At 36.1% G+C, this 48,424-nt stretch carries 50 protein-coding genes and 2 tRNA genes; 1 reads left to right on the forward strand and 51 read right to left on the reverse strand.

Going from position 1 to position 48,424, the window contains the following annotated elements; translation table 11 throughout:
* Positions 1-314: 314 nt before the first annotated feature.
* The 42 genes from lysS to metG form a co-directional block, all read right to left on the reverse strand.
* On the reverse strand, positions 315-1,814 hold the full coding sequence (lysS, locus tag ACXY7N_RS29350) for a lysine--tRNA ligase (RefSeq protein ID WP_016085289.1): 1,500 nt from the start codon (positions 1,812-1,814) through the stop codon (positions 315-317).
* 159 nt (positions 1,815-1,973) lie between these two features.
* Complete coding sequence (dusB, locus tag ACXY7N_RS29355) at positions 1,974-2,972, reverse strand: tRNA dihydrouridine synthase DusB (protein WP_000912237.1); 999 nt, start codon at positions 2,970-2,972, stop codon at positions 1,974-1,976.
* A gap of 23 nt (positions 2,973-2,995) precedes the next feature.
* Complete coding sequence (locus ACXY7N_RS29360; RefSeq protein ID WP_000387027.1) at positions 2,996-3,199, reverse strand: helix-turn-helix domain-containing protein; 204 nt, start codon at positions 3,197-3,199, stop codon at positions 2,996-2,998.
* A complete protein-coding gene (gene folK, locus ACXY7N_RS29365; RefSeq protein ID WP_016085291.1) occupies positions 3,151-3,666 on the reverse strand; it encodes a 2-amino-4-hydroxy-6-hydroxymethyldihydropteridine diphosphokinase in 516 nt (171 codons plus the stop codon). The genes ACXY7N_RS29360 and folK overlap by 49 nt, the downstream gene beginning before the upstream one ends.
* Positions 3,663-4,025 carry a dihydroneopterin aldolase gene (gene folB / locus ACXY7N_RS29370; RefSeq protein WP_000358059.1) on the reverse strand — a complete coding sequence of 121 codons (363 nt, stop codon included), beginning with the start codon at positions 4,023-4,025 and terminating at the stop codon, positions 3,663-3,665. The genes folK and folB overlap by 4 nt, the downstream gene beginning before the upstream one ends.
* The gene (gene folP, locus ACXY7N_RS29375; RefSeq protein WP_080117784.1) at positions 4,026-4,868 is read right to left on the reverse strand and encodes a dihydropteroate synthase; all 843 of its coding nucleotides are present in this window, start codon (positions 4,866-4,868) and stop codon (positions 4,026-4,028) included.
* On the reverse strand, positions 4,861-5,733 hold the full coding sequence (gene pabC / locus ACXY7N_RS29380) for an aminodeoxychorismate lyase (RefSeq protein WP_116363798.1): 873 nt from the start codon (positions 5,731-5,733) through the stop codon (positions 4,861-4,863). The genes folP and pabC overlap by 8 nt, the downstream gene beginning before the upstream one ends.
* A complete protein-coding gene (gene pabA / locus ACXY7N_RS29385; RefSeq protein WP_000602298.1) occupies positions 5,727-6,314 on the reverse strand; it encodes an aminodeoxychorismate/anthranilate synthase component II in 588 nt (195 codons plus the stop codon). The genes pabC and pabA overlap by 7 nt, the downstream gene beginning before the upstream one ends.
* Before the next feature lie 5 nt (positions 6,315-6,319).
* Entirely contained in the window at positions 6,320-7,717 is a 1,398-nt protein-coding gene (gene pabB / locus ACXY7N_RS29390; RefSeq protein ID WP_016085294.1) for an aminodeoxychorismate synthase component I, read from the reverse strand.
* A gap of 220 nt (positions 7,718-7,937) precedes the next feature.
* Positions 7,938-8,861, reverse strand: coding sequence for a cysteine synthase A (gene cysK / locus ACXY7N_RS29395; protein WP_001261702.1), 924 nt, complete (start codon positions 8,859-8,861; stop codon positions 7,938-7,940).
* 113 nt (positions 8,862-8,974) lie between these two features.
* Entirely contained in the window at positions 8,975-9,850 is an 876-nt protein-coding gene (gene hslO / locus ACXY7N_RS29400; RefSeq protein WP_016085295.1) for a redox-regulated molecular chaperone HslO, read from the reverse strand.
* Between the two features lie 6 nt (positions 9,851-9,856).
* The gene (locus tag ACXY7N_RS29405) at positions 9,857-10,645 is read right to left on the reverse strand and encodes a type III pantothenate kinase (protein WP_000578367.1); all 789 of its coding nucleotides are present in this window, start codon (positions 10,643-10,645) and stop codon (positions 9,857-9,859) included.
* A gap of 225 nt (positions 10,646-10,870) precedes the next feature.
* Entirely contained in the window at positions 10,871-12,772 is a 1,902-nt protein-coding gene (ftsH, locus tag ACXY7N_RS29410) for an ATP-dependent zinc metalloprotease FtsH (RefSeq protein ID WP_016085296.1), read from the reverse strand.
* A gap of 85 nt (positions 12,773-12,857) precedes the next feature.
* Entirely contained in the window at positions 12,858-13,400 is a 543-nt protein-coding gene (gene hpt / locus ACXY7N_RS29415; protein WP_000981838.1) for a hypoxanthine phosphoribosyltransferase, read from the reverse strand.
* Positions 13,397-14,827 carry a tRNA lysidine(34) synthetase TilS gene (tilS, locus tag ACXY7N_RS29420; protein WP_098560835.1) on the reverse strand — a complete coding sequence of 477 codons (1,431 nt, stop codon included), beginning with the start codon at positions 14,825-14,827 and terminating at the stop codon, positions 13,397-13,399. The genes hpt and tilS overlap by 4 nt, the downstream gene beginning before the upstream one ends.
* A 385-nt stretch (positions 14,828-15,212) precedes the next feature.
* Entirely contained in the window at positions 15,213-17,684 is a 2,472-nt protein-coding gene (gene spoIIE / locus ACXY7N_RS29425) for a stage II sporulation protein E (RefSeq protein ID WP_016085298.1), read from the reverse strand.
* A 259-nt stretch (positions 17,685-17,943) separates the two neighbouring features.
* Positions 17,944-18,015 (reverse strand) — tRNA-Glu (locus ACXY7N_RS29430).
* A 13-nt stretch (positions 18,016-18,028) separates the two neighbouring features.
* A tRNA-Met gene (locus ACXY7N_RS29435) sits at positions 18,029-18,102 on the reverse strand.
* A 160-nt stretch (positions 18,103-18,262) separates the two neighbouring features.
* Positions 18,263-18,745, reverse strand: a complete 483-nt coding sequence (locus ACXY7N_RS29440; RefSeq protein WP_016085299.1) for a S1 domain-containing RNA-binding protein — start codon at positions 18,743-18,745, stop codon at positions 18,263-18,265.
* A gap of 87 nt (positions 18,746-18,832) precedes the next feature.
* The gene (divIC, locus tag ACXY7N_RS29445) at positions 18,833-19,192 is read right to left on the reverse strand and encodes a cell division protein DivIC (RefSeq protein ID WP_016085300.1); all 360 of its coding nucleotides are present in this window, start codon (positions 19,190-19,192) and stop codon (positions 18,833-18,835) included.
* Positions 19,189-19,842: a spore cortex biosynthesis protein YabQ gene (yabQ, locus tag ACXY7N_RS29450; RefSeq protein WP_016085301.1), complete on the reverse strand. Its 654-nt coding sequence runs from the start codon at positions 19,840-19,842 to the stop codon at positions 19,189-19,191. Before yabQ ends, divIC begins: the two co-directional genes overlap by 4 nt.
* Entirely contained in the window at positions 19,839-20,147 is a 309-nt protein-coding gene (gene yabP / locus ACXY7N_RS29455) for a sporulation protein YabP (protein ID WP_001059101.1), read from the reverse strand. The genes yabQ and yabP overlap by 4 nt, the downstream gene beginning before the upstream one ends.
* Positions 20,148-20,205: 58 nt before the next feature.
* Positions 20,206-20,481 carry an RNA-binding S4 domain-containing protein gene (locus ACXY7N_RS29460; RefSeq protein WP_001234876.1) on the reverse strand — a complete coding sequence of 92 codons (276 nt, stop codon included), beginning with the start codon at positions 20,479-20,481 and terminating at the stop codon, positions 20,206-20,208.
* A gap of 14 nt (positions 20,482-20,495) precedes the next feature.
* Complete coding sequence (gene yabN, locus ACXY7N_RS29465) at positions 20,496-21,956, reverse strand: bifunctional methyltransferase/pyrophosphohydrolase YabN (protein ID WP_016085302.1); 1,461 nt, start codon at positions 21,954-21,956, stop codon at positions 20,496-20,498.
* A gap of 12 nt (positions 21,957-21,968) precedes the next feature.
* Positions 21,969-23,570: a putative polysaccharide biosynthesis protein gene (locus ACXY7N_RS29470; RefSeq protein ID WP_098560836.1), complete on the reverse strand. Its 1,602-nt coding sequence runs from the start codon at positions 23,568-23,570 to the stop codon at positions 21,969-21,971.
* Between the two features lie 232 nt (positions 23,571-23,802).
* Positions 23,803-24,339 carry a stage V sporulation protein T gene (gene spoVT / locus ACXY7N_RS29475; RefSeq protein WP_000648312.1) on the reverse strand — a complete coding sequence of 179 codons (537 nt, stop codon included), beginning with the start codon at positions 24,337-24,339 and terminating at the stop codon, positions 23,803-23,805.
* A 135-nt stretch (positions 24,340-24,474) separates the two neighbouring features.
* Positions 24,475-28,005, reverse strand: coding sequence for a transcription-repair coupling factor (mfd, locus tag ACXY7N_RS29480; protein ID WP_098560837.1), 3,531 nt, complete (start codon positions 28,003-28,005; stop codon positions 24,475-24,477).
* 105 nt (positions 28,006-28,110) lie between these two features.
* A complete protein-coding gene (locus ACXY7N_RS29485; protein ID WP_016085305.1) occupies positions 28,111-28,335 on the reverse strand; it encodes an anti-sigma-F factor Fin in 225 nt (74 codons plus the stop codon).
* Between the two features lie 70 nt (positions 28,336-28,405).
* A complete protein-coding gene (pth, locus tag ACXY7N_RS29490) occupies positions 28,406-28,966 on the reverse strand; it encodes an aminoacyl-tRNA hydrolase (protein ID WP_080118137.1) in 561 nt (186 codons plus the stop codon).
* A gap of 72 nt (positions 28,967-29,038) precedes the next feature.
* The gene (locus ACXY7N_RS29495; protein ID WP_000107420.1) at positions 29,039-29,992 is read right to left on the reverse strand and encodes a ribose-phosphate diphosphokinase; all 954 of its coding nucleotides are present in this window, start codon (positions 29,990-29,992) and stop codon (positions 29,039-29,041) included.
* Between the two features lie 18 nt (positions 29,993-30,010).
* On the reverse strand, positions 30,011-31,390 hold the full coding sequence (gene glmU, locus ACXY7N_RS29500) for a bifunctional UDP-N-acetylglucosamine diphosphorylase/glucosamine-1-phosphate N-acetyltransferase GlmU (RefSeq protein ID WP_000071036.1): 1,380 nt from the start codon (positions 31,388-31,390) through the stop codon (positions 30,011-30,013).
* Positions 31,391-31,714: 324 nt separating this feature from the next.
* Positions 31,715-32,008: a septation regulator SpoVG gene (gene spoVG, locus ACXY7N_RS29505; protein WP_000454042.1), complete on the reverse strand. Its 294-nt coding sequence runs from the start codon at positions 32,006-32,008 to the stop codon at positions 31,715-31,717.
* A 152-nt stretch (positions 32,009-32,160) separates the two neighbouring features.
* Entirely contained in the window at positions 32,161-32,535 is a 375-nt protein-coding gene (locus tag ACXY7N_RS29510; RefSeq protein WP_016085308.1) for a RidA family protein, read from the reverse strand.
* Between the two features lie 125 nt (positions 32,536-32,660).
* Positions 32,661-33,509, reverse strand: a complete 849-nt coding sequence (gene purR, locus ACXY7N_RS29515; protein WP_000702481.1) for a pur operon repressor — start codon at positions 33,507-33,509, stop codon at positions 32,661-32,663.
* Between the two features lie 54 nt (positions 33,510-33,563).
* Positions 33,564-34,433 (reverse strand): 4-(cytidine 5'-diphospho)-2-C-methyl-D-erythritol kinase, encoded by an 870-nt coding sequence (ispE, locus tag ACXY7N_RS29520; protein WP_033659608.1) that lies wholly within the window; start codon positions 34,431-34,433, stop codon positions 33,564-33,566.
* Positions 34,434-34,629: 196 nt separating this feature from the next.
* Positions 34,630-34,809 (reverse strand): acid-soluble spore protein SspF, encoded by a 180-nt coding sequence (gene sspF / locus ACXY7N_RS29525; protein WP_001985066.1) that lies wholly within the window; start codon positions 34,807-34,809, stop codon positions 34,630-34,632.
* Between the two features lie 91 nt (positions 34,810-34,900).
* Complete coding sequence (veg, locus tag ACXY7N_RS29530) at positions 34,901-35,161, reverse strand: biofilm formation stimulator Veg (RefSeq protein WP_016085310.1); 261 nt, start codon at positions 35,159-35,161, stop codon at positions 34,901-34,903.
* Positions 35,162-35,400: 239 nt separating this feature from the next.
* Positions 35,401-36,264 carry a sporulation peptidase YabG gene (gene yabG / locus ACXY7N_RS29535; RefSeq protein ID WP_016085311.1) on the reverse strand — a complete coding sequence of 288 codons (864 nt, stop codon included), beginning with the start codon at positions 36,262-36,264 and terminating at the stop codon, positions 35,401-35,403.
* Positions 36,265-36,374: 110 nt separating this feature from the next.
* Positions 36,375-37,253 carry a 16S rRNA (adenine(1518)-N(6)/adenine(1519)-N(6))-dimethyltransferase RsmA gene (gene rsmA / locus ACXY7N_RS29540; protein ID WP_000651555.1) on the reverse strand — a complete coding sequence of 293 codons (879 nt, stop codon included), beginning with the start codon at positions 37,251-37,253 and terminating at the stop codon, positions 36,375-36,377.
* The gene (rnmV, locus tag ACXY7N_RS29545; RefSeq protein ID WP_016085312.1) at positions 37,250-37,807 is read right to left on the reverse strand and encodes a ribonuclease M5; all 558 of its coding nucleotides are present in this window, start codon (positions 37,805-37,807) and stop codon (positions 37,250-37,252) included. Before rnmV ends, rsmA begins: the two co-directional genes overlap by 4 nt.
* Positions 37,808-38,001: 194 nt before the next feature.
* Entirely contained in the window at positions 38,002-38,769 is a 768-nt protein-coding gene (locus tag ACXY7N_RS29550; protein WP_098485743.1) for a TatD family hydrolase, read from the reverse strand.
* Between the two features lie 166 nt (positions 38,770-38,935).
* Positions 38,936-40,918, reverse strand: a complete 1,983-nt coding sequence (metG, locus tag ACXY7N_RS29555; RefSeq protein ID WP_016085314.1) for a methionine--tRNA ligase — start codon at positions 40,916-40,918, stop codon at positions 38,936-38,938.
* A 515-nt stretch (positions 40,919-41,433) separates the two neighbouring features.
* Between metG and abrB the strand changes: the two genes are divergently transcribed.
* On the forward strand, positions 41,434-41,718 hold the full coding sequence (abrB, locus tag ACXY7N_RS29560) for a transition state genes transcriptional regulator AbrB (protein ID WP_000843036.1): 285 nt from the start codon (positions 41,434-41,436) through the stop codon (positions 41,716-41,718).
* A 20-nt stretch (positions 41,719-41,738) separates the two neighbouring features.
* Here the strand turns inward: abrB and rsmI are convergent, their stop codons facing one another.
* The 9 genes from rsmI to ACXY7N_RS29605 form a co-directional block, all read right to left on the reverse strand.
* On the reverse strand, positions 41,739-42,614 hold the full coding sequence (gene rsmI, locus ACXY7N_RS29565) for a 16S rRNA (cytidine(1402)-2'-O)-methyltransferase (protein WP_488592833.1): 876 nt from the start codon (positions 42,612-42,614) through the stop codon (positions 41,739-41,741).
* Positions 42,583-42,873: a GIY-YIG nuclease family protein gene (locus ACXY7N_RS29570; protein WP_016085316.1), complete on the reverse strand. Its 291-nt coding sequence runs from the start codon at positions 42,871-42,873 to the stop codon at positions 42,583-42,585. The genes rsmI and ACXY7N_RS29570 overlap by 32 nt, the downstream gene beginning before the upstream one ends.
* Complete coding sequence (locus ACXY7N_RS29575) at positions 42,860-43,600, reverse strand: tRNA1(Val) (adenine(37)-N6)-methyltransferase (RefSeq protein WP_061678923.1); 741 nt, start codon at positions 43,598-43,600, stop codon at positions 42,860-42,862. Before ACXY7N_RS29575 ends, ACXY7N_RS29570 begins: the two co-directional genes overlap by 14 nt.
* A 121-nt stretch (positions 43,601-43,721) precedes the next feature.
* Complete coding sequence (gene yabA / locus ACXY7N_RS29580) at positions 43,722-44,072, reverse strand: DNA replication initiation control protein YabA (RefSeq protein ID WP_000412054.1); 351 nt, start codon at positions 44,070-44,072, stop codon at positions 43,722-43,724.
* 14 nt (positions 44,073-44,086) lie between these two features.
* Positions 44,087-44,914, reverse strand: coding sequence for a PSP1 domain-containing protein (locus tag ACXY7N_RS29585; protein WP_000272429.1), 828 nt, complete (start codon positions 44,912-44,914; stop codon positions 44,087-44,089).
* 5 nt (positions 44,915-44,919) lie between these two features.
* The gene (gene holB / locus ACXY7N_RS29590) at positions 44,920-45,903 is read right to left on the reverse strand and encodes a DNA polymerase III subunit delta' (protein ID WP_088083146.1); all 984 of its coding nucleotides are present in this window, start codon (positions 45,901-45,903) and stop codon (positions 44,920-44,922) included.
* Between the two features lie 35 nt (positions 45,904-45,938).
* On the reverse strand, positions 45,939-46,565 hold the full coding sequence (gene tmk, locus ACXY7N_RS29595) for a dTMP kinase (protein ID WP_098485745.1): 627 nt from the start codon (positions 46,563-46,565) through the stop codon (positions 45,939-45,941).
* Between the two features lies 1 nt (position 46,566).
* Complete coding sequence (locus ACXY7N_RS29600; RefSeq protein WP_016085320.1) at positions 46,567-47,988, reverse strand: aminotransferase class I/II-fold pyridoxal phosphate-dependent enzyme; 1,422 nt, start codon at positions 47,986-47,988, stop codon at positions 46,567-46,569.
* 72 nt (positions 47,989-48,060) lie between these two features.
* On the reverse strand, positions 48,061-48,240 hold the full coding sequence (locus ACXY7N_RS29605; RefSeq protein ID WP_000842027.1) for a sigma factor G inhibitor Gin: 180 nt from the start codon (positions 48,238-48,240) through the stop codon (positions 48,061-48,063).
* Between the last annotated feature and the right edge of the window lie 184 nt (positions 48,241-48,424).

Here is a 48,424-nt window from a genome sequence, read left to right on the forward strand (position 1 = left end):
CAGTTTTCAAAGAACTACTTCGTCGCTCAGAAGCGACTTTATTAATATAACATTTCGTTATATTTTCGTCAACAACTTTTTTCAATAAGTTGTTTTTCGTTTGTTTTGCTTGTTACCTTTCGTGGCAACGAATATAAATATACCAGTTTGATTATTAAAATGCAATAGTTTTTCTAATAAAATTTTTAACTTAGTAAAAAAGCATAAAAACAGCACATTTCTTCTATATAAGTATAATTTCTCGCACCATCACGATCTACTATCCTCACGCAGCTCATACTCAAATACAAAAGCTTTGGAGAAATCTCCAAAGCTTAGTCTTGTTTATGACGCATAGCAGGGAATAATAATACATCACGAATAGATGGTGCATTCGTTAATAACATAACAAGACGATCAATACCAATTCCTAGTCCACCTGTAGGAGGCATACCGTACTCAAGAGCTTCAATATAATCATCATCCATCATGTGAGCTTCATCATTACCTTGTTCACGCTCTTTTAATTGCGCTTCAAAACGTTCTTTTTGATCGATTGGATCATTTAACTCAGTGAATGCATTTGCATGTTCACGTGCTACGATAAATAATTCGAAACGATCTGTGAATCGTGGATCTTCGTCATTCTTTTTCGCAAGTGGCGAAATTTCTACCGGATGACCGTAAATAAATGTTGGTTGGATTAATTTATCTTCTACTTTTTGTTCGAAGAATTCATTTATAATATGACCAACTTCCATTGTATCCTTAATAGCCACATTATGTTCTTTTGCAAGTTCACGCGCTTCTTCTACACTCATTGGATTCCAGAAATCTGCTCCAGAATGTTCCTTAATTGCATCTACCATATGAAGACGTGTCCATTCTGGTTCTAGATTAATTTCATAATCACCATATTGGATTGTTGTTGTACCTAGTACTTGCTTCGCAATATGAGCAACCATATTTTCTGTTAGTTTCATAATATCTTTATAATCAGCATACGCCTCATATAATTCAATCATCGTAAACTCAGGATTATGACGAGTTGATACACCCTCATTACGGAATACACGACCAATTTCATAAACTTTTTCTAATCCACCCACGATAAGGCGTTTTAAATGAAGTTCAATTGCGATACGCATATATAATTCCATATCTAACGCATTATGGTGCGTAATGAAAGGACGTGCCGAAGCTCCACCTGCAATTGCATGCATCATAGGTGTTTCCACTTCAAGATAACCGTTGTCATCTAAGTACCTTCTCATTTCACGAATGATCTTACTGCGAGTAACGAATGTTTCACGGCTTTCCATACTTGTAATTAAGTCTAAGTAACGTTGACGGTAGCGTTGTTCAACATCTTTTAATCCATGATATTTATCCGGTAATGGACGAAGAGATTTCGTTAATAGTGTAAAGCCCGTTGCTTTCACTGAAAGTTCTCCAACGTTCGTTTTGAATACCTTACCTTCAATACCTACTAAGTCACCTAAATCTGCTGTTTTAAATAACTCGTACTCTTCATCTCCAACAGCATCTTTACGAACATAAATTTGAACTTGTCCATGTAAATCTTGAATATGTGCAAATCCAGCTTTTCCTTTACCGCGTTTTGTCATAATACGTCCAGCGATAGAAACAGAGATTTCCTTCTCTTCTAATTCTTCTTTAGAGAACTCTCCATATAAGCTTAATAAGTCATTTGTTGCATTTGTACGTTCAAATCGTTTACCGAACGGATCGATTCCTTGCTCACGTAAGTTATGTAGCTTTTCACGACGAACAAGCAATTGGTCGTTTAATTCTTCGTGGTTCATGTTATCCATGGTATTGATATCACTCCAGCTCTATTAATTTTTACAATATATACAGTATAGCATTTTCTACTCAACTAGAAAAACTGCCAGCAACTAACTGGCAGTTCCTCTTTCTTTCACGTAATTATAGGAAGTGTATAGAAGAATGTCAATCTTCCCTATCTATTATTAACCAACGTGAATTGTTTGTTGTTTTGCTTCTACTTCTTCTACAAATGCACCTAATACATTCGCAAGGTCTTCACGCGTATTACAAGCATTGATACCATTACGTACAGTTGCATTACCACGAACACCCTTTAAATACCAAGCTGCATGCTTTCTCATCTCTCTTACAGCGACATTTTCGTTCTTTAAATCAATAAGACGATCAAGATGCAACATACATACGTCAATTTTCTCACGCACTGTCGGTTCCGGCATTAATTCACCTGTCTCTAAATACTTTACCGTACGATAAATCATCCACGGGTCTCCAAGGGCAGCGCGACCAATCATAACACCATCTACACCAATTTCATCAAGCATACGCTTTGCGTCTTGTGGCGTTTCGACATCACCATTTCCGATAACCGGGATATTTACAGCTTGCTTTACTTGTTTAATAATATCCCAATCCGCTTTTCCTTCATACATTTGTACTCGTGTACGACCATGAACCGCTACCGCTTGTCCACCAGCACGCTCAACAGCTTTTGCATTCTCGATTGCGAAAATATGATCCGCATCCCAACCAATACGCATTTTAACTGTAACTGGTTTTTCTACAGCGTCTACAACTGCCGCTACCATCTCATATATTTTATTTGGGTCTAAAAGCCACTTTGCTCCCGCATCACACTTAATGATTTTTGGTACTGGGCAACCCATATTAATATCAATGATGTCTGCTGTCGTATATTTATCTACGTATTTCGCAGCATCTACAAGAGTTTCTTTCTCTCCGCCAAAAATTTGTAAACTTAATGGCTTTTCTCTCTCATCGATATATAACATATCTAATGTTCTTTTATTGTTCAGTAGTATCGCCTTATCACTTACCATTTCAGCACAAACTAGACCTGCACCGAATTCTTTTACTGTCAAACGGAATGCAGAGTTACACACTCCCGCCATCGGTGCTAATACAACCGGATTTTTCATCTCAATATTTGCGATTTTTAACACTCGATTTACTCCTTCCTTCATAGTCACTTCGGCATTAACTCATCTATCGAGACCTTTAACGCTTTAGCAACTTCCACTACAAAATCTTGGGAAGGCGATCGATTCCCTCTCTCAACTTCACCTAAAACAGATACAGATACCCCTAATTCTTTTGCAAAACCTTCTTGCGTATAACCTTTTAGCTTTCGAAAAGCACGAATGCGTCTTCCCCATTTTTCTGCTTCCATACCGTTACTCCCTCTCGCCTTTTCATTTCTTCTACTTGTGAACGTGAAATGTTTTGTTTTATATCTTGATTAATCTCTAACAACGGAACGATAACAAAAGCTCTTTCGAACATCCGCGGATGCGGAACAATAAGATTCTCTGCTTCAATATTTTCTTGATTATATAGTAAAATGTCAAGGTCGATAGTCCTCGGACCCCATCTAATTTCCCTTTTTCTTCCTAAATTATTCTCTACTCTTTGTGTAACTTTCAATAACTCTTGCGGTGATAAATTGGTAGAAATTTTTATAACTAAATTTAAAAAGCAGCTTTGGTCAGTATAGCCAACTGGTTCTGTTTCATATACAGATGAAATATCGTTAACTTGGATATACGGGTTTTTGTTCAAAAACTGAATCGCTTCAGTTAAATACGTATAACGTTCTCCAATATTGGAACCTAATGCAATGTAAGCTATATTATTCATGGACGTTCTCTCGTAATTTCCACTGCTACAGCACGATAGTGCCCCGGTATCGGTGGATCCGGTTTAATCACCTTAATTGTACATCGTGAAATACTCTCATATTGTTTCAATATATCTGTGGCAATATTTTCAGCGATACTCTCTACAAGCTTATACGTTCTATCCTCAACAACTTTTCTACATAGTTCGAAAAGCTCTCCATAATTGACCGAATGCTCTAAGTCATCACTTTCTCCTGCCTGTTTCAAATCCAATTCTACCGTTAAATCGACTTTAAATCTTTGACCTAATTTATTTTCCTCTGGGAATACACCATGATAACCGTAAAACTCCATATCATGGATATAAATTTTATCCAATTACTTTGCCCCCTTACCAATCATCGCATCCATCATTTTAGCCATACGCGCCATTTCCTTCACATCATGAACACGGACAAATTCACAGCCCTTTTCAATACCAAGACAAACGGTAGCTCCAGTTCCCTCAAGACGTTCCTCCACCGGCAAATCTAGCACATGTCCAATAAAGGACTTTCTTGAAGTACCTAAAAGAACTGGATAACCTAGTACATTTAACTGCTCTAAATTACGCATCGCTTCTAAATTTTGTTCAGGTGTTTTAGCAAAACCGATGCCTGGATCTAAAATGATATTCTCATCTCGCACGCCAGCCTCTTTAGCAATTTTAATACTGTCATATAAATCAGCAATCATATCAGCCATTAAATTACGATAATTCATGTTATCGCGATTATGCATTAAGATAATAGGTACATCGTAATGAGCTGCAACTTCAGCGATCTTTGGTTCCGCCTTCGCTCCCCAAACGTCATTAATAATATGAGCACCAGCTTCAATTGCTTGTTTTGCAACTTCAGCTTTATACGTGTCGATGGAAATAGGCAATTTTACTTCTTTTGAAACCGCCTGAATCATCGGAACAACTCGCTTTATTTCTTCTTCTACTGATACTTTAGCGAAACCCGGGCGAGTAGATTCACCGCCGATATCAATAATATGAGCACCTTCATCTCGCATTTCTTTCGCATGGCGCACCGCAGCCTCTACCTCGTTGTAACTCCCACCATCAGAAAACGAATCTGGTGTTACATTTAAAATCCCCATAATTAACGTTTTTTCATTTAAGTTCAATGTATATTCGCCGCAGCGCAAATCATAATCCCACTTCAAACTACACATCTCCTATTCGTAATTCATTTCTGCTCCACAATTTCTCTCTCTGCATTTCATAAAGACTCATAAATCTTTTTGTAACCATACCTACTTTACCCGGGAAATCTCGTCCCTCTATATGATAAAGCGGAACAATTTCTTGAATCGAGTTTGTTACGAAGACTTCATCAGCTGAAAGTAATTCATCTTTTGTAAAGAAACCTTCCTTTACTTCTATACCCAGCTCTTCAGCAACCTTTATAATAAACGCACGAGTGATACCATTTAAAATCCCTGTTTTCAGCGAAGCTGTATACAAAATATCATCTTTCACAAAAAAGAGATTCGAAACAATACCCTCTGCAACATAACCTGTTTCAGTAAGGAAAATACCTTCCTTATTCACAACATTTCCAATTTCACGCTTTCCTAAAATGTTATTTAAATAATGATGAGACTTCAAACGAGATGCACCCTCTGGTGTGTTTCGCACTTGCTTTAAAACAACCCCTTCTTTTTCCACTACATCTCCCGGGGCTGCTAAAGGTTTTATAAAAACAATAACAGATGGCTCTTCATACATTTCCGTTTGTAATCCAATTTCATCTATACCCGCTGATACATTAAAACGTACATATGCATGCTCTAATTCATTCTTAACGAGTAGATCCTTCAAAATAAGCAGTACTTCATCTTTCGTCATTGTCCATTTAATTTGCAATGTATCCAGCGCATCTGTTAAACGGTCATAATGATCATCCAATAAGAAAGGATGACCATTATAAATACGAAACGTCTCAAAAACTCCAAGACCATATAAATAACCATGATCATAAGGAGAAATTCTCGCTTCACTTGCTTCTACATACTCACCATTTAAGTAAATTAACATGATGTCACACTTGGACTGTATTTACGAATGAAATTCTGCAACAACTCTTTTCCGTGGGAAGTCATAATTGATTCCGGATGGAACTGTACACCTTCAATCGGTAATGTTGTATGACGGAGCGCCATAATTTCCCCTTCTTCTGTCCAAGATGTTACCTCTAAGCAATCAGGTAACGTCTCTTTCTTAACGATAAGGGAATGATAACGTGTCGCAGTAAACGGATTAGGGATATCCGAAAAAATCGTCTTTCCGTCATGATGCATAAGCGACGTTTTCCCATGCATTAAGCGCTCCGCACGTATAACCTCTCCGCCAAACACTTGTGCAATGGATTGATGTCCAAGACAAACCCCAAAAATCGGAATCTTTCCAGCAAAGTATTGAATAACCTCCATACTAATACCCGCTTCATTAGGACTACACGGACCTGGCGAAATCATTAAGAAGTCTGGTTTCATATTCTCAATATCTGAAATAGTCACTTCATCGTTACGTTTAACAACAAGCTCTTGTCCAAGTTCTCCAAGAAACTGCACTAAATTAAATGTAAAAGAATCATAATTATCAATCATTAATATCATTTCTCTCACCTAACCGTTTCTTCGCTACGTTCTTTTGCACGCCATAAAGCAATCGCCTTTTTTAACGACTCATTATATTCATTTTCCGGATTTGAATCAATTACAATTCCCGCTCCTGCTTGTACATGTGCTTTTCCATCTTTAGCAAGCAGTGTTCTAATTACAATATTCAATTCTGTATCTCCAGAATAACCGATCCACCCGATTGAACCTGTATAAATCCCTCGGCGAACAGGTTCTAATTCTTCAATAATTTCCATCGTACGTATTTTCGGGGCACCAGTAATTGTTCCCCCAGGAAATACAGCCTTCACTAAATCAAAAGCATCTTTATCTTCTTCCACCTCACCACGCACATTAGAAACAATATGCATAACATGTGAGTATTTCTCAATTACCATAAATTCATCTACTTCTACAGTGCCATATTTACAAACACGCCCTAAATCATTTCGTTCTAAATCCACAAGCATAACGTGCTCTGCTCTTTCTTTTTCGTTCTCAATTAATTCTTTTGCTAATTCTTCATCCTCTTGCTCATTCGCCCCTCTAGATCTCGTTCCAGCAATCGGTCTTGTACTTACTTCGGTTCCCTCTTTCTTAATTAGCAACTCTGGCGATCCACTAACAATTTGAAAATCCCCGAGCTCCAAGTAACCCATATATGGAGATGGATTAATTTCACGAAGACTTGTATAAATTTCGAGTGGGTGTGTTTGTAACGTTCTTTCTTGCCTTGTCGACAAGTTTACTTGAAACACATCACCAGCTCCAATATATTCTTGAATACATTCAACCGCCTTCATAAAGCTTTCTTCTGTAAAAGCAACTGTTTCACTTTTCTCTTCAGGGCACGCAAAAGGTATATTCACTTCTGGCGCTTCTGTCGCCCAAAGAATCTTCCATTCATTTAATCGCTCTTTTGCCTCTTCATGCTTATCTACATAATGTGTAATAATCCATAATACTTTTTCTTTTTGATCATAAACAAACACATCATCAAATAATAAAAAGAATATATCAGGTATATTAATGTCATCTTCCGCAAGGGAAGGGAGTTTTTCAATATAACGGATGCAATCATAACTAAAGTAACCAATTGCACCACCTTGAAATGGAGGGTATTCCGGATTATAGTCCGTTTTCCATCGCTCCATATATTCCTGCATTAAATCTAATGGGTTTCCTTGTTTTATTGTTTCCTTACCACTTTCGCTTATATGTAACGTTTCACCCTTCCCTCGGATTACCGCTACTGGGTTCAACCCCACAATGTTATAACGACCGCCACGTCCACTCTCTAACAAAATATGTTGCGGTTTATCCTTAGAAAGAAATTTATATTGCTTAAAGAAATCTAACTGATATGGAATAGAAAGCGCTAAAGATTTTCTTCGTTGCATATCAACACCCCGTCTTCTTTTATCCCACCCTCTTAGATTAACCACCTCAAACTACATTCGTTATGTATATAAAGTGGTTATACTCGAAGGCTAGTGAAAATAAATTAATTATACTACCTCTTATTTTACATGAAGTTTTCTAGTCATTCACTCTTTTCCTATTTCCAATCCAAAAAGAAAAAGCATCCTTTTTCAAGGATGCTTTTTCAATCACATATAATTAAGATTCAAATTGATAAAGTGGTGTACTTAAATAACGTTCACCGTTACTTGGGATAATAACAAGTACCTTTTTCCCTTTACCTAATTTTTTCGCAATTTCTGTTGCTGCATAAATAACTGCTCCAGAAGAGATACCCACTAAAATACCTTCCTCTTTAGCCACTCTTCTTGCATATTCAAATGCTTGTTCTGTTTTTACTTGAACAATTTCATCATATACTTCTACATCCAATGTCTCTGGGATGAATCCCGCCCCAATTCCTTGGATTTTATGTGGACCCGGTTTCCCACCAGATAACACTGGTGAATCCGCAGGTTCTACTGCATAAATTTTAATATCTTTATACGCTTCCTTCAGTACTTCACCAGCACCAGTAATCGTTCCACCTGTACCAATACCTGCAATAAACGCATCTAATTGGTCACCCATTTGTTCAACAATTTCTGGCCCTGTTGTTAAACGATGAATTTCTGGATTCGATTGATTTTTGAACTGTTGCGGTATAAAGTAGCCGTGTTCTTTTGCTAATTCAGTCGCTTGACGAATTGCTCCACCCATTCCTTCAGGCCCTGGAGTCAATACTAATTCAGCACCGTAAGCACGTAATAAATTACGACGCTCAATACTCATTGTTTCTGGCATTACTAAAATTGCCTTATATCCTTTAGCAGCCGCTACCATCGCTAAACCAATTCCCGTGTTACCACTTGTTGGCTCAATAATTGTATCGCCTTCTTTTAATAATCCTTTTTTTTCAGCATCTTCAATCATAGCTAATGCAATACGATCTTTAACGCTGCTCCCTGGATTCATAAATTCTAATTTTAAATATATATCTGCGCTGTCTGATTCTACGATGCGGTTCAACTTAACGATCGGCGTTTTCCCGATTAATTCTGAAACTGATTGTGCCACTCGCATTCCTGTCACTCCTAACACCGAGTATTTTTATTGGTTTTATCTATATTTAGATTTTGTCAGAAAATTCCCTGTTTGTCAATCTATTTAGAGGATGGATTCCCTCTCTCCCCTTATTACAAACTCTCAATTAAATTTGTAATATCTTCTTTAGAGAACTTGTATCGCTCATTACAGAAATGACAATGAACTTCTGTCTCTTCTTCTTCTTCACGAACTTGCTCTAACTCTGTTTTACCTAAACTAATTAACACACTCTCAATACGTTCACGTGAGCATGTGCAATTAAATTGAACATCCATCACTTCTAATACTTTTACCTTATCTTCTCCAAGAACTGTATACAGTAACTCCTCTGGAGAAAGCCCTTGTTCGATCAATGTTGATACAGGAGGAATCTTCTGTAAACGATCTTCAATGAACGAAATTGTTTCTTCCTGTGCACCTGGCATAATTTGAAGGATAAATCCACCTGCCGCTAATACGCTGTCATCTCCATTTACAAGTACGCCGACTCCTACAGAAGAAGGTGTTTGCTCAGAAACTGCAAAATAATACGTGAAGTCTTCCCCTAATTCTCCTGAAACAATTGGAGATTGACCAATAAACGGCTCACGCATACCAATATCTTTAATTACTGTTACAAATCCTTCAGTACCTACCGCTTGATATACACGTAATTTCCCTTGTTCCGTTCCTTCAAAGTCAACATGTGGATTCGTTACATAACCACGTACATCCCCATTTGCATGAGCATCTACTAAGATGGGACCAATCGGGCCATTACCTTCTACCTTAATCGTTAACTTTTGGTCACCTTTTAACATTGCGCCCATCATTGTACCTGCAGTTAAAGAACGACCAAGTGCCGCTGAAGCTGTTCTCCATGTATCATGACGTCTTTGCGCCTCACTTACTGTATTTGTAGTACGCACACTATATGCACGCACTTCTCCATCAAACGCTAACGCTTTTACTAAATAATCTTTCATACTTATTTATTCACCTTTCTCATGCTGTAAATTTGCATTACGCTCATATAACATATACAAACCTTTTAATGTTAAGAATGGATCTACAACATCAATTACATTCGATTCTTCTGAAATTAATTTCGCCAATCCACCTGTTGCAATAACTTTCGGTTCTTGTTTAGCTTCCTCTTTCATACGCTTAACAATACCTTCCACTTGTCCAACATAACCATAAAGAATACCAGATTGCATCGCACTTACCGTATTCTTTCCAACAACACTGCTTGGTTTTGTAATTTCAATACGAGGAAGTTTTGCCGCTCTACTATATAAAGCCTCTGCTGAAATCATAATTCCTGGCGTAATAACTCCACCCATATAATGCTTTTCTTCGTTAATATAACAATATGTAGTAGCCGTACCGAAATCGACAATAATAAGTGGACTTCCATATAAGTGGATTCCTGCTACTGCATTTACAATTCGGTCCGCGCCTACTTCACGTGGATTTTCATATTTAATATTTAGCCCTGTTTTTATTCCAGGACCTACTACAAGCGGTTTAATTTTAAAATACTTTTCACACATGCGCTCTAAAGCAAACATAATTGGTGGTACGACTGAAGACACGATAATACCTTTCACATCTTCAAACGAAAGACCTTCATGCTCAAGCAACTGCTTTACAAGCATTCCATATTCATCTTCTGTCTTATGGCGATCTGTTTCCATGCGCCAATGTTGACGAAGTTCCCCCTCTTCAAACACGCCTAGTACAGCATTTGTGTTCCCTACATCCAATACAAAAATCATATTCTCACCACTTATCTTATTTAATCTATATTTGTGCAGTATGTATAAAACTTATAAAAACATCATATCACACATACTTATATAATCAGCTTTTCTATCCTCATCATTTTACAAAAAGATTACGCTCTATTTCAATTTTTAATACCCAATTTATTTAAATTCTTTTTCTACTTCATTTCGTTCCACAAATAAAAAAAGGAGTGACCATCGTCACTCCTTCATCTCTTACTTATCTTCTGATTCTTCATCGTCCTTCTTCATATTGATGTTTACTTTCACATCATCTGAAGATGTTGGACGCTCTGGCAATCTGCCGTAATCATATAAATGATTGATTTGCTCTGCATCTAACGTTTCTACTTCAAGTAACGTTTTCGCAATAATATCTAGCTTATCACGCTTTTCAGTAAGAATTTGGTGCGCGCGAGCATAACATTCTTTTATAATAGTTTGCATTTCCACATCGATTTCATGTGCAATTGCATCACTGTAGTTTTGTTCTGAATGGAAGTCTCTTCCTAAGAACACTTGACCACCTTGTGAGCTACCGAATTGCATCGGTCCAAGCTTATCACTCATACCGAATTCCGTAACCATACGTCTTGCAATACCAGTCGCACGTTGGAAGTCGTTGTGAGCACCTGTGCTTGCTTCACCAAACACAATCTCTTCAGCTACTCGACCACCAAGTAAACCAGTGATTTTATCAAGTAACTCTGGTTTTGTCATGAAGTAACGATCTTCTTTCGGAAGCATTACTGCATATCCACCAGCTTGACCACGAGGGACAATTGTTACTTTATGAACGATATCTGCTTCATCAAGGACAACACCAATTACAGTATGGCCCGCTTCATGGAATGCAACGATATTACGTTCTTTTTCAGAGATAACACGACTTTTCTTAGCAGGACCTGCAATAACACGATCCGTTGCTTCATCAATGTCACTCATATCAATTTTCTTCTTATCTTGACGCGCAGCTACTAAAGCAGCTTCGTTTAATAAGTTTTCAAGATCAGCACCAGAGAACCCTGGTGTACGAGTTGCAATTGCTCTTAAGTTGATATGATCATCAAGCGGTTTATTACGAGCATGTACTTTCAGTACAGCTTCACGGCCATTTACATCTGGACGATCTACTGTAATTTGACGGTCAAAACGACCTGGACGTAATAACGCTGGATCAAGAATATCAGGACGGTTTGTTGCAGCAATGATAATAATACCTTCGTTTGCACCGAATCCATCCATTTCAACAAGTAATTGGTTCAACGTTTGCTCACGCTCATCATGGCCACCACCAAGACCTGCGCCACGTTGACGTCCTACTGCATCAATTTCATCAATGAAAATGATACAAGGAGCATTTTTCTTTGCATTTTCGAATAAATCACGTACACGTGATGCACCGACACCAACGAACATCTCTACGAAATCAGAACCACTGATAGAGAAGAATGGAACGCCAGCCTCACCTGCAACGGCACGTGCTAGTAAAGTTTTACCTGTACCTGGAGGTCCTACTAATAGAACACCCTTCGGAATACGGGCACCAACTTCAGCGAACTTACGAGGATCTTTCAAGAATTCAACTACCTCAACAAGCTCTTGTTTCTCTTCATCCGCTCCAGCAACATCTCTGAAACGAACTTTTTTCTTTTCGTCATTATATAACTTCGCCTTACTTTTCCCGAAGTTCATAACACGGCTACCGCCGCCCTGAGCCTGGTTTAATAAGAAGAAGAATAAAATGAAGATAATGACAAACGGAATGATAGAAGTAAAGAACGTTACCCAAGCACTTGTTTCTTCTGCTGGTTGATACTTAACTTCAGCACCTTGCGCTTTGTCATTAATTTTCTTTTGTAATTCCTCAGTATTTGGTGCATAAGTAACAAATTGTTCTCCTTGGCTAGAGTTGTTAAATTGTCCTTTTACCTCAAATACACCATTTTTCGGTTGAAGTTGCACATTACGCACTTCACCTTTTTCTAGTTTAGTAATGAATTTATCGTAGCTAACTGATGTCGTTTTTTGCGTCGAACCATTAAAATAGCTCACGATTCCAATTACTACTAGGAATATCAGTAAATAAAAGATGGTATTACGGAAGATACGATTCATTCCTAACCTCCTCTCACGGCATAAACACTATTGTAAATCGTAACATAGAAAAACTTTCCTATACAATTGTAACGCCTGTATTTAATTAATTTGAGTAAACGCTTGGTTTTAATACTCCTACATAAGGAAGATTACGGTACTGCTCTTTATAATCTAATCCATATCCTACAACAAATTCATGCGGAACAGTAAATCCAACATAATCCGCTTTCAAATCTACCTTGCGGCCTGTCGGCTTATCTAATAACGTAACAATTTTTACAGACTTCGCTTTACGATATTTAAATAGGTCTACTAAGTAACTTAGCGTAAGACCGCTATCAATAATATCTTCAACGATTAAAATATCGCGACCTTCTACAGAAGTATCAAGGTCTTTTAAAATTTTCACTTCGCCTGTTGAAACGGTAGAGTGACCATAACTAGATACAGCCATAAAGTCCATTTCAAGATATGTATCTGTTCTCTTTAATAAATCTGCCATGAATGGCATCGCGCCCTTTAATACGCCAATCGCAAGAGGTACTGTGTTTTTATAATCCTCTGCAATAATTGCGCCTAATTCGAGCACCTTTTCTTGTATTTGTTCTTCAGAAATTAATACTTTTTCGATATCTTGATTCATCATTTCATTATCCTCCCGGAAGACTCCTTGCTTTTGTAGTGAATAATCATATATTTATCCTTCTTTGCCGTCTCTTTCGAGATAGCAAATGCAGATCGCTTCAACAAGGGTACCCAAATAATATTCCCACTTGCATCACAAACGACCGGCCATTCTTCTCTTTTTTCTCTTGGTACTTTCGCTTCGATAAAGATAGCTTTTATCTTTTTTGTGCCATTCATACCTTGTATTGACATGCGATCTCCATTTTCTCTAGAACGAATACGAAGTGGATATGATATATCATTATACTTAGCAACAAATACTGTTTCATTCATGTTACTTGGTATGTCTTCGCTCACCTCTGTTACAAGCTTATCCCCGTTCGATAGCGTAATTGTCCCGGGCACTGATAAATCTTGTAAAAAAGGAGAAACAATTCCTTGTTTAAATCCAAAGCTGCACTCTTCGTATGCGCGAACAATTTTTAAATCACCTGGAAAATCAAGTGAACCCGAAGGTTGTGTCCGCTTAAAAAACTCAATCACTTTGTCAATATGTACAGAGGAAAGAGAAGATGGAATCTTATATTCATAAAGATAGTTTAATATTAGTTGAATCCCTCTTCTTTGTAAAGACATAGACATGGATTCAAAGGCAGGAATTGATAAGCTAATTTGTTTATCACTTTTTTTTGTAATTACTTTATTCATTTTCTCAAAAGCTAATTCCTGCAAATACGCCTCATCCTCTTGCATTTGCATGCTAAATTTTTGGAATTTCTCATGCACTTGTGAATTTTCTTCTTTCAAATGAGGAAGAACATATTTACGTAATCGATTCCTTGTATATACTTCCTTTTTATTACTTGGATCTATACGGGGAATTATTTTTAGCTTATTACAGTAATCAACAATCTCTTCCTTCGTTACTCCAAGTAACGGCCTAATTAAATATCCATTATGAAAAGGACGCTTCACTGCAATTCCTGCATATCCTTTCGGAGTACTCCCTCGTACAAGGCGCATTAAAATCGTCTCTACTTGATCATCACCATGATGTCCAAGAGCTACATATCTCGCATCATATTTCTTCATTATTCTTTCCAAAAATGCATATCTGCATTCTCTAGCAGCAACCTGTGCATTCATTCCGTGTTGCTGTTGATATTGCGACACATTAATCCTTATCGTTTCGCAAATAACTCCCAGCCCTTTACAAAGGTCCTGCACAAACTGTAGGTCCTCATGAGATTCATCACCTCTAAACATATGATCCACATGTGCCACTACAATTTTAAACTGTTTTGCTGCTCTTTTTTCTAACAAATAATATAGAAGAGCCAAAGAGTCAGGACCACCAGAAACCCCTACAACAATTGTTGAACGTTCCTTTAATACATCATGCTGCTTTACAAAGTCATCTACCTTTTCAACAAATGTATCTTTCAACTTCGTAATCACCTTTCATTAAACAAGAACAGCAACGTTAGTTACCTTGTTTATAATGGTACAACTTTTACAAACATTGTGCAAAAAAAAGATATACAAAAATTACATTTTTATCTTACATCATCCGTACATATTCACAAAAATAATAACATTATCTTTTAAAGCAAAAAAACCTAGGCATTTACCTAGGTTTTTAGAATAAAACAGCGATAGGGAAACATCGCTCTTAATCTTTATCCCGCATTAACGGGTAGTAAGACCCCCACCTCAAAATTCAGCGAAAGCAAAGAAGTTAGTTAGGGGGAATCAACTGCCCGTAAAAGCCCGATTGGTGCGGGCTGATAATCAGCGGGGGATGAAGCCCCCCACTTATTAAAGTTTCACTTTATTGCGCCTGCATTCCTACAATTGGAATTGTAGCCCACTTCGGCATATTTTTCTTCACTTTCGCCACAACAATAGTCATATCGTCATTTATATAACCATCACCAGAGCGAATCACTTCTTCCATAATGATATCAGCAATTTCTTGCGGATCTTCGGTTTGTAACTCTTTAATTTTCCGCTTCATCCATAGTTCATGATTCTCCACATGTTGTGCTCCCTCAAAAATTCCATCGCTCATCATAATAAGAATATCGCCCGTTTTTAATTGTTCACCCACTACATCAACTTCAACATCCTCAATAATTCCCATTGGCAAATTACTTGCCTCAATTTTCAAAATATTATTCGCGCGTTTAACAAAACTCGGCGTCGAGCCAATCTTTAAAAATTTCGCACTTGCATCTCGCAAATCTACCATAGCTAAATCTAACGTCGTAAACATCTCTTCTGTTGTTCTTAAAGAAAGAATAGAATTGATAGACTTAATCGCGATTTCCTCATCAATGCCTGATTGAAGTATTTTTTGTAATAATTTTACCGTTTCTTTACTCTCCATATGAGCTCTTTGCCCATTACCCATACCATCACTAATTGCAAGCGCATATTTACCAACACTTAAATCCATCATCGCATAAGAATCACCTGAAACAAACCCACCGCCTTTTGCAGCTGTGGCCAACCCTGTATCAAGAGAATACGTTTTTGCTGAGCCAAATGATATTAAGCTGTGGCCGTTCGGATAAGAAGATTTCTCTTCATGTTTAACAACAATATTTTCCTTTAGAATATCAGAAAGCATCGGCGCAACTAGCTTTTCACACTCTCCATGTTCATTAGATGCAACTGGAATCAACATTTCAATATCAATACTTCCTCTATCTAAACAATAAATATCAACATGCTCTACTTCTACACCAAAATCACGAAACGCTTGCAGAATCTGTTCTTCCTGCACTTGATGATTTTCTCGCTCTCTTTGTATCTCCTTAGCAAAATCCTCCATAACTTTTGATACACCTAATAGTTGCTCCGCTACTATTCTACGATTTTCTTTCATTTGTTTTCGTAATTTTTGCCCCTCATAGAAGTGATCTAATTCACCTGCTACTAAATCCGTCACTTTCTTCCCTCTCACACAATGCTTGTCCCACTCACGAACTAACTTGCGATTATGTTGCAACGTCCCCTCTTCCGTTTCACTCATTATTTGTTTCATATAATCGTACGTTTTGTCGAAATTAACTACCCAGCATTGGTCCTTTTTAAAGCATGTTTGACATGTTTTTGCAGTAATTGTGCTTAAGAATAAATCTGCTTCTGTCTCTTTATCTTCTTCCTCCACATATCCATATACAGAAAAGCTATTAGATAAAGCAGCAAATACATTGGCAAATTGATTGATTTTATTTGCTGTAACATCACGCATCCTTCTTAAATACTGTTGTTGATCTTGTGAATGTTCCTGTGTGCCTGGCATAAATTTAGCAATACGATCCATAACAAGTTTCGGTGTTAATAAGAAGAAAGCAATTGCTACACCAGATTCAATTAAAGTTGTCACAATGTTTGTTTGCTTGTCTACATATAGCGTAATCAAGCTTGTCCCAATTAATAAACCTAAACTAACACCTAAACGCTTCCCTTCTTTTAACAAACCACCAAGCAACCCAGAAAAAGCAAGCAGACTAAGTTGAGACAAACTGGAGACATTTGCTAAACTTAATATTAATCCAGTGACGACCCCCACTGTAGATCCTGTAGCAGCCCCCGCGATAAATGCAAACACGAGCACTAAGTACCTAGTAAAAATATGTTGAATAGACGCGTCATATACAAACCAATCTGTTGTACCTGTTAAAACAGATGCTAGTAATATAATTAAACAAACAATTTCTTCTGTCTCTAGCGCTTGTTGTTTACCCTTTCTTTCTACTAAAAGCGGAACACTTTGTAAAAATATCATAGTTAATACGAAGCTAAGCCCTGCCTCAATCGTACTAACGAGTAAATCGTACATGGTGACAGTTTGTTGCGCAAAATATACAACAACTAAATGTGCGGTTAATGCGGAGATAAATACTTGGAACGGAACAAGTCCAACAGTTTTACGTGTAAACCGACTAAAGAAGATATTATAAATGAAGAAAGTAAAAATAGATGCAAAGGTAAAGAATAAATTATCTATCGAAACTGAAAGTGCGCCCCCCATCAGAGCCAAGAACGCGAGCGGCATTTTATCCCGCTTCATAACATAAACAGCAGCAAAAAACGGCAGTGCAAACGGTAAAATGTTTGTTAATATATATGCTCGTCCCAAAAGAAAACCAATAACAACAATAATAAATCCCCATCTAAAGAAAACTTGCTCAAACTTCATTCGCAACTTACTCGTCCATTTTACTGCTCCAAGCTGACTCTCATTCATTGCCAATGCACTTGTATTCATAGTATTCCTTCCTGCTTTAGGCATATTTTTAACACCACCTGCATAGTTTAATTACTGTCATTATAAAAGATGATTATTGGGATTTTTGTCAAAACAACAGTTTTCACTTTTATAATCGTTCGACTTTTTATTCGAAATAACTCTACATATATACACGGTATGTAATTTATTCTTAGTAATTTAATAGAACATTCAGAAAATATAGGGTGATTTTGTAGAAGTGTTGTATGTCTTAATTTATTTAACAAAAAAAGATCATGCAAATTTGCATGATCTTTTTAGATGACCCGTACGGGATTCGAACCCGTGTTACCGCCGTGAAAGGGCGGTGTCTTAACCACTTGACCAACGGGCCGTTAAATTAAATATAGCGGCGGAGGGGATCGAACCCCCGACCTCACGGGTATGAACCGTACGCTCTAGCCAGCTGAGCTACACCGCCATGTCGTCTTATTTAACGGACAATTAGTATCTTACCTCAGATATAATTTAAAGTCAACACATCTCGAAAACTTTTTTAAAAATATATTTTCACATATAAAAAAGTACCCCGAGCAATCGCCCTGGGCACCTCTCTATATACTAAGAATTAAACGTTCTGATTATCCGCGACGTGCGCCACGGCCACCACGTTTAGATTCTGTGTTACGCTTTAAAGAAGTTAAACGATCTTCGCTATCCTTTAAGAAACGTGCCATCTTTTGCTCGAATGTTTCTTTTGGTGCTCGTTCGTTACCGCCGCCACGGTTATCTCTGTTGAAAGAACGATTACGTTGTGGACGTCCAGAACGTTGTTGATCGCCACCGCGTTGGTATTCACCACGTGGACGATCTCCTTCTGTTTTTTCACGCTCTTTCGCTTTTTTAATAGATAGACCGATCTTACCATCTTTTTCAACGTTAATAACTTTTACTTCTACTTGGTCGCCTACTTTTAAGTGATCGTTAATATCTTTCACATAATTATCAGCAACTTCACTAATATGAACCAGACCCGTTAAGCCTTCTGGCAGCTCCACAAAAGCCCCAAAATTTGTAATACCTGTTACTTTACCCTGTAACTTGCTGCCTACCTCGATTGACATAAAAAAAATGCTCCTCCTTAGTGGTTAAAAAGTCAAATTTTACTTTATTATATATAATCCTAAAATATAGTGTCAATAAGACATACTCTACTTAGAAACAGGAAAAATTATCTCCCCTTTTCCAGAGAAGAAATAATCCCTTCTAGCAATCTTTAATACGTACTCTTCATCATTTAACTTTTGAACTTCGTCTTTTAGACTTTTTTCTTTATTCGTTAATGAATCCAGTTCTTTTTTCATGTCCTTAACTTTTGCTTCTTTTGCTCTAATGGAACTGTTTTGTTGATAAAACGTTACACTAATACTCGCAATAATTGTAAAAGCAAAGACAAGAAAAACCGCTAAACGGCGATAAAGTCGCTTCCTGTTCTCATCCGTTTGTATTATATGCTTTTTAACAGGATTTGGACTCTGTTTTTCGATTGTTCTTTGTCTCAGTTCCCTCATTTTCGAGGTCCCCCTAACTTCTTTTTTATACGCTCCCATAATTGGAAGATGTGTCCCTTCAATTTTGCTATATATTGCAGGAACCCTACATGTTTCATTATAAAAAGTTTAACACGATTAGGGAGAAGTTTCCATATGAGCGAAGCAATAAATCGAACAGGCCAGAAAAAAACTTTCCATATGAAAAGTAATATCCAAATCACCATTTTCCATAACACATGTCCAATTGAAAGCAGTATACGAAATAAGAATAATATAAATGCAATAAATAGCTGCGCTATAATAATAACAGGTTTTATCATGAGTAGCTTTATAATTTGAACAAAAAAATGTGTTGTTTGCATAAAAATATAGATGAGAAAATTTAACAGTTTCATGTATAGTGCTTTCAATAAGCTTTGATACGCCGCAAAACCACATAATAATGCCAAAAATACATATATACGTAATTCAGCTTCATTTACGAGCAGCAATACATAAAAAACGAATAATGCTTGGACAATCCAAAATAGTATATCATGTATAAATACAAGCCAACGTTTGCGTTCCTGACGCTTTAAAAATCGTTGGTATGTATCTAAAGATGCCCCAATCCAAGCACCCATTCCAATCATTGAGAGCATCGTATACAACTGAATTGTTAGACTCATTTAAACAACTTACTAAAGAAACCTTTAGTTTTCTCCCCTTGATTCTCATCAATATACAGCATCTCATGAACTTTCCCTTTAATCGATACAACACCTTTTTCTACATCTAAATTCTTCATTTGCAAATTTTGACCACGAATTGTTAAAAAGCCCATTACGGTCTCAAGTAAAAACTCTTCGCTATCAAAACTCTCTACCTGCTTTACACCGGTAATATCAATTACACGCCTGCCACGCATAATAATATCATGCTCTACAGAAACATTTTGTTGATTAGAAGACATAGGTGAGTAACCATTATTCACGTAAATCCCCCCATACATTTATACTAGCTAATAGTAATGTATGAAGGAATAATTGATTTTAGAACAAGCCTTCTTCAGCCTTTACTTTTTCTTCACGAACTAAGCTATACATATTTGCTGCATCTTCTTTTTTTGTCGTTTCTTTCAATTCGTTTATTTTTACAGTTACTATTTTTTGCCCAAAACGAATTGTTAATTCATCAGCTACTTTCACATCTGAACTCGCTTTTGCCACTTGACCATTAATTGATATTCTTCCTTGATCAGCTACTTCTTTCGCTAATGTTCTTCTTTTAATTAAACGTGATACTTTTAAAAACTTATCTAGACGCATATGAAATCCCCCTATTAACGCTCTGTTTGTTTTGCCTCTTCCCATAAAACATCTAACTGCTCTAATGATAAATCTTGCATTTCTTTATTCATTTCAGCTACCTTTGCTTCCATGTATAAGAAACGACCAACGAATTTCTCATTAGTTGAACGTAACGCCTCTTCTGGATCTATTTTATAATGACGAGCTATATTAACAAACGCAAATAGTAAATCGCCAAATTCACCTAACATCTTCGCCTCATCCATGTTTATAACTTCTTGTTGGAACTCTTGCCATTCTTCTAAGGCTTTCTCTATCATCGGTTGTACATCAACCCAATCGAAACCAACCTTACCAGCTTTTTTCTGAATTTCATAAGCACGTAGTAACTGTGGTAAGCTCTTTGGAACTCCATTTAAAACAGATTCTTTCACGAATCCTTTTTCTTGTTTTTTAATTTCTTCCCAATTAGCAATTACTTCATCGGCATTATTTACATCCGTATTCCCAAATACATGCGGATGGCGACGAACCATTTTCTCAGATAAAGTTCGAATAATATCATCTATAGAGAACCAACCTTCGTCCTCTCCGATTTGGGCATGTAACATAACCTGTAATAATATATCACCCAGTTCTTCTACTAAGTGATCATCATCCTCTTCATCAATTGCTTCCAACACTTCATAAGCTTCCTCAATTAAATACTTCTTTAAAGATTGATGTGTTTGCTTTTTATCCCACGGACAACCATTCGGTCCACGAAGGTCTGCAATAATTTCTCTAAGCACATCAAACTGTTGATACAAGGACGCACGTTCCTGAACTGGTGGTACGTACACACTCGTTAAATTATTCAACTCGGTTTCATGATCTAACATGTACAATGGTACCTTTTTAACTTGTTCAAATGAAGTCCCTGCAGCTGTTACGATATACACTTCGTAATCATCTGGTAGCATCTCCATTAATGTTAATTTCACATCTGATGCAACGAATGCGTCATAAACTTGGCAAAAGATTAAATGTTGACGTAATTCTAATTGTCCTCTTTCAAATGATGTGGCGTCAATTAATTGGAATCCTTCAATCGGATCAATCTTTAGACTTGCAAACATCGGATCAAGGAAACTTTGTCCACCTTCAATTCGCACCTCAACATTCGCTGCTTCACCTTTTTCCAACAGTAGCTGAACCGTTCTTTCCGCTACAAGCGGGTGTCCTGGAACGGCATAGATGATTTCTGTGCCTTCAGCTTGTTCTAGCAATGTATTCGCAATTGTTTCATATACAATTTCAAATGTATCATGTGCTTCATATATATTGTCAAAGGCTGTATATTGTATACCTTCTTTCTCCAACTCTTCTATAACGGGATGTTCCTTCGTTCTAACAAACATATGATCTGCTTCTTTTATTTTCCGATATACACCCATCGTTAACTGATCTAACTCACCAGCACCTAATCCTAAAATAGTAATGATTCCACTCACAACCTGCCACCTCTATCCACTCTTCTTCAATGAACCTTCTTTTTTCTCTTTTTTCATAACGGTTCCTATTTCCGCTTTTGTAAATACACGTAATTTTAAAATTAAAAACACATATGTTAATCCACCGATAGCTACACCTAACAACGCCTCAAGTGTCGCAATTCCTCTATGTTCCGTATCAATTACTAATCCAGACATTTTCAATACACGCATAAACATTATTAATACAAATCCCATACCGATACCACTAATAACTACACCTAACATATTCCGTTTATCGATAAGCGACTCTGATACAGCTCGCATAAGTAATGCACTATTTAGCAAAGAAATTACAATTAACGCAACTAGTGTTGCAATTGCAGCTCCCTTCACACCAAAATACGGCATTAACATATAGTTTAAAGCTAACTTTAAACAACCTCCAAATATAACGAATATCGCTGGTTTTAATATTTGTCCTAACCCTTGCAAAATAGAAGCAGTTGTAATCGACAATGAACTAAATAAAATAGATAAAGATAAAATGGATAAAACATCTGACCCATTATTATTTTCAAACAACATAATATTCGTAGGCTGAATAATACAAGTTAATCCAATGGCCGCTGCAAATCCGATAACAAATGTTATTTTCATTGCTAACTTTACCTTTTCTCGAATAAAGGTAAGATCTCCTCTTTCCTTCGCCGCTGTAATAATTGGAATAAGTGACAACGAGAAAGAAGTTGTCACAACAGTACCTAATTGCATAAGTGGGATACTTCTGTCATACACACCTTTTAATACCTTTGCACTTTCAGCTTGCTCTCCTGCCCCAATAAGTAAAGAATAGAAGGAAACAGAATCGGCCATTTGTATAAAAATAAGCACTAAGTTACTAACACAAATCGCCAGTCCTTGCCAAAACAGGATCTTAATAATCCTCTTTTTCCCTCTAATTCTCTTTACACTTTTAAAGAATATGGAACGAAAGTCATGACGCATATAAAGTACAAGTACGATAATCCCAACCAATCCGCCTGCGATTGAGCCTAACATAGCACCTGCACCGACTGTATATAAATCAAATCCGTGAGCAATGAGGAATAGAGATAAAAATACAATAATAGAAACGCGAATTGTTTGTTCTATCACTTGCGAAACAGCTGTTGGCACCATATTATTAAACCCCTGAAAATACCCTCTTGCTACAGATAAAAACGGCATCAATATGAATGAAAAGGAAATAACACGTAATAGCTTATCTAAGTGTATATCGCCCATGGCTGTTGCAATTGCTTCGGCACCAAAGAACAATGTAAAAAAGCCTATGAAACCAATCCCTAATAAAAACCAAAAAGATACACAAATAATTTCTTCTGCTTCTTGTTTTTTCCCTCGCTCTAATCGTTCCGCAACCATTTTTGAAATTATAATGGGGAACCCATAAGTAGCTAAAATTAAACAAAATCCATAAAACGGATAAATTTGTTGGTAAATATAAAAACCAATATCACCCGCTATATTTTGATATGGAATACGGTAAAAAGCGCTTAATACCTTTGTAACAAAACTTGCGATTGTTAATATAATAGCCCCACGCCAAAAGGCTTGATACTTCCTCGATTCCATACAAGAAAACTCCTTTTTCTATTCTCACCCCTCGTATTATATCATAAAGAAAAGGACAAGCTTCCTTGCCTACACGAGTAATAATACGTTCGCGCAACGATAGAAATGTTCAACGAAAAAAGGTAGCAAAGCGCTACCTTCATTCAATATACATATATCTCCAAATAATTGATTTCTCAAGAAGAAATATCATAATTAGGAAAGATTGCTACTTCTAAAATTCGATATAGCCTTACTGCTCCATTTGTTTCGCTAAAAAGCTTGCAGCTGTATTTACTGACTTATGCTCTACTTCACTTATAATAGCCTCTTTAGAGAAGATAACAACAGCTCCAATTGGATCCCCATTCGCAACAATCGGGCCAATTGTATAGGAACTCACTTTTTCTGTTACTCCATCAATAATTGAAATTTCGCTTTCATCTGTCATAATTACAGACTTACGCTCTTCCATTGTCTTCTCAATTAAATCGCCAACACTTTTATTTAAGTATTCCTTTTTAGATACGCCTGCTACTGCGATAATAGAATCACGATCGCATACAAGCACATTATGTCCTAAGCTATCGTATAAAGCTTCCGTATATTCCTTTGCGAAATTACCTAGTTCACTAATTGGAGAATATTTTTTCAAAATCACTTCTCCATCGCGATCAACAAATATTTCTAGTGGGTCTCCTTCTCGAATACGTAAAGTTCTACGAATTTCCTTCGGGATTACTACCCTACCTAAATCATCAATTCGACGTACGATTCCAGTTGCTTTCATTCTAATGCTGCCTCACTTTCTACTGATGATCAAAGTGGTGAATTTACCTGTTCATGTAAAAATCACCAACTGTTAGACATAGTATTTTACACATTAGTTCTTCTATGCACGTCGAATTGTATTTTTTATCTTATATTAGGCATTTATTACTTCTTTTTTTACATCTGGTAAGCCTTTTAATAAATTTTCAGCAATTGTTAACCATTTTGATGTCTCTAAACCATTCGTTTTCATAACAATCTTCAATTGTGATCCTTCCATTCCAAGACCGATCATACGACCGAAGCTATTTCCAAGCATGAATAATTTTCCACCATCAATATTTTGGCTTGCTTGTTCTGAGAACAAGATTGTTACTTCAAATTTATTTTGCTTAATTAATTCAATTTTTTCTTTCATTGCTAATACTTTAATATTTGCAATTTGTAATAAATAACCAACTTCTTGCGGGTAATCACCAAATCTATCTATCATCTCTTCCTGCAACTCTTCAATATCCTCAATTGCAGAAACACCTCTAAATTGTTTATACATCATAATTTTTTGTTTACTATCTGAAATATAAGCATCTGGTAAATATGCATCTACTTCTAAATCAATTTCAACATTAACTGTATTTTCAACTCCATCTGTTCCTCTACGCTGTTCAATTGCATCTTTTAACATTTGAGAATACAGATCAAATCCGACAGAATCAATAAATCCATGTTGTTCGGCTCCTAACAAGTTACCTGCACCACGAATTGATAAATCTCTCATTGCGATTTTGAAACCAGACCCAAGCTCTGTGAATTCTTTAATCGCTTGCAGACGCTTCTCTGCAACTTCCGATAACACTTTATCACGTTTGTATGCAAAGTAGGCATATGCAACACGATTAGAACGCCCAACACGCCCACGAAGCTGATACAACTGTGATAATCCCATACGATCTGCATCAAATACAATTAACGTATTTACATTCGGAATATCTACACCCGTCTCAATAATTGTTGTACTTACAAGAACATCATGCTGCCCTTCTAAAAACGATAGCATAACAGACTCTAATTCACTTTCGTTCATTTTCCCATGTGCATATGTTACACGCGCGTCTGGAACTAACATCGAAATTTCATCTGCTTTTCGTTCGATATCCTCCACACGATTATATAAGAAGTAAATTTGCCCACCTCTTGCAAGCTCTCGTTCTATCGCTTCTCGCATTAACGCTGGATTATACTCTACTACATACGTTTGGACTGGGAAACGATTTTCTGGTGGTGTCTCAATAACAGATAAGTCACGCACACCCAGCATAGACATATGAAGTGTACGCGGAATCGGGGTTGCCGTTAATGTTAATACGTCAACATTTGCTTTTAATTGTTTAATTTTTTCTTTATGCGTTACACCGAATCTTTGTTCTTCATCAATAATAAGAAGCCCTAAATCTTTATAAGTAACATCTTTAGATAAAATACGATGTGTTCCGATTACAATATCTACCGTACCATCTTTCAAGCCCTTAATTGTTTCATTTTGCTGTTTTCTCGTACGGAATCTACTTAATAATCCTATATTGATTGGATAATCTTGAAAACGCTCTCGAATTGTTTCATAGTGTTGTTGTGCAAGGATTGTTGTCGGCACTAAAATTGCAACTTGTTTTTCATCCATAATTGCCTTAAATGCCGCACGAATAGCTACTTCCGTCTTTCCATATCCTACATCACCACAAAGAAGCCTATCCATCGGACGTCCGCGTTCCATATCTTTTTTAATCTCTTCAATAGAACGTAATTGATCCTCCGTCTCTTGATATGGGAAAGAAGATTCAAATTCTTGTTGTTCTGCCGTATCTGGTGTATATGCATAACCCTTTGAAGCTTCACGCTCAGCATATAGTTTAATTAGGTCATCCGCAATGTCTTGTACAGATTTTTCAACTTTCGTTTTGACCTTCTTCCAATCATTTCCGCCTAATTTATAAACTTTTGGATCCTTACCTTCAGATCCTACATATTTTTGCACTTGGTCAATTTGTTCAATTGGAACGTATAACTTATCATTGCCTTGATATTTAATATTCAAATAATCTTTATGAACGCCATTAATCTCTAATGTCTCGATACCTAAGAATTTACCTATACCATGATTTACATGAACTACATAATCTCCAACTTTTAATTCCGAATAACTTTTAATACGTTCAGCATTAGATAACTTTTGCTTACGTTGTGATTTTTTAACTTTCTTATGGAAAAGCTCTTTTTCAGTAATGACAACAAGCTTTTGCATCGGCATTTCAAATCCTGCATGTAAATCACCTACAGCAATTTGTAACCTTCCAGGCAATAATATATCTGTGCCCTCTACAATATCTGCCTCAATATCATAATCACTTAAAATATGTTGTAGTTTTTTTACACGTTCATCATCTGTGCCGAGCACAACAGTCGTAAAATGCCCTTCGTTCCATCTATCAATTTCAGTTTTCAACAACTGCATCTGTCCATGGAAATCTTGCATTGTTTTACATGTCACATTCACAATGTTTTGCGGATGTGTATGTGCTATATGACGCAAGAATAAAGTTAAATATACAAAACTTCTTTTTTTATTATGAAGAAATTCTTCAAACGAGTGAGAGAAAGATAAATCTTGAATAATTGTTCCTTCACCAAGAAGTGATATATACCATTCCGCCTCTTCTGTTTCAAGATGTGATGCTGTTTCTTGAATACGAGAAATCTCATCCAAAATCACAATACCATCTTCTGGTAAATAATCTATCAGACTAGCAGGTTCATTATAGAAAATAGATAAATATTTAAACATCTGTTCTATACTTTGCCCGTTTTTTAACATCTCAATTTCATGACTTACCGTCTCAAGCACTGTAGTCTTCAATTTATCGTCGGAAAGTTTTTGCATCGTCTTAGTCAAGCCTTCCTCAAGATGCTTAATTCCCGATTTCAATTCTTCCTGTGAAAATAAAAACTCTGTTGCTGGACCAAATCTAACACGTTCTTTTTTATCTTGAGAGCGCTGTTCATCCACATCAAATAATCGAATAGAATCGACTTCTGTGTCGAAAAATTCAATACGAAATGGTAATTCTTCAGTTAATGGATAAATATCTAATATTCCCCCGCGCAAACTGAATTCCCCTGGAGCTTCTACCATCGACTTACGCTCATAACCAATATGATGTAAAGTGTGCAAGAATGTATCTAAATCAATCTCTTGCCCTAGATTGATTTCGATTTGCCTTTGCTTCCACAATTCTTTCATTGGTAAAAATCTGCGTAGTCCTGCAACTGGTGCTACAATAACCCCACTCTCTCCTGCAGCTAAACGATTTAATACTTCAATACGTTGTGCCTTTAATTCTGGGCTTGCAACACCAAGTTCTGATGCTATCAATTCATTCACTGGGTATAGCCATACATCTTTTTCACCAAGTAACGCCACTAAATCTTCATGCACTTTTTGTGCTTGATATAAATTATGCGTCACAATAAGTTGTGATTTTTTTGTTTTTTTATATAAAGCCGCCATTAATAACGAACGAGAAGAGGTTGCCATACCTGATACAAGTTGCTCTTTTAAACCATCTTCTAATCCATTAATAACAGATTGGATCTCTTCATTTTTATAAAATTGCTCTAATAAACCTATCATTTTCAAAACTCCTCTCAACATAAAGAGCAAGCCATTATATTTTATGCAAATATTTCGGAAAAAGAAAACAGAAAAATGCTTTGGACATGCCAAAGCGACAACATTTTATTGCAGAAATTTTTCATATTCATAATACTCAGGATAAGATGCGAGCGTTTCTTGACACGATTCACAAATCGTTTTTATATATATATTTCCATTCTCATGAAAATGAATCATCTCTACTACTTCTTGCTCTGTTAGTTGAAATAAAACGTCGCTATATACTTTTTCTGCAGTAACGGAGCCTACATCACTCCCGCAATGTCTGCAATAATAATACCCTTCCATACTAGCCTCCTAAATATCCAATTACTACTAGTATGGGTAAAAATAAAACAAAATATTCCTAATCATATCCTTAACTATTGAAAGTATTCATGATTTGAAGAAAAGGTTTATTTAACCATTCTTCACATGCATCCGCTGCTTTTTCAATAGAATGATCGACATCCGGAATTTCTTCTGATGTAAAACGTCCCAATACGTAATCTACTACCTTCATTCCATTTTTCGGACGATCAATTCCCATGCGGATACGTTGAAACTCTTGTGTTCCTAAATGTGAAATTGTTGACTTCACACCATTATGTCCACCCGCGCTACCTTTCATACGAAGGCGTAATTTACCTACAGGGATGTCTAAATCATCGTACAGAACAACGAAGTCCTCTACATCAATTTTATAGTAATCCATGAGCGGACGAATACTTTCCCCAGATAAATTCATATATGTAAGTGGCTTTAATAAGATTACTTTTTCTCCATTAACAAATCCTGCACCAAATACTCCTTTAAATTTTTGTTCGTTTAAAGAAATGTTCCAACGCTTTGCAAGTTCATCAATCGCCATAAATCCAATATTATGCCTTGTTAATTCATATTCTCTACCCGGGTTCCCAAGTCCTACTATCAATTTCATTCTTGTACCACTACTTTCTCTTTTCGATACGAAAAGACGTAACCAATCTTGGTTACGTCTCATTCTATCCAATTAATTGAATAATACACTTACAGATTCTTCTTCGTATACACGAATGATTGCTTCTCCGATTAGTGGAGCAACTGAAAGTTCATGTACTTTGTCGATTTTCTTCTCTTCTGGTAATACGATAGAGTTCGTTACAACTAACTCTTTAATATTTGAGTTTTGGATACGCTCAATTGCTGGACCAGATAATACTGGGTGTGTACAGCAAGCATATACTTCAGAAGCACCGTTCTCAACAAGAGCGTTTGCTGCTAATGTAATTGTACCAGCTGTATCAATGATGTCATCAATTAAAATTGCTGTTTTACCTTCGATATTACCGATAATGTTCATTACCTCTGATACGTTCGGACGAGGACGACGCTTATCAATAATAGCGATTGGTGCTTTTAGGCGATCTGCCATTTTTCGAGCACGAGTTACCCCACCGTGGTCAGGTGACACGATTACGATATCTTTAAGACCTTTTGTTTCAAAGTAATCTGAAAGAATCGGTACACCCATTAAGTGGTCGATTGGGATATCAAAGAACCCTTGAATTTGTGGAGCATGTAAATCTAGAGTGATTACACGAGTTGCACCTGCTGTTTCAAGCAAGTTTGCTACAAGTTTCGATGTAATTGGTTCACGAGAACGCGCTTTACGGTCTTGGCGCGCATAACCATAGTAAGGAATAACAATATTAATTGTTTTTGCAGATGCACGCTTTAATGCATCGATCATAATAAGTAATTCCATGATATGTTCGTTTACTGGGAAGCTTGTAGATTGAATAATGAATACATCGCAACCACGGATACTTTCTTCAATGTTAATTTGAACTTCTCCATCACTAAAACGATCAACAGAACATTTTCCTAGTCCTACTCCAATGTGCTTTGCAATTTGCTCAGCAAGTTCCTTATTAGAGTTTAAAGAGAATACTTTCAAATTAGAATTTAGATATTGAGTCGACATCTAGATTAACCCTCCACATTATGATTTTTTCTTATTCAGCAATTGATCAACATAGTCTTCTTTGTTAACTTGACGTGCACGTGCTACTGATAATGCTTTTGATGGAACATTCTCTGTAATTGTAGAGCCCGCTGCCACATAAGCACCATCTTCAACTGTTACTGGCGCAACAAGATTTGAATTGCATCCAATAAATACCCCGTTACCAATCACAGTTTTGAATTTATTCTTGCCATCATAGTTCACCGTAATTGAACCACAACCAAGATTCACGTCTTCTCCAACTTGCGCATCCCCGATATAACTTAAGTGTGAAGCTTTACTTCTATTACCAAAAACAGTTTTTTTGATTTCCACGAAGTTTCCAACGCGCACTTCATCTCCAATAACTGAATCTGGGCGAATGTGTGCAAATGGACCAACCGATACTTCTGTACCAAGTTTACTATCATGTACAGTAGATTGACGAATTGTCGTACGATCTCCAATTTCACTATCGCGAATTACTGTGTGCGGTCCAATTTCACAATCAGAACCAATTACAGTATTACCCTCAATAATTGTTCCTGGATGAAGAACTGTATCACTACCGATAATTGCATCAGCAGAAATATAAGTGTTACTTGGATCAATAATTGTAACACCATTTACCATGTTCTTTCGGTTGATACGGTTTTTCATAATAATTTCCGCTTGCGATAGAGCGACTCTGTCGTTAACACCTAACGTTTCATCGAAGTGCTCTGTTTGATAAGCTGATACGATATGACCTTCATTTTTTAAAATCTCGATAACATCTGGCAGGTAATATTCACCTTGTACGTTATCATTTGAAACTTTAGAAAGTGAAGCGAATAAAGCTTTATTATCAAAACAATACGTACCTGTATTGATTTCTTTAATAGCTAATTCTTTCTCATTTGCATCCTTATGCTCAACAATCTTTTCAACATGACCGTTCTCATTACGAACGATACGACCATATCCAGCAGGTTCTTCTATGTAAGCTGTTAGCACCGTTGCCATTGCCCCTGCCTCTTTATGTTGCTGAAGCAATGCTTCCATCGTTTCAGCAGTTATTAGCGGCGTATCACCACAAATAACTAAAGTTGTTCCTTCTTCATTTGCAAGTACACTTGCAGCTTGATCTACAGCATGTGCTGTACCAAGTTGTTCTGCTTGTAATGCAAACTCACTTACGTTTCCTAGCTGTTCTTGTACCATTTCAGCACCATGTCCTACGACTGTTACAAGTTTCTGCAAGCCTAATTGAGATACTTGATCGACAACATGTTGTACCATAGGTTTTCCACATACAGGATGAAGCACTTTGTATAGCTTAGACTTCATACGTGTGCCTTTACCTGCAGCTAGAATCACTGCAAATCTGTTTGACATATAGACCCTCCATCGCAACCTATTTATCCATTAACGATATTATCCTAAATCAGCATATATTTCAAGAAACACATTTTAACTATTAAATTTTACCATAATTCTTATAAGATGTTTTACTCTTTAGTATCTTTTTTAAGAAATAAGCTATACTATTTAAAATGATTTTGAAAAAATTAGAAGTTTTTTCTCTTCACCTTAATGAATTTCGAATTTTCTGGATGTAATGCAATATAAAACCATAAAAAAACAAACCCCTGTAAATGCTTACAGGGGTTTGCTACAAAATTATAGGGATTTCTTTAAAAAGCCCTTTTCATTCGAATTTTACGAAGCGCCTGCTTCTTCAAACTCAACCTCTTCTAACTCGCCTAAACGGTGATACTCTGTTAAAACCGCATCTTGAATTTTAGAGCGTGTATTAGAATTAATTGGATGTGCAATGTCACGGAACTCTCCATCTGGAGTACGTTTACTTGGCATTGCTACAAATAATCCATTATTACCATCAATTACACGAATATCATGAACAACAAATTCATGGTCTAGAGTAATAGAGGCGATTGCTCTCATGCGGCCTTCTGTGTTTACGCGGCGTAATCTTACGTCAGTCACTTCCATCTTGTGTTCACCACCCTTTTCTAAATAAGCGATATATTTGTATAAATTCCACAAAATTTCTATTTTCCCTTTAATTTTTTAAAAATTTTTAAGATAAAAATTTTTAATGTAATTGAATATAGAGATTAGTAGAGGTTATCGCTTACAAAGAATTACTTAACTAGGGCAATTACTTCGATTTCAACTGAAACATCTTTCGGTAATTTTGCTACTTGTACACAAGAACGAGCTGGCTTATGAGTAGAGAAATAAGAGCCGTATACTTCATTAACAGCATTAAAATCATCCATATCTTTTAAGAATACTGTTGTTTTTACTACTGTATCAAATGAAGCCCCAGCTTCTTCTAATACTGCTTGTAAATTTTGAAATACTTGCTCTGTTTGTACTGTTACGTCTCCTGCTACAAGATCTCCACTTGCAGTTAACGGAATTTGTCCTGAACTGTAAAACATATTATTTACAATAATCCCTTGTGAATATGGTCCAATTGCTTGTGGTGCATTGTTTGTTTGAACAACTTTCATGTTTTTCCACCCTTTTATTATTTATTTTTACTCTTTAAAAATAGTGCACGAAAAGCAGTTTGTCCATCTATTTTATAATTTATAAATAGAATAAAAAAAAAGATAAAGCTATCTGCTTTACCTTTTTACTCAGCCTCTACAAGCCCTTCATCAAATGGTGCCAGTGAATAGTTTCCCTTTTCCACTTGAATCGCTTTTTCCTTCACATCAACTTCTGAAAGACGAATTAATGATACAAAATTATTAATTAATCTTTCTTCAATGTCCGTGGATTCTACTAATACACCAATACCAACAACATTAGCCTTAAACTCTTCTAACATACTCATCATACCTTGAATTGTCCCGCCAGCTTTCATGAAGTCATCAATAATTAAAACATTTGATCCTTCTGGAAGGCTACGCTTTGCTAACGTCATTGTTTGAATTCGCTTAGAAGAACCTGATACATAGTTAATACTAACAGTTGGTCCTTCTGTTACCTTATTATCTTTCCTTGCAATTACTACCGGTACATCTAAGTAATTTGCCACTGCATAAGCTAGTGGAATCCCCTTCGTTGCCACCGTCATAACCGCATCAATTGGTTGTCTAGCAAAAACAGAAGCAAACAAACGACCTGCGCCATTAATATGGCGAGGATTACTTAAAAGATCTGTCATATATAAGTAACCACCAGGCAAAATACGATCTGGATTTTCAAATAAGCTACAAAGCTCACCAATAATTAAATCTGCCTCTTCCTCACTTATATATGGTATATATTTCACTCCTCCTGCTGCTCCTGGTACCGTTTGCAATGTGCCGACCCCTTGTTGTTCAAACGTTTGCTTAATAATAACTAAATCTTCACTAATGGAAGACTTAGCTGATTGATACCTTTCAGCAAAAAAAGTGAGAGAAACTAGCTGACGAGGGTTTTGTAACAAGTAATACGTCATATCGACTAATCTTGTACTTCGTCTAATTTTCATACTCTCACCTCAAATCACGAATATTCTAAACAAATCATAACGTATTATACGTCTTTATTCAAGCGTTTCTCGCTCTCCTAATAAACGTACTGCGTATACTTGTTCACAAAATCCTTTTAATCCGTTATATATACGATGCATTCGCGAATCATGGTGCACAAGACCAAATACGGTTGGACCACTTCCACTCATTAATACGGCATCTGCTCCAAATCGCTTCATCTGTGACTTAATACGTGCAACTTCAGGATGCATCGCAAACGTTACCTCTTCTAAAACATTACCAACAGTATCACAAATCCCTTTGTAGTCCCCAGCATTTATGACATTAACCATTTTATCTACATTTGGATGTGTAACTCGATTTAACTTTAAATTTCCATACACATCAGCAGTAGATACACCAATATGTGGTTTTGCTAAAATAACCCAACAAGAAGGTGGAGTTTTTATATGCTCTATTTGCTCTCCTCTTCCAGTGGCAATTGCTGTCCCACCATATACACAAAACGATACATCTGATCCGATTTCTGCGCCAAGCTCTGCTAACTGATCAATTGTAAGCCCTAAATTCCATAATTTATTAAGGCCACGTAATGTCGCTGCTGCATCACTACTTCCACCTGCTAATCCAGCTGCTACTGGAATCGTTTTTTCAATAGTAATAGATACGCCTTTTTTCACATTAAACTTCTCTTTTAATAATTTCGCTGCTTGATAAGCTAAATTTCTTTGGTCGTCTGGGACATACCGATTATGGGATAAAATTTCAATACGGTCTTCTGCTAATTCCATTAGTTCTAAACGATCCGCTAAATCAATTGTTGTCATAATCATTTTCACTTCATGATATCCGTCTTGTCTTTTTCCCAGTACATCTAACGACAGATTAATCTTTGCTGGTGCTTTCACTAGTAGCTTCAATCTATTCACCCACTCTATGTACTCAATCTTTTATCGTTTATTTTACCATAAATTTATAGTAAGACGATGACACTTCCCTAATTATAACGAAAAGCATTCAGAATGAAACTACTTATGTAAAATGATGGCACCTTTTCGAGTACAAAAAGCCGAGGAATCACTCCTCGGCTACCGTAGCATAGAAAGTATCTTACAACTACTGGTTTTGTTTCATTAATTGCTGTTCTGCAATTTCTATAGCACGTTTCACCATGTTACCAGCATCTTTCGCACGAATTCCGCCCCATCCTTCTTTCTGAACAACATCATAAAAGCCTAGCTCTTTTGCAAGCTCTTCTTTAAATTGATTTGACATGACACCTCTTCGTCTACTCAATGCAGAGTCCCTCCTTATTTTGCTACGGTATAATTAGTATGCAAAATAATATAGCTTTTCATTTGTGGGAATTTATGTAACGATACATGAATTATAAAATCACTTCATTATGAGGTTCACCATAAAATGTTAATTCTACTGTCTCTGTTAAAACATCCGCATAGCTATATGATACACGTTGCAACGCATCTTCTTGCTGATCCAATTGTACAACAAAAACAGAACGGTACGTTTCTGCAAGTACACCTGATTGTTCTACTGTTTTTCTTCTCCCACTATTCGCCTTTAACATCAGTCTCTGTCCAAGATGGTGATCTAATTCGTTTTTAATATCATCTAAACGTTTTGACATATCCCTTGCTACACCTCGCTGTAATTTAGATTGAACACTTAAAATACGATATATCTATCCCAATTATTAACCGCAACTCACAGACAATATCATTATAAAAGCATCATGCGTTCGAATAGATAGAAGAAATACTATATTGTAAAAGTATCATTATGTAGTCTGTGCGTTCTTGTCTCTTTTTATCCAAGCTGATTTAAATCCTTTCCATACAAAAAAAGCAAGATACGTATGTACCTTGCTTATTCTTCATAATGTTGAAAGGGTAATCCAGTTCGTAAAATCCCTCTCGTCTCAATCCCGCCAAGTCCCTTTTCGCCGGTAATCGTATTACGTACAACATCCCATACATTTACTCTCTCCATAAATGACGTAAAACTAATTTTACCAACTACATATACAGGATCTAGTGCGTGAATATTAATTCTAGATGGTGAACTAGCAAAATTAGCTCCTGCTCGAATTAATGCTTCAAAGTGAGATTGGCATGCTCCAGCAAAAATAACGAGTTGATCCAATGATGGATATTTTTTTCTCACTTCTCGAACAGCCTGTACAAAATGCCTTGAATGCCTATATGCTGCTAAATCTCCCTTTACCCCTTTTGATTTTGTATATGCATCGTGCCCGGTAATAACTAAAATGTCCGGACGAAAATGATCTATTAAATCTACTACCTTTTCATGCATCTCTGTTTCCTTACAATGAATACCTTGTACAGGAACACCAATTTTATTATATAAGTCTAGACACTTGCGCAAATATAACGGGTCTCCATCTATATGCAATACACGTCCTGGCATTTGAAAATAATTCACCTCACTTGTATATCCACCAGTTGAAGTGTGTTCATGCCTTTGTTTCATTAATACATAATCTTGTTGAAACAAACGATACGTACGCTCCATTGTTTCTTTCTCACGCTTCGCTCTTTTTTTATGTTCTCGTTGATCTATACTAATTAAATCTTCAAGTGGCGCATCCGCCACCAGTCTAATTTCCTCTCCAAACAATATAGCTATCTCGCCTTTTATTTCTATAACACGAAAAAGAATATCCCTATTATGAGAATATCGTTCCACTAATTCTCCAACATGTAAAGCCATTCTCCTACCTCCAAACTCGTTAGGCCATCTTACCTGTTTTTAAAGTATGAATTTGGGAGGAGAAAGGTGACAAAAGGGACAGTTCAAGTTGAACTGTCCCTTTTATATTCTTATGACAATTTATGAAGAACTAATGCATTACTTAATGTTGCAAACTCCTCAATAGATAGCGTTTCGCCTCTTCGTTTTGGATCAATCCCTACTTCTGTTAAAATTCGATCCAACAGCTCTTTATCTTTCGGGAAACCATTTAAATTATTTGATAAATTATTCATTAACGTTTTACGACGCTGTGCAAAACTTGCTCGTACTACCTCAAAGAAGAATGTCTCATCTGTTACTTCTACAACTGGTTTCGGGCGCTTTAGGAGACGAATAATCGCAGAATCAACATTTGGTTGTGGCACAAACACTGTACGCGGTACAGTCATAACTGTTTCTACCTCTGTATAATACTGAATAGCAATTGATAAAGAACCATACTCTTTCGTTCCAGGTTTAGCAGCTAAACGATCTCCAACTTCTTTTTGCATCATAACAACAAATCCACGAACCGGTAATTTCTCTTCCAGCAATTTAAATAAAATTGGCGTTGTAATATAGTATGGTAAGTTAGCTACTACCATTACATCTTGCCCTTCCTCAAATTGCTCACTAAACACCTCATGTACATCTGCTTTTAATACATCTTTATTTATAACTGTAACGTTGCTATATGGAGCTAACGTCTCATCTAAAATCGGTAATAATCTCTGATCAATTTCAAAAGCCACTACTTTTTTAGCACGCTTCGCTAATTGTTCTGTTAACGCACCGATACCTGGTCCAATTTCAATTGCACCACTTTCTGAACCGATTTCAGCGTGATCGACAATACGATTTAATACATTCGTATCAATTAAAAAATTTTGTCCTAAACTTTTTTTGAATGAAAATCCGTACTTTTCAACAATGTCTTTCGTACGATTTGGCGTTGCGATATCCTTCATTTTCTTTCCTCCTGTATGACTTGCTTATAAGCTTCTGCAAATGTTTCTTTTGAAACTTGAAACATTTGTAAACGTTTATGTAACTGTTTTGCGTTTGTATAACCAATCTTTAATAGCTTACCCATTCTTTCTCTGCGACTCTTTGCCATTTCTCCGCCCACTAAACCTGCATCGACTAGATCGCTCCAACTAATTTCACTTGTGTAAGCTTCCATTTCTTCATGTATATTTTCTAAAGCACGGCGAATTGATTCATTAGAAGCATGTTCAATTCCAACGCCTTTTTTCCTTTTAGCAAGTGCTTCTTCCTTCGGTAAAAAAGCATGTTTACATCCAGGCACCTTATCAGAAATAATTTTTCGAATACGCTCTCCAGGATAATCCGGATCTGTGAAAATAATAACGCCTCGTTTTTGCAGCGCTAATTTAACTTGCTCAATAACGTGATCACCGATTGCTGAACCGTTCGTTTCAATTGTATCCGCATCAACAGCACGCTTAATCGCAACTGTATCATCTTTACCTTCTACAACGATAATCTCTTTAATTTTCATGCTTGCCTCCACACTCGTTTCGTCTCTACTTAGTAAAACAAAAAAATGACGACTTTTCCATTATTATTTTCCCCATTCTTACATTTTAAAAAATAGAATGTCCAAAACTTTGTTCTCTCTCCTTATTGTAACACTTCCTCATTCGCCCTTATTTTTTCACAAAAATAAAAAAGAATGGGTTCTCCCACTCCTTTTTATTCAACACCAAATAAAGCTTTTGCATTTTTTGTTGTTATTTCTGCTACTTCCTCATAAGAAATTCCTTTTAAGTTCGCAATCTCTTCTGCTACGAGTTTTACATAACTCGGTTCATTTCGTTTCCCTCGAAATGGATGTGGTGTTAAATATGGACAATCCGTCTCTATTAACAATTTCTCTAATGGAATCTCCGTGGCAACTTCTTTCGGTTTCTTAGCATTTTTAAATGTAACTGGTCCGCCTAACGAAATTAAAAAGTTCATATCAACACATCGCTCTGCTACTTCTACGCTGCCGCTAAAGCAATGCATAATGCCTCCCACTTCAGCTGCATTCTCTTCCTCTAAAATATCAACAATATCTTGAGTTGCATCGCGGTTATGTATAATAATCGGCAATTTTACCCTTTTGGCTAATGCAATTTGTTTACGGAATACTTCCTTCTGTATTTCTTTTGGAGACTTATCCCAGTGATAATCTAAGCCCATTTCTCCAAGTGCAACGACTTTAGGATGAGAAGCAAGTTCTTCTAACCAAGCTAAATGTTCTTCTGTCATGTCGATTGCATCAACTGGATGCCATCCAACCGCAGCGTAAATAAAATCATAGGCTTCAGCTAATTCAATCGCCTTTTTTATCGTTACTTCATCAAAACCAACAACAACTGTATAAGTAACTCCCGCTTCTTTCATTCGTGCAATAACTTCTTGCAAATCTTCTTCAAATTGCTCTGCATTCAAATGTGAATGTGTATCAAACAACATAATACATAACTCCTTTTATATTGAAATCAAGTTTATTCTACAAAAATAAGTTCTTTAATAACTTAACGATAACAATACTACAATCTTAATGCAAAAATAGAGAGTGTAAAAAGAAAAAAGACGCTTCACACATGTTACACGTGAAACATCTCTTTTCTTGTCTTAATTACTTGATTTTTGTACCATTTGGTAGATTTTGGTCAATCGATGCTAATGACAATACGCCATTCTCTTCACCTGCTAAAATCATACCTTGCGATAATTCACCGCGTAATTTTACAGGTTTTAAGTTTGTTACACAAATAACCTTTTTACCTTTTAGGTCTTCTGGCGAATAGAATTTTGCAATTCCAGAAACAACTTGACGCTTTTCTGTGCCTAAGTCTAGTTGGATTTTTAACAACTTGTCTGCTTTTTTCACAGGTTCAGCAGATAGTACTTCAGCTACGCGTAATTCTACTTTAAAGAAATCATCAATTGTAATTTCTTCTGCCTTCGGTTCTTCTTCTTTTTTCTCTTCTACTTTAGGAGCAGAGCTTTTCATTTGTTCTTTAATGTACTCTACTTCCACTTCCATTTCTAAACGAGGGAAAATCGGGTTTCCTTTTTCTACTTTTGTTCCAGCTGGAATGCAACCAATTGTAGATAGGCTTTCCCAAGATTTATGTGCTTCATTAGTAAGGCCAAGCTGAGCAAACATCTTGCTTGGTGCTACTGTTAAGAATGGCATAAGCATAATACCTGTTTGACGAAGTACTTCTGCTAAATGAGCCATTACAGAAGCTAACTTTTCACGATCATTCTCATCTTTCGCTAATACCCACGGTTGTGTTTCATCAATATATTTATTCGTACGACTAACCAATTGCCAAATTGAGCTTAGCGCTACAGAGAATTCCATATTCTCCATTGCCTCTTCTACTTTTTTCAATGTATCCTGTGCAAACGTTACTAACGTTTCATCGAATTCCGTTACATTTGCTTTAAATGCAGGGATTTCCCCGTTAAAGTACTTATCAATCATAGCTACTGTACGATTTAATAAGTTACCTAAGTCATTTGCTAAGTCGAAATTAATACGCTCCACAAATCCTTCTGGTGTGAATACGCCATCAGATCCGAATGGAACTTCACGAAGTAAGTAATAACGTAATGCATCTAATCCATAACGGTCGATTAATGTAACTGGATCTACTACGTTTCCTTTTGACTTACTCATCTTTCCATCCTTCATTAAAATCCAACCATGAGCAAAGACCTTTTTCGGAAGAGGTAAGTCTAATGCCATTAAAATGATTGGCCAATAAATTGTATGGAAACGAACGATTTCTTTTCCAACTAAATGCACGTCTGCCGGCCAGAATTTCTTATACATCTCTTCATTTTCTGTTCCATAACCTAATGCTGTAATGTAGTTAGATAATGCGTCAACCCATACGTAAATAACGTGTTTCGGGTTACCTGGAACACGAACTCCCCAGTCAAATGAAGTACGAGAAACTGCTAAATCTTCTAAGCCTGGTTTAATGAAGTTATTAATCATTTCATTCTTACGAGACTCTGGCTGAATGAAATGTGGATTCTCTTCATAGAATTTTAATAGTCTGTCGACATATTTACCCATTCTAAAGAAATACGATTCTTCACGAACAAGTTCTACATCATGACCACTATCTGGGCTTTTTCCTCCAACTACTTTGTCACCTTCCATAATTGGATCTACTAATTGATGCTCTGTATAGAATGTCTCATCTTGTACAGAATACCAACCTTCATATTCATCAAGATAAATATCGCCTTGATCTACTAATTGCTTGAAGATTTTTTCAACAACATCTTTATGACGATCTTCAGTTGTACGAATAAAATCATCATAAGAGATATCCATCTTCTCCCAAAGTTCTTTAATTCCTGCAACGATGTTATCCACATATGCTTGTGGTGTAACGTTTAATTCTTCTGCTTTCTTTTGGATCTTTTGTCCATGCTCATCAGTTCCTGTTAAATAATGAACATTATATCCTTGCATACGCTTATATCGTGCCATCGCATCTCCTGCTACTGTTGTATAAGCATGTCCAATGTGTAATTTTCCACTTGGATAATAAATTGGGGTAGTAATATAAAAGGATTTTTTTTCCTCTGTCATTGTTTTGGACCTCCCGAATAACCTCATATGTATTTATAAATAGTATATCAAAAACTTATATATAAAGTGAAACTTTAATCTGTGGGGTTGTTCATCCCTGCTAATTATTAGCCTGCACCAATCGGGCTTTTACGAACAGCCCGACTCCCACTTAACTTCTTTGCTCCAGCCAAATTTTGAATTTGGAATCTTACCACTTGTTAATGAGAGATAAAAACGAGTTAATGCCTAGTATCTTTATCATCTATTACTCATATTTCAAGAAAATATACAACCCTAACTTACAATTCGTAAATTTTTCTGAAAATAAAGTGAAATAATAGTAGAAATTACTCCCATTCTATTATATATAAGAAGTAAGAAATCTATAAATCTTTTTAAAAAATATAGAATTAAAGAATTGACGGAAATGTAAATGATTGGTATCATATGTCCATAGGGTATTTTGTCGAAAAATGACGAATCTAAAAATAGACTCGAAACTTATAAACTATTTCTTTAGGAGGAAAAGAATTATGAAATCTACTGGTATCGTTCGTAAAGTTGATGAATTAGGTCGTGTAGTAATTCCAATCGAATTACGCCGTACTTTAGGTATTGCAGAAAAGGATGCTCTTGAAATCTACGTTGATGACGAGAAAATCATCTTAAAAAAATATAAACCAAACATGACTTGCCAAGTAACTGGTGAAGTATCTGATGGTAACCTATCTTTAGCTGAAGGTAAAATTATCTTAAGCAAAGAAGGCGCTGAGCAAATCTTAAACGAACTTCAAGATTATATCGAAACAGCAAAATAAGCTTCTCAATTATGAGAAGCTTATTTTTTATCGACATGATAGATTTGATATACATCGCGTTTCGACAAATCTCGATCTTTAGCGACTGTTTTTATCGCCTCTTTTGAATTCATACCTTTTTCGTTTATATAATGTTCAATATGATCATATACTGAAATAGCTTCCCACCATTGTTCTTCTGGGGCAGGTTCTTCCGTTGAACCAGCTACTAAAATACAAAACTCACCACGAACTTCATTTTGTTTCGTCCACTCAATTGCTTCTTCAACTGTTCCTCGAATAAATTCCTCGAATTTTTTCGTTAACTCTCGACATAATACAATTTCTCTATTTCCCAACACTTCTTGCATTGAGATTAAAGTATCATCTAAACGGTGAGGCGCTTCATAAAACATCATTGTAGTTTGTACATAACGAAGCTTCTCTAACTCCATTTTTCTTTCTTTTTTATTTCTTTGTAAAAATCCATAGAAATAAAACTGTTTTGTTTCAAGACCTGATGCAATTAATGCTGTAAGGGCCGCATTTGCCCCAGGAAGCGGGATAACATGATACTGTCCCGCTACAGCCTCTACAACAATATCGTAACCTGGATCGGAAATACACGGCATACCAGCATCACTAACAAGTGCTACAGTCTTTCCTTCGTCTAACTTCTCTAATATTTTTTTCCCACTTACTTCCTTATTATGCTCATGGTAACTCATAACATGGGTTTCAATTTCAAAATAATTACAAAGTTTTTTCGTTTGTCTCGTATCTTCAGCAGCAATTAAATCAGCTTCTTTTAAAATTCGGATTGCACGAAATGTCATATCTTCTAAATTTCCAATAGGAGTTGGTACTAAATATAAAACTCCCTTTTCATTTTGTTGAAAGCTTTTTTGTTGCCACATAGCGTTCTCCTTTTTGCATATATTCTTCTTTTTGTTTTCTATTTAATTGCTTAAAATAATACTCTGCTTGCATAGCTGTACGTTTATCTTCATGAAATTCTACGTATTTTAAAACAACAGGAAGTCTAGCACGCGTATACCTAGCCCCTTTTCCATTATTATGGGTCTGAATCCGCTTCTCTATATGATTTGTATATCCAGCATAATAACTTCCATCAGAGCACTCTACTACATAAAAACAATGCTTATTCTTCTCCATATAAAATTGAACGAATCTCCTTTGTGTATTCATTATTTTCTTCATATACAAAAAGAGGTGGCAATATTTTTAAATCTGCGTTTCCGTCCTTAATTCCTTCAATTAACAATGTATTCGCTTCTTTACCTGCCTTAGGATAAACAAATCGTACCCGTTTTGGTTCAATTTTGTATTTACGCATTAATGTAACAATATCTAGTAAACGACCCGGGCGATGTACAAATGCTACTTTCCCGCCTTGCTTTACTAGCTGACTACTTGCAGATACAACATCCTCTAATGTACACATAATTTCATGACGAGCTATCGCTAAATGTTCATTCATATTTTTCTCAGAAGTTGCAGGTGTTTGAAAATAAGGCGGATTACATGTGACAACATCATATTGATGACGTCCAAGTTTCTCCGGCATATCTTTCAAATCTCCATGTATTAAGTGAATTCTTTCTTCTAACTTATTGTATTGAACGCTTCTGATTCCCATATCATATAAACGTTCTTGAATTTCCACACCTGTAATGTTCCCTTTTGTTCTTGTACTTAATAGAAGGGGCACAACTGCATTACCTGTGCACAAATCAAGTAAATTACCTTTTTGAATTGGTACCCAGGCAAAGTCTGCAAGTAAAACAGCATCTAAAGAAAAATTAAATACTGATGGGCTTTGTACGATTTTCATATCTTGCGCTAATAAGTAATCTAAACGTTCATCTTCATATAAATTCATATGTTACTCCTTTTCTTACACTTAACCTACCCTATTTCATCTTCTACTAATAAAAAAACATATTTCATTCTACTCTCATGTATAAAAAATTACCTTTCCAATTATTATTGGAAAGGTAATTTCACTTTTTATTTAAAAATGACAGGCAGAATAAACAATCTCCCTCTTTACGTACACTTCCATAATGCAGATTACAAATATGAAAACCTTCTTGATATAGTCTTGCTAAATTATCGTAGCCTTCACCAATATCTGTCTTCGGCTTCACTTCTTTACGTTTTTGAGCTTTTTGTTTTTCCTTAATCTGCACTTCTTCAAAGCGGTGTCGCAAATTTTCATTTTCCATTTTTATATGTTGGTTTTCTTCCAACAGCTCTGCAAGATGTTGTTTTAATTCTCCCAACTGTTTGTATAAATGTCCAATTTGCTCTTCCATACTAGAAACCGATGCAAAAATATCTTTTTTCTCCACAAGCACCCACCTCATTAATCTGTGGTTTGACTCGAAACGACCCCTTTATTCACTAACTCATCTAACGTATATTCTACTATCCGTTCCTTGTCTACTAGTTCCACTTGAATTAATCTTTCTAAAATATTTAATCCGATAACACGGCCAGTACCATGCGGGGTTTGTATACGTTGATCTAAATCAGGAAGTTGTTCCTTTGCTGCCTCATATTCATCATTCTCATATTTTAAGCAACACATTAAGCGACCACATAAACCAGAGATTTTTGCAGGATTTAATGATAAATTTTGATCCTTTGCCATCTTAATGGATACAGGTTCAAAATCTCCTAAAAAAGTAGAACAACAAAGCATACGACCACATGGACCAATACCACCAAGCATCTTTGCTTCATCACGAACACCAATTTGTCTTAGTTCAATTCTTGTCCTAAAAATTGCTGCTAAGTCCTTCACTAGTTCGCGGAAATCAATTCGACCATCCGCAGTAAAATAGAAAATAATCTTATTGCGATCGAACGTATACTCTACATCTACAAGTTTCATATCAAGATTATGTTCTACTACCTTTTGCTGACAAACTTGATATGCTTCTTTCGCAGCATGTTTGTTCTCTTCAACAATGGTACGATCGTTTTCATTAGCAATACGAATAACCTTTTTTAGCGGTAATACAACGTCGTTTTCATCAACTTGCTTTTTGGTAATAACTACTTTTCCGTATTCAATACCTCTTACTGTTTCTACAATTACAAACTCATTTTCAGAGATATCGAACTGATTCGGGTCAAAGTAATACACCTTTCCGGCCTTCTTAAAGCGAACACCTACTACATCATACAAAACGGTCATCCCTCCTGCAACCGCAACACTAACTGTTCGAACACAAGCTGCGCATTTACATTAGCGTTGATTCTATTTTTTGCCTCTAATATATTAAAGAGAGCTGATACAATGCGCTTCTGAGCATAGGAGAAAGATTCAAATATCTCTTTCTGCTCATGAAAAACAAGACGATCTTCTTCTCCAAGTTGAACATATAATAAATCCTTATAAATAAGGAGTAACATATCTAAACCTTGCTGTAATTGTTCTTTCTCTCTAAAGTGCTTTCCCCATTTTTCTTGAACAAAAAAAATAGAGGCTTTGTCTTTTTCGAGCGCTTCACATAATTTTATCACTAAAGCTCGTGCTTGTGCAAACCATTCATCACTACATAAAGCTAAAGCTTCATCAAAACTATTCGTGAGCTGCGCAGCAAGTGTCGATAAAGCTGCCGTAATACCTTCATCCTGTAATCTTTTAATTAAAGATTCCGTAGGTAACGGTCTAAATGTAACAACTTGACAGCGAGATAAGATCGTATTTAAAATTTGATGACTTTGTTCAGTAAGTAAAATAGCTGTTGTATCACTACTTGGTTCTTCTAAAAATTTCAAGAGTGTATTCGCTGCGTTTGCTGTCATACGGTCTGCGTGCTCAATAATATATACTTTTTTATTTGCTTCTAATCCTGTTTTTGAAAACTCTTCTTGTAAATCATGAATTTGCTGCTTCTTAATAGATAATCCGTCTGGTTTTACAATATGTAAGTTAGGGTGGTTACCTGAATCAATTCGCTTACAATTTGTACATACATGACAAGGTTCTACCCCATTCCGCTGAGAACAGAGGAAACTCTTTGCCATTTGAATTGCTGTCGCAAATTTTCCTGTCCCTTTCCCTCCCTCTAACAAGTAAGCGTGGGATATACGCTCTTTTGCAATGCTATTCATCAACATTTTTACACCGATGGGTTGTATAGCAGAAAGCTGCTCCCACGTCTTCGTCATAATGCATACCTCACTTATTTCATTCTTTCCTTCTATTATAACAATTTATCTTCTATAATCTGAACAACTTCTTTTATAAGTTTTTCCATTGGTTGATCAGCATTTACCGATACAATACGATCTGAGAAACGTTCTACAACTTGTAAATATCCTTCACGCACGCGTTTATGGAAAGAGATATCTTCCATATCTAATCGATTCACTTCACGTCCTGCATCTTTTTCAATTCGAGCTAAACCTACCTCTGGTTCAATATCTAAATAAATTGTTAAACTAGGCATACAGTCTTCTGTTGCGAAGCGATTTATTTCAAATACTTTATCCATACCTAATCCTCTTGCATATCCTTGATACGCTAAAGAGCTATCTATAAAACGATCACATAGTACAAGGTAGTCCTCGTTAAGCGCCGGCATAACCTTTTCCACCAAATGTTGCCTACGTGCAGCAGCATACAGAAGCGCCTCTGTACGTGCTTCCATCATCGTATATTCTTGTTTATGTAAAATCGTTCTAATATCCTCAGAAATTGCAATACCACCTGGTTCCCTCGTCGCCATCACCTTTTGTTCTTTTTGTTCAAAGTATGGCAATAAACTTTGAATTAATGTTGTTTTACCCGAACCTTCTGGACCTTCAATTGTTACAAATAATCCCTTCATTCTAAAACCTACTTTCCATATCATACACTTTCATATATTTCGTGCTACCTTGAAAACGAGCACCTGATTTCTCTAAATACATAATTTGCTCTTTATGTTCTGAAGTAATTCTTTCCCCATACATAATCAATGGAATTCCAGGTGGGTACGGAATTACCATTTCCGCCGCTATCATCCCAACTGCTTCTTCTACAGATACTACTTTTGTTTCATATCCTTCCAGTTGTTTATATGTATACGGTAAAGGAGAAAACTCTCCTTTATAAGTATAACGAATAGATTTCTTCTTGTCTTTCACCTCATAATATTGCAATGCCCCTCGGATCATCTCTATAGCCTTCATATACTCCTTATTTACTTGCAAGGGCAAAATAAATAGGACATTATATGGATCCGCCATTTCTGTATATATCCCGACCTTTTCAAATACAGACTGTAATTCGTATCCTGACAGCTGACAACGGGTCTGTATGGTAAACTTTAACTCGTCTTGTAATGGATATTGTAAAATAGCTATTTGTGGAATAGAAGATAATTCTTCTTTAAATTCCCGTAAAAACTCGACAATTTCATCATGTCCCTCTTCTTTTATACGCGCTATTGTAAAGCGTGCAATATCAAGAGAAGTCATAATTGGATACGATGGACTACTAGATTGTAGCATACTTAAATAAGTAGAAACCTTTTCTGCTTTCACTAAGTTACTATTTATATGTAAATAGGATCCCATCGTCATCGCTGGTAATGTTTTATGTGCAGAGTGAACTACAATATCTGCACCATATGCTAACGCTGACTTTGGAAATGCCCCTCCTAAACAAAAATGGGCTCCATGTGCTTCATCTACTAAAACAGGGATTTTATGTGCATGTGCATAAGCGACGCTTGCCTCTAGATCCATCCCCATACCATAATAATTAGGATGCGTTAAAATGAGTGCTTTAGCATTTGGATATTTTTCAATTGCTTCCTTAATAATTTCACCATGAATTCCCACTGGTACGTTATAAGCTTCATCAATCCATGGATCTAAAAAAATTGGATTTGCTCCTGCTAATTTTAAACCATTAATAATTGATTTATGACAATTTCTTTGTACAAGAACAATATCATGTTCCCCGCAACAAGACAAAATCATTGCTAGGTTCCCTACTGTTGAACCATTAATTAAAAAATAACTTTTTTTCACTCCATATACATCAGCTAATAATTGTTGTGCCTCATCTATACATTCAAACGGACTATGTAAATCATCTAACCCTGACAACTCAGTTACATCGATAGATAGTATATCTTTAAACTCCCCTACTGCCTCCTGAGGGAAGTTTAAACCGTTTTTATGCCCTGGAACATGAAAGGATAACGGTGCCCTTTCTTTAAACTCTATTAATGCCTCATATAAAGGTATGCGATTTTGATTCATCTATATCTCTTCCTTATTATTTCATTCTTTATCTATTATACAGAACAAAAAAAATAATAGGCATATGCCTATTTAAAAATATGATACTTCTAATTTCCGAAGCTGTTTTAAATAATATATATACTTCGGATCATCTGTCTCCGTATTCACCATATCCTTTTCACATTCATAGCATATTAAATTATTATAAACATATATCCCTTCTTTTCTTTCTGTCTCACAAACAATACAAACTTCATTTTGTGATTTCATAACCTTCCCTCCCTATTTAAATGGACATCTTTTATACTTCTATTCCTTAACAATTTACAGAAAAATATACATCAATCTCTTATATAATATGATTAACCCTTGGGCAACGTGTTTGTATTACCATTACTTCTTTTTACGTACTTTTTGAAAACACAAAAAAACACGAATCAAATGATTCGTGTTT

The sequence above is a fragment of the Bacillus sp. 5w2 genome (assembly GCF_054353775.1).

Coding starts and splice junctions, on each gene's coding strand:
- lysS (WP_016085289.1), bottom strand. CDS start 1,814: ATGGATAACATGAACCACGAAGAATTAAACGACCAATTGCTTGTTCGT.
- ACXY7N_RS29360 (WP_000387027.1), bottom strand. CDS start 3,199: ATGGAAGCAGAAAAATGGGGAAGACGCATTCGTGCTTTTCGAAAGCTA.
- folK (WP_016085291.1), bottom strand. CDS start 3,666: ATGAATAATATAGCTTACATTGCATTAGGTTCCAATATTGGAGAACGT.
- folP (WP_080117784.1), bottom strand. CDS start 4,868: ATGTGTAGTTTGAAGTGGGATTATGATTTGCGCTGCGGCGAATATACA.
- pabC (WP_116363798.1), bottom strand. CDS start 5,733: ATGTTAATTTACTTAAATGGTGAGTATGTAGAAGCAAGTGAAGCGAGA.
- pabA (WP_000602298.1), bottom strand. CDS start 6,314: ATGATATTAATGATTGATAATTATGATTCTTTTACATTTAATTTAGTG.
- pabB (WP_016085294.1), bottom strand. CDS start 7,717: ATGCAACGAAGAAAATCTTTAGCGCTTTCTATTCCATATCAGTTAGAT.
- cysK (WP_001261702.1), bottom strand. CDS start 8,861: ATGCGAGTGGCACAATCAGTTTCAGAATTAATCGGGAAAACGCCGATC.
- hslO (WP_016085295.1), bottom strand. CDS start 9,850: ATGAAAGATTATTTAGTAAAAGCGTTAGCGTTTGATGGAGAAGTGCGT.
- ACXY7N_RS29405 (WP_000578367.1), bottom strand. CDS start 10,645: ATGATTTTTGTATTGGATGTAGGGAACACAAATGCTGTACTAGGCGTG.
- ftsH (WP_016085296.1), bottom strand. CDS start 12,772: ATGAATCGTATCTTCCGTAATACCATCTTTTATTTACTGATATTCCTA.
- hpt (WP_000981838.1), bottom strand. CDS start 13,400: ATGATGAATCAAGATATCGAAAAAGTATTAATTTCTGAAGAACAAATA.
- spoIIE (WP_016085298.1), bottom strand. CDS start 17,684: ATGCCTAAAGCAGGAAGGAATACTATGAATACAAGTGCATTGGCAATG.
- ACXY7N_RS29440 (WP_016085299.1), bottom strand. CDS start 18,745: ATGTCAATCGAGGTAGGCAGCAAGTTACAGGGTAAAGTAACAGGTATT.
- divIC (WP_016085300.1), bottom strand. CDS start 19,192: ATGAGGGAACTGAGACAAAGAACAATCGAAAAACAGAGTCCAAATCCT.
- yabQ (WP_016085301.1), bottom strand. CDS start 19,842: ATGAGTCTAACAATTCAGTTGTATACGATGCTCTCAATGATTGGAATG.
- ACXY7N_RS29460 (WP_001234876.1), bottom strand. CDS start 20,481: ATGCGTCTAGATAAGTTTTTAAAAGTATCACGTTTAATTAAAAGAAGA.
- ACXY7N_RS29470 (WP_098560836.1), bottom strand. CDS start 23,570: ATGGAATCGAGGAAGTATCAAGCCTTTTGGCGTGGGGCTATTATATTA.
- spoVT (WP_000648312.1), bottom strand. CDS start 24,339: ATGAAAGCAACTGGAATCGTACGTCGAATTGATGATTTAGGTAGGGTA.
- mfd (WP_098560837.1), bottom strand. CDS start 28,005: ATGATAGGTTTATTAGAGCAATTTTATAAAAATGAAGAGATCCAATCT.
- ACXY7N_RS29485 (WP_016085305.1), bottom strand. CDS start 28,335: ATGGAAGGGTATTATTATTGCAGACATTGCGGGAGTGATGTAGGCTCC.
- pth (WP_080118137.1), bottom strand. CDS start 28,966: ATGAAATTGATAGTAGGACTTGGGAACCCGGGTAGAGAATATGAATTA.
- ACXY7N_RS29495 (WP_000107420.1), bottom strand. CDS start 29,992: ATGTCGACTCAATATCTAAATTCTAATTTGAAAGTATTCTCTTTAAAC.
- glmU (WP_000071036.1), bottom strand. CDS start 31,390: ATGTCAAACAGATTTGCAGTGATTCTAGCTGCAGGTAAAGGCACACGT.
- spoVG (WP_000454042.1), bottom strand. CDS start 32,008: ATGGAAGTGACTGACGTAAGATTACGCCGCGTAAACACAGAAGGCCGC.
- ACXY7N_RS29510 (WP_016085308.1), bottom strand. CDS start 32,535: ATGAAAGTTGTTCAAACAAACAATGCACCACAAGCAATTGGACCATAT.
- purR (WP_000702481.1), bottom strand. CDS start 33,509: ATGAAAATTAGACGAAGTACAAGATTAGTCGATATGACGTATTACTTG.
- veg (WP_016085310.1), bottom strand. CDS start 35,161: ATGTCAAAACGTTTAGATGATATTAAAAACGAATTAGATCACCATCTT.
- yabG (WP_016085311.1), bottom strand. CDS start 36,264: ATGGCTTTACATGTTGGAGAATTAGTGGAACGATATTCTCATAATAGG.
- rsmA (WP_000651555.1), bottom strand. CDS start 37,253: ATGAAGGATATCGCAACGCCAAATCGTACGAAAGACATTGTTGAAAAG.
- rnmV (WP_016085312.1), bottom strand. CDS start 37,807: ATGAAAATTAAAGAGATTATCGTTGTAGAAGGTAAAGATGATACAGTT.
- ACXY7N_RS29550 (WP_098485743.1), bottom strand. CDS start 38,769: ATGTTGTTTGATACACATTCACATTTGAATGCAGAGCAATTTGAAGAA.
- metG (WP_016085314.1), bottom strand. CDS start 40,918: ATGACAGAGGAAAAAAAATCCTTTTATATTACTACCCCAATTTATTAT.
- abrB (WP_000843036.1), top strand. CDS start 41,434: ATGAAATCTACTGGTATCGTTCGTAAAGTTGATGAATTAGGTCGTGTA.
- rsmI (WP_488592833.1), bottom strand. CDS start 42,614: ATGTGGCAACAAAAAAGCTTTCAACAAAATGAAAAGGGAGTTTTATAT.
- ACXY7N_RS29570 (WP_016085316.1), bottom strand. CDS start 42,873: ATGGAGAAGAATAAGCATTGTTTTTATGTAGTAGAGTGCTCTGATGGA.
- ACXY7N_RS29575 (WP_061678923.1), bottom strand. CDS start 43,600: ATGAATTTATATGAAGATGAACGTTTAGATTACTTATTAGCGCAAGAT.
- holB (WP_088083146.1), bottom strand. CDS start 45,903: ATGACGAAGACGTGGGAGCAGCTTTCTGCTATACAACCCATCGGTGTA.
- tmk (WP_098485745.1), bottom strand. CDS start 46,565: ATGAAGGGATTATTTGTAACAATTGAAGGTCCAGAAGGTTCGGGTAAA.
- ACXY7N_RS29600 (WP_016085320.1), bottom strand. CDS start 47,988: ATGAATCAAAATCGCATACCTTTATATGAGGCATTAATAGAGTTTAAA.
- ACXY7N_RS29605 (WP_000842027.1), bottom strand. CDS start 48,240: ATGAAATCACAAAATGAAGTTTGTATTGTTTGTGAGACAGAAAGAAAA.